General features: G+C 65.2%; 49 protein-coding genes and 1 tRNA gene (1 of these 50 only partly in view). 29 read left to right on the top strand and 21 right to left on the bottom strand.

Features of this window, described 5'->3' with window-relative positions:
- Window positions 1-221 precede the first annotated feature (221 nt).
- Window positions 222-1,013, bottom strand: a complete 792-nt coding sequence (locus QA609_RS16425; RefSeq protein WP_278303689.1) for a creatininase family protein — start codon at window positions 1,011-1,013, stop codon at window positions 222-224.
- Between the two features lie 132 nt (window positions 1,014-1,145).
- Between QA609_RS16425 and nikR the strand changes: the two genes are divergently transcribed.
- From nikR to QA609_RS16405, 4 genes are all read left to right on the top strand, one after another.
- Window positions 1,146-1,583, top strand: a complete 438-nt coding sequence (gene nikR / locus QA609_RS16420; protein ID WP_278303688.1) for a nickel-responsive transcriptional regulator NikR — start codon at window positions 1,146-1,148, stop codon at window positions 1,581-1,583.
- A gap of 66 nt (window positions 1,584-1,649) precedes the next feature.
- Window positions 1,650-2,027, top strand: coding sequence for a cupin domain-containing protein (locus QA609_RS16415; RefSeq protein WP_278303687.1), 378 nt, complete (start codon window positions 1,650-1,652; stop codon window positions 2,025-2,027).
- Between the two features lie 136 nt (window positions 2,028-2,163).
- Window positions 2,164-2,544, top strand: a complete 381-nt coding sequence (locus tag QA609_RS16410) for a hypothetical protein (protein ID WP_278303686.1) — start codon at window positions 2,164-2,166, stop codon at window positions 2,542-2,544.
- 77 nt (window positions 2,545-2,621) lie between these two features.
- Window positions 2,622-3,773: an acyl-CoA dehydrogenase gene (locus QA609_RS16405; RefSeq protein WP_278303685.1), complete on the top strand. Its 1,152-nt coding sequence runs from the start codon at window positions 2,622-2,624 to the stop codon at window positions 3,771-3,773.
- A gap of 88 nt (window positions 3,774-3,861) precedes the next feature.
- On the opposite strand, the gene QA609_RS16400 is transcribed toward QA609_RS16405, so the two are convergent.
- Both QA609_RS16400 and QA609_RS16395 read right to left on the bottom strand, forming a co-directional pair.
- Window positions 3,862-4,422 (bottom strand): HalX domain-containing protein, encoded by a 561-nt coding sequence (locus QA609_RS16400; protein WP_278303684.1) that lies wholly within the window; start codon window positions 4,420-4,422, stop codon window positions 3,862-3,864.
- A gap of 165 nt (window positions 4,423-4,587) precedes the next feature.
- Window positions 4,588-6,564 carry a 3-hydroxyacyl-CoA dehydrogenase/enoyl-CoA hydratase family protein gene (locus QA609_RS16395; protein ID WP_278303683.1) on the bottom strand — a complete coding sequence of 659 codons (1,977 nt, stop codon included), beginning with the start codon at window positions 6,562-6,564 and terminating at the stop codon, window positions 4,588-4,590.
- Between the two features lie 115 nt (window positions 6,565-6,679).
- Here QA609_RS16395 and QA609_RS16390 point away from each other — a divergent pair, with 115 nt between their 5' ends.
- Together QA609_RS16390 and QA609_RS16385 are read left to right on the top strand one after the other, a co-directional pair.
- Window positions 6,680-7,831: an acyl-CoA dehydrogenase family protein gene (locus tag QA609_RS16390; RefSeq protein ID WP_278303682.1), complete on the top strand. Its 1,152-nt coding sequence runs from the start codon at window positions 6,680-6,682 to the stop codon at window positions 7,829-7,831.
- Window positions 7,832-7,916: 85 nt separating this feature from the next.
- Window positions 7,917-9,242, top strand: a complete 1,326-nt coding sequence (locus QA609_RS16385) for a lactate racemase domain-containing protein (protein WP_278303681.1) — start codon at window positions 7,917-7,919, stop codon at window positions 9,240-9,242.
- A gap of 31 nt (window positions 9,243-9,273) precedes the next feature.
- Here the strand turns inward: QA609_RS16385 and QA609_RS16380 are convergent, their stop codons facing one another.
- Window positions 9,274-9,738 carry a hypothetical protein gene (locus QA609_RS16380; RefSeq protein ID WP_278303680.1) on the bottom strand — a complete coding sequence of 155 codons (465 nt, stop codon included), beginning with the start codon at window positions 9,736-9,738 and terminating at the stop codon, window positions 9,274-9,276.
- A 68-nt stretch (window positions 9,739-9,806) separates the two neighbouring features.
- On the opposite strand from QA609_RS16380, the gene QA609_RS16375 reads away from it, so the two are divergent.
- Entirely contained in the window at window positions 9,807-10,565 is a 759-nt protein-coding gene (locus QA609_RS16375; protein ID WP_278303679.1) for a helix-turn-helix domain-containing protein, read from the top strand.
- 60 nt (window positions 10,566-10,625) lie between these two features.
- Window positions 10,626-13,148 (top strand): heavy metal translocating P-type ATPase, encoded by a 2,523-nt coding sequence (locus QA609_RS16370; RefSeq protein ID WP_278303678.1) that lies wholly within the window; start codon window positions 10,626-10,628, stop codon window positions 13,146-13,148.
- Window positions 13,149-13,151: 3 nt separating this feature from the next.
- Here QA609_RS16370 and QA609_RS16365 read toward each other — a convergent pair whose 3' ends face one another.
- From QA609_RS16365 to QA609_RS16355, 3 genes are all read right to left on the bottom strand, one after another.
- The gene (locus tag QA609_RS16365) at window positions 13,152-13,412 is read right to left on the bottom strand and encodes a hypothetical protein (RefSeq protein ID WP_278303677.1); all 261 of its coding nucleotides are present in this window, start codon (window positions 13,410-13,412) and stop codon (window positions 13,152-13,154) included.
- A gap of 321 nt (window positions 13,413-13,733) precedes the next feature.
- Window positions 13,734-14,102, bottom strand: coding sequence for a hypothetical protein (locus QA609_RS16360; RefSeq protein ID WP_278303676.1), 369 nt, complete (start codon window positions 14,100-14,102; stop codon window positions 13,734-13,736).
- A 288-nt stretch (window positions 14,103-14,390) separates the two neighbouring features.
- Complete coding sequence (locus tag QA609_RS16355) at window positions 14,391-15,005, bottom strand: hypothetical protein (RefSeq protein WP_278303675.1); 615 nt, start codon at window positions 15,003-15,005, stop codon at window positions 14,391-14,393.
- Window positions 15,006-15,391: 386 nt separating this feature from the next.
- Here QA609_RS16355 and QA609_RS16350 point away from each other — a divergent pair, with 386 nt between their 5' ends.
- Window positions 15,392-15,814, top strand: coding sequence for a hypothetical protein (locus tag QA609_RS16350; RefSeq protein WP_278303674.1), 423 nt, complete (start codon window positions 15,392-15,394; stop codon window positions 15,812-15,814).
- A gap of 42 nt (window positions 15,815-15,856) precedes the next feature.
- Here the strand turns inward: QA609_RS16350 and QA609_RS16345 are convergent, their stop codons facing one another.
- Complete coding sequence (locus QA609_RS16345) at window positions 15,857-16,393, bottom strand: metal-dependent hydrolase (RefSeq protein ID WP_278303673.1); 537 nt, start codon at window positions 16,391-16,393, stop codon at window positions 15,857-15,859.
- Window positions 16,394-16,549: 156 nt separating this feature from the next.
- Here QA609_RS16345 and QA609_RS16340 point away from each other — a divergent pair, with 156 nt between their 5' ends.
- Window positions 16,550-18,406, top strand: coding sequence for an FAD-dependent oxidoreductase (locus QA609_RS16340; RefSeq protein ID WP_278303672.1), 1,857 nt, complete (start codon window positions 16,550-16,552; stop codon window positions 18,404-18,406).
- Between the two features lie 87 nt (window positions 18,407-18,493).
- Window positions 18,494-19,087, top strand: a complete 594-nt coding sequence (locus tag QA609_RS16335; protein WP_278303671.1) for a DNA-3-methyladenine glycosylase 2 family protein — start codon at window positions 18,494-18,496, stop codon at window positions 19,085-19,087.
- A 75-nt stretch (window positions 19,088-19,162) separates the two neighbouring features.
- On the opposite strand, the gene katG is transcribed toward QA609_RS16335, so the two are convergent.
- The 4 genes from katG to QA609_RS16315 form a co-directional block, all read right to left on the bottom strand.
- Window positions 19,163-21,346, bottom strand: coding sequence for a catalase/peroxidase HPI (gene katG, locus QA609_RS16330; RefSeq protein WP_278303670.1), 2,184 nt, complete (start codon window positions 21,344-21,346; stop codon window positions 19,163-19,165).
- A 343-nt stretch (window positions 21,347-21,689) separates the two neighbouring features.
- Entirely contained in the window at window positions 21,690-23,033 is a 1,344-nt protein-coding gene (locus tag QA609_RS16325) for a RimK family alpha-L-glutamate ligase (RefSeq protein WP_278303669.1), read from the bottom strand.
- A 71-nt stretch (window positions 23,034-23,104) separates the two neighbouring features.
- Window positions 23,105-24,574 carry a polysaccharide biosynthesis C-terminal domain-containing protein gene (locus QA609_RS16320; protein ID WP_278303668.1) on the bottom strand — a complete coding sequence of 490 codons (1,470 nt, stop codon included), beginning with the start codon at window positions 24,572-24,574 and terminating at the stop codon, window positions 23,105-23,107.
- A gap of 271 nt (window positions 24,575-24,845) precedes the next feature.
- Entirely contained in the window at window positions 24,846-25,598 is a 753-nt protein-coding gene (locus QA609_RS16315) for a GNAT family N-acetyltransferase (RefSeq protein ID WP_278303667.1), read from the bottom strand.
- Between the two features lie 158 nt (window positions 25,599-25,756).
- Here QA609_RS16315 and QA609_RS16310 point away from each other — a divergent pair, with 158 nt between their 5' ends.
- The 7 genes from QA609_RS16310 to QA609_RS16280 all read left to right on the top strand — a co-directional run bounded on the left by QA609_RS16310 (window position 25,757) and on the right by QA609_RS16280 (window position 32,100).
- Window positions 25,757-26,854 (top strand): succinylglutamate desuccinylase/aspartoacylase family protein, encoded by a 1,098-nt coding sequence (locus QA609_RS16310; RefSeq protein ID WP_278303665.1) that lies wholly within the window; start codon window positions 25,757-25,759, stop codon window positions 26,852-26,854.
- 90 nt (window positions 26,855-26,944) lie between these two features.
- Window positions 26,945-27,373, top strand: a complete 429-nt coding sequence (gene sdhC / locus QA609_RS16305) for a succinate dehydrogenase, cytochrome b556 subunit (RefSeq protein WP_278303664.1) — start codon at window positions 26,945-26,947, stop codon at window positions 27,371-27,373.
- On the top strand, window positions 27,373-27,738 hold the full coding sequence (locus QA609_RS16300) for a succinate dehydrogenase (RefSeq protein ID WP_278303663.1): 366 nt from the start codon (window positions 27,373-27,375) through the stop codon (window positions 27,736-27,738). Before sdhC ends, QA609_RS16300 begins: the two co-directional genes overlap by 1 nt.
- A gap of 1 nt (window position 27,739) precedes the next feature.
- Complete coding sequence (locus QA609_RS16295) at window positions 27,740-28,624, top strand: succinate dehydrogenase/fumarate reductase iron-sulfur subunit (RefSeq protein ID WP_278303662.1); 885 nt, start codon at window positions 27,740-27,742, stop codon at window positions 28,622-28,624.
- A gap of 1 nt (window position 28,625) precedes the next feature.
- Window positions 28,626-30,464: an FAD-binding protein gene (locus tag QA609_RS16290; protein WP_278303661.1), complete on the top strand. Its 1,839-nt coding sequence runs from the start codon at window positions 28,626-28,628 to the stop codon at window positions 30,462-30,464.
- Between the two features lie 86 nt (window positions 30,465-30,550).
- Window positions 30,551-30,736 carry a hypothetical protein gene (locus QA609_RS16285; RefSeq protein WP_278303660.1) on the top strand — a complete coding sequence of 62 codons (186 nt, stop codon included), beginning with the start codon at window positions 30,551-30,553 and terminating at the stop codon, window positions 30,734-30,736.
- A gap of 59 nt (window positions 30,737-30,795) precedes the next feature.
- On the top strand, window positions 30,796-32,100 hold the full coding sequence (locus tag QA609_RS16280) for a 5'-deoxyadenosine deaminase (RefSeq protein WP_278303659.1): 1,305 nt from the start codon (window positions 30,796-30,798) through the stop codon (window positions 32,098-32,100).
- 98 nt (window positions 32,101-32,198) lie between these two features.
- On the opposite strand, the gene QA609_RS16275 is transcribed toward QA609_RS16280, so the two are convergent.
- On the bottom strand, window positions 32,199-32,393 hold the full coding sequence (locus tag QA609_RS16275; RefSeq protein ID WP_278303658.1) for a DUF1427 family protein: 195 nt from the start codon (window positions 32,391-32,393) through the stop codon (window positions 32,199-32,201).
- 130 nt (window positions 32,394-32,523) lie between these two features.
- On the opposite strand from QA609_RS16275, the gene QA609_RS16270 reads away from it, so the two are divergent.
- On the top strand, window positions 32,524-32,742 hold the full coding sequence (locus QA609_RS16270) for a helix-turn-helix domain-containing protein (protein ID WP_278303657.1): 219 nt from the start codon (window positions 32,524-32,526) through the stop codon (window positions 32,740-32,742).
- Between the two features lie 72 nt (window positions 32,743-32,814).
- On the opposite strand, the gene QA609_RS16265 is transcribed toward QA609_RS16270, so the two are convergent.
- The 3 genes from QA609_RS16265 to QA609_RS16255 all read right to left on the bottom strand — a co-directional run bounded on the left by QA609_RS16265 (window position 32,815) and on the right by QA609_RS16255 (window position 34,493).
- Window positions 32,815-33,630, bottom strand: a complete 816-nt coding sequence (locus tag QA609_RS16265; RefSeq protein WP_278303656.1) for an HD domain-containing protein — start codon at window positions 33,628-33,630, stop codon at window positions 32,815-32,817.
- Window positions 33,631-33,671: 41 nt separating this feature from the next.
- The gene (locus QA609_RS16260; RefSeq protein WP_005556038.1) at window positions 33,672-34,151 is read right to left on the bottom strand and encodes a redoxin domain-containing protein; all 480 of its coding nucleotides are present in this window, start codon (window positions 34,149-34,151) and stop codon (window positions 33,672-33,674) included.
- A 126-nt stretch (window positions 34,152-34,277) separates the two neighbouring features.
- Window positions 34,278-34,493, bottom strand: coding sequence for a hypothetical protein (locus QA609_RS16255; RefSeq protein WP_278303655.1), 216 nt, complete (start codon window positions 34,491-34,493; stop codon window positions 34,278-34,280).
- Between the two features lie 521 nt (window positions 34,494-35,014).
- Between QA609_RS16255 and QA609_RS16250 the strand changes: the two genes are divergently transcribed.
- Together QA609_RS16250 and QA609_RS16245 are read left to right on the top strand one after the other, a co-directional pair.
- Window positions 35,015-35,347, top strand: a complete 333-nt coding sequence (locus QA609_RS16250) for a twin-arginine translocase TatA/TatE family subunit (RefSeq protein WP_278303654.1) — start codon at window positions 35,015-35,017, stop codon at window positions 35,345-35,347.
- 13 nt (window positions 35,348-35,360) lie between these two features.
- Window positions 35,361-35,433 (top strand) — tRNA-Arg (locus tag QA609_RS16245).
- A 117-nt stretch (window positions 35,434-35,550) separates the two neighbouring features.
- Here QA609_RS16245 and QA609_RS16240 read toward each other — a convergent pair.
- Window positions 35,551-35,844, bottom strand: coding sequence for an acyl-CoA dehydrogenase family protein (locus QA609_RS16240; RefSeq protein ID WP_278303653.1), 294 nt, complete (start codon window positions 35,842-35,844; stop codon window positions 35,551-35,553).
- A 214-nt stretch (window positions 35,845-36,058) separates the two neighbouring features.
- Window positions 36,059-36,823: a glucose 1-dehydrogenase gene (locus QA609_RS16235; RefSeq protein WP_278303652.1), complete on the bottom strand. Its 765-nt coding sequence runs from the start codon at window positions 36,821-36,823 to the stop codon at window positions 36,059-36,061.
- Window positions 36,824-36,911: 88 nt separating this feature from the next.
- Between QA609_RS16235 and QA609_RS16230 the strand changes: the two genes are divergently transcribed.
- The 7 genes from QA609_RS16230 to QA609_RS16200 are packed head-to-tail and all read left to right on the top strand — an operon-like array spanning window position 36,912 to window position 43,777.
- Window positions 36,912-38,972 carry a type II/IV secretion system ATPase subunit gene (locus QA609_RS16230; RefSeq protein WP_278303651.1) on the top strand — a complete coding sequence of 687 codons (2,061 nt, stop codon included), beginning with the start codon at window positions 36,912-36,914 and terminating at the stop codon, window positions 38,970-38,972.
- A complete protein-coding gene (locus tag QA609_RS16225; RefSeq protein WP_278303650.1) occupies window positions 38,969-40,987 on the top strand; it encodes a type II secretion system F family protein in 2,019 nt (672 codons plus the stop codon). Before QA609_RS16230 ends, QA609_RS16225 begins: the two co-directional genes overlap by 4 nt.
- A gap of 1 nt (window position 40,988) precedes the next feature.
- Entirely contained in the window at window positions 40,989-41,480 is a 492-nt protein-coding gene (locus tag QA609_RS16220; protein ID WP_278303649.1) for a hypothetical protein, read from the top strand.
- Complete coding sequence (locus QA609_RS16215) at window positions 41,477-42,124, top strand: hypothetical protein (RefSeq protein WP_278303648.1); 648 nt, start codon at window positions 41,477-41,479, stop codon at window positions 42,122-42,124. The genes QA609_RS16220 and QA609_RS16215 overlap by 4 nt, the downstream gene beginning before the upstream one ends.
- Complete coding sequence (locus QA609_RS16210) at window positions 42,118-42,597, top strand: hypothetical protein (protein ID WP_278303647.1); 480 nt, start codon at window positions 42,118-42,120, stop codon at window positions 42,595-42,597. The genes QA609_RS16215 and QA609_RS16210 overlap by 7 nt, the downstream gene beginning before the upstream one ends.
- Complete coding sequence (locus QA609_RS16205; protein ID WP_278303646.1) at window positions 42,594-43,064, top strand: hypothetical protein; 471 nt, start codon at window positions 42,594-42,596, stop codon at window positions 43,062-43,064. The genes QA609_RS16210 and QA609_RS16205 overlap by 4 nt, the downstream gene beginning before the upstream one ends.
- Window positions 43,061-43,777 carry a hypothetical protein gene (locus QA609_RS16200; protein WP_278303645.1) on the top strand — a complete coding sequence of 239 codons (717 nt, stop codon included), beginning with the start codon at window positions 43,061-43,063 and terminating at the stop codon, window positions 43,775-43,777. Before QA609_RS16205 ends, QA609_RS16200 begins: the two co-directional genes overlap by 4 nt.
- Before the next feature lie 41 nt (window positions 43,778-43,818).
- Here the strand turns inward: QA609_RS16200 and QA609_RS16195 are convergent, their stop codons facing one another.
- Genes QA609_RS16195 through QA609_RS16185 form a run of 3 tightly spaced genes read right to left on the bottom strand, consistent with a single transcriptional unit; the run spans window position 43,819 to window position 45,792 of the window.
- Window positions 43,819-44,592: a DUF5803 family protein gene (locus QA609_RS16195; RefSeq protein WP_278303644.1), complete on the bottom strand. Its 774-nt coding sequence runs from the start codon at window positions 44,590-44,592 to the stop codon at window positions 43,819-43,821.
- Window position 44,593: 1 nt separating this feature from the next.
- A complete protein-coding gene (locus tag QA609_RS16190) occupies window positions 44,594-45,268 on the bottom strand; it encodes a DUF2110 family protein (protein WP_278303643.1) in 675 nt (224 codons plus the stop codon).
- The gene (locus QA609_RS16185) at window positions 45,268-45,792 is read right to left on the bottom strand and encodes a transcription factor TFIIE subunit alpha (RefSeq protein ID WP_005556060.1); all 525 of its coding nucleotides are present in this window, start codon (window positions 45,790-45,792) and stop codon (window positions 45,268-45,270) included. The genes QA609_RS16190 and QA609_RS16185 overlap by 1 nt, the downstream gene beginning before the upstream one ends.
- 124 nt (window positions 45,793-45,916) lie before the next feature.
- Here QA609_RS16185 and QA609_RS16180 point away from each other — a divergent pair, with 124 nt between their 5' ends.
- Window positions 45,917-46,161 carry the 5' end (the start) of a hypothetical protein gene (locus QA609_RS16180; protein WP_278303642.1) on the top strand. Its footprint extends 406 nt past the window's final position, so the window shows 245 of its 651 coding nt (coding positions 1-245); its start codon is at window positions 45,917-45,919; its stop codon lies beyond the right edge, outside the window.

The following is a 46,161-nucleotide window of genomic DNA, read 5'->3' as shown; positions in this document are numbered from 1 at the left end:
TACATCAGAACTCATCTTGCGGCGGACCGCAGGGGTGAACTCCTCATCTTCTTCGTACTATAACCAAGTCCCCGACCACTACATAAGGCCTTCGAACGTCACCGTCGCCGGGAGGGAGTGACAAACACGTTGCAGTCATGCGATTCCGAACCAGCGTTACGATGAGAACACAACCGGTAACAGAACATTAAGGCACGGGCACGCTCGAGAAGCCGCGGCGATCAGCGATCGCGGTCGGGTCTCGGTTCGACGTGGGGTTTCGGAACGAGATCGTCGAAGGGCTGTCGGTCGAGCCACTCGAGCAACGCGACGAGCTGGTCGGTCGCCGCCTCGAACAGCTCCGCGCCGATCTCGGGGGTCGCGTCGGTCTGGTCTCCGAAGACGCCGTTGGGACTGTTCTCGATCGAATCGTAGAACGTCGTCGCGCCGTGGACGCGTTCGGCGTCGTAATCGAATGTTGCGCCGCCGTCCCGGGCGTCTTCGAGTCGGTCCTCCCGAACCAGTTCTCGAGCGATGTGCATGATCATCGCCGTTTCCTTCGGACCGCCGTGGGGGCCCGGCGTCTCGAAGACCTCCCGAATCAGGTCGGGAATCGACTCGTCCCACATCCACTCGATAGCATAGGCCGTCCCGTCCCGATGGAGCCGCCGGCCGACCTCGCGGAGGTGCGCGACGTTTCCGCCGTGGGCGTTGACGTAGACGATCCGGTCGATCCCGTGGTAGGTGAGATTTCGGGAGAGGTTTTCGACGTAGTCCCGAAACACCGGCGGATCGACCCACATCGTTCCGTGAAACTGTCTGTGGTGAGAGCTCACGCCAACCGGGATCACCGGCGTACAGAGGTGGTCCGTGCGGTCGGTCGCCGCGTGAGCGAGCGCCTCCGCGATCAGATAGTCGGTTCCCTCCGGGAGGTGCGGTCCGTGCTGTTCGGTCGAGCCGAGCGGGACGACCGCGAGCGATTCGTCGGCAACGTAGTCGGCGAGGTCAGGCCAGGTCTGGTGGGGGAGGAACATACCGTACCCTTACTCTGGACGGTCAAAACGTTACGTTACCGCTTCGCCGCTCGAGGGCGTGCAGCGTCCGAACCGCCGCCCGAGAGTTACGCTATAGTAAGCCTTAATAGTCAGACGCCACCGAGTTATTATATGGCAGTCGTTAGCGTCTCGATGCCGGACGAACTCCTCGAGCGACTCGACGAGTTCGCCGATGAACACGGGTACACCGGCCGGAGCGAGGTCGTCAGGGAAGCGTCTCGGAACCTTCTGGGGGAGTTCGAAGATACTCGCCTCGAGGATCGGGAACTGATGGGGATCGTCACCGTCCTCTTCGACTACGAAACGACGACCGTCGAGGAGCGAATGATGCAGCTGAGACACGAACACGAGAATCTCGTCGCCTCGAACTTCCACAGCCACGTCGGCGACCACTACTGCATGGAGCTGTTCGTCCTGGAGGGACAGCTCGAGGACATCTCGACGTTCGTCGGGAAGATCCGGGCGACTAAGGACGCCCTGACCGTCGACTACTCGGTTACCCCCGTCGACAGCTTCGATCCGATCTCGCAGGACGGCCACGGTCAGTAACGATCTCGAGCCGCGAACTGTGCGAAGAACGCGTACCTTTACTGGGTTCCCGTCGTACGGTCACCCATGTCTTACCGCAAGGTCAACTACGAGGACGTCGATCAGGTCTCGAGCGCGATGCACTTTCTCAGCGATCCCCTCGAGACTGAACAGGTCGGCGTCACGGTCGCGCGCTGCGATCCGGGCTGGAAGAGCCAGCCGCACGATCACGCCGACAACGAACACGAGGAAGTGTACGTCCTCATCGAGGGGAAAGCCACCGTGATCGTCGACGACGACCCGGTGGAGATGGAGACGGGTGACGCACTCTGGATCCCCCCAGAGTCGACCCGACAGATCCGCAACGACGACGCCGAGAGCGCGTTCGTGCTCGTCAGCGCGCCCGGGATTGCCGACGAGGAAGGCGAGAACGGCGAGTGGTTGCTTTCGGGCTTTGCCGGCTGAGCGGGGAGACGTTTAGTGTCTCGACGGCGTGTGCGGTGACGGGTGAGTCGCTATTTATTCGATCCACCACGCAGTCGTCTCGTTCGTCGTTTCCGGCGTCGTCGTCATCGCGGTCGGCTCGATCGAACTCGTCGGCGTGATCGTTCCCCCGGTCGCGGTCGTCGTCTACGGGACGGTCGTCGGCGTCGCTATCGACCTCGATCACTTCGGTATCGCTCGACTCGAGACCGGAACGTGGAACTCCCTTCGCTTCTGTCTCACCGACCCGATCGCCGCGTTCACCGATCAGGACCGAATCTTCGAGCGCGGTGACGTCGGCGCGCTCTCTCGGCTGTTGAGCCACCTGCTGCTCGCGGGACTCGCCGTCTCCGGGACGGCGCTCGCGGACGCGTCGCTTGCGCTCGTGACGGGAACGGTACTCTACGCACACATCGTCACCGACGTCGCCTGGGACATCCGACGACTGCGGCGGCGATCGAGCGTCGCGACGGACGAGGTCGTTCCCTCACATCGGTAGCCAGCTCGAGTCGGACCCGGCGTGGGCTTGCACCGTTGGGCATCGATTATTTGGGAGTTCCCGACGAGGAAGGGATTGTGAACCTTCTCGATTCCAGTATCGTTCCGGAGCACGCACACGACATCAAGGACGAGGCCCGCGAGTTCGCTCGCGAGCACATCGAACCCAACGCCCAGGAGTACTTTCAGGCGGGCGAGTACCCACACGAGATCCTCGAGGCCGGTCAGGAGGCGAATCTGGTTGCACAGGACATTCCGGAGGAGTGGGGCGGACGAGGACTCGACCTCCCGCAGCTGCTCGCGCTCACCGAGGAGTTCTACCGGGCCGACGCCGGAATCGCGCTGACCCTCCAACTCGCGAGTTTCGGCTGCGAAATCACCTACGAGTACGGCTCCGACGAGCAGTGCGAGGAGTACATCCGACCGGTCGCCGAGGGCGACCAGATCTCGGGGCTGGCCGTCTCCGAACCCGAGACGGGAAGCGACCTCGCGGGGATGCAGACTCGGGCCGAGAAAGACGGCGACGAGTACGTCATCAACGGCGAAAAGTACTGGATCGGTAACGGCGTCGAAGCCGACTGGATCACCCTCTACGCGCGCACCGGCGACGACGAGGACAATCGGTACGGCAACCACTCGATGTTCATCGTCCCGACCGACGCTGAGGGGTACGAGGCCGAACACATCCCCGAGAAGATGGCGATGCGAGCCTCCAAACAGGCCCATATCACCTTCGACGACTGCCGGATCCCCGAGGAGAACCTGATCGGTCACGAGGGTGCCGGGTTCATGATGCTCGCCGACTTCTTCAATCACGGCCGCGTGATCGTCTCGGGTCACGGTCTCGGTATCGCTGCCGCCGCCATCGAGGAAGCCTGGGAGTTCAGTCACGACCGCGAGGAGTTCGGCCGGACGATAAACGAGTTCCAGGCGGTCCAGCACGGGCTCGCCGACATGTTGATCGACTTCGAGAGCGCGCGCTCGCTCACCTGGCGAGCATGCGAAAAGGTCGCGAACAACGACCAGGCCGGCTACTGGGCGGCGCTGGCGAAGACGACGGCGACCGAGGCGGCCGTCGACGTCTCCGAGCAGGGGATGCAGTTCCACGGCGGTCGGTCGGTTCTGGACGAGCGACGGATCGCCCGGGTCTACCGGGACGCACGGATTCCAGTGATATACGAGGGAGCCAACGAGGTCCAGCGGAACCTGATCTACGGGCAGGCTCCCTGAGCCGATTCCCGGCGCCTCGAACGTCTCGGGAAACGGGACGAGCGCTCCGAGCGCATCGGGACCGGCTTGCGGAGGTTCGACCGGCGGCTCAGATATCCTCGAACGCTCCGACGAAGTCGTCGTGAGTCGAGAACTCCGTGACGGTCTCGTCGAGTTGCCCTTCGAGCTCGTCGATCCGGCTACAGAGCTCCTGGTACTCCTCGTTGTCCGCGAGCTCGGAGTCCTCCTTTTCGGATTCCAGCAGCGCCTTCTTCGAGACGAGCGCGTAGTAGTCCTGGACCGCCGACTGGTAGGCCGACCGGTTGGCGACCGACTCGACCAGTTCGAGGAGTTCGTCCTTCGAAACGGGTTTGACGAGGTAGTCGTCAAAGCCCATCTCGATGATATCGAAGTCTGGATCGACCGCCGTGACCATGATGACCCGGCAGTCGTACCCGTTCTCGCGGATCCGCTCGAGCACCTCGTCGCCGGACTGGCCCGGCATCCGTCGGTCGAGGAGGACGACGTCGAACGACTCGTCCAGCGTCTCGAGCGCGCCCGCCCCGTCGTAGGCCGTTTCGGTCGTCCACTCGGAACTGAGCCAGGTTGCAAAGAGATCTGCAAGCTGTGACTCATCGTCGACGACGAGCACGCGCCGCTCGTTACGCATAGGATTGCCCTCCGTTTCCATCATCGATTACAGCCACGCATCATAAATAGTTGCTCCGTGTGATAAATCTCGCGACCGAACGGAGACCGACTGCCTGCGAACGGCTGCTGCGGAAATCGTCGGTGAGATCGGATCGATAACGGTAGCGACGGCGGACCCGTTAGTTCACTTCCCTTCGAACTCCGGCTCCCCGTCGCCCATAAACGCCGTGATCCCCTCCATCAGATCGTCGGTCGCCATCAGCTGTCCGAACGCCGAGGACTCGTAGGCGAGCCCGGCGTCGGTGTCGTCGCGGCCGGCGAGCATCGCGCGCTTGGCGTACCGGTGGGCGATCGGCGGTCCGCCGGCGAGGTCGGTCGCCAGCTCGAGTGCGCGCGCTTCGAGCTCGTCGCCGTCGACGACCTCGTTGACGAACCCGTACGACTCCATCGTCTCGGCTTCGAAGCGATCGGCGGTGAGGATGATCTCCTTCGCGCGGCCCTCGCCGACGATCGCGGAGAGCCGTTGGGTGCCGCCCCAGCCGGGGATGAGACCGAGGTCGAGTTCGGGCTGGCCGAACTCCGAACCGGCGCTGGCGACGCGGAGGTCGGCACACATCGATAGCTCCATCCCGCCGCCGAGGCAGTAGCCGTCGATGCCGGCGACGACGGGCATCTCGCAGGCCTCGAGCTTCCCGAAGACGTCCTGGCCGCGCTTCGAGAGTTCGGTGGTCGCGACCGGGTCCGCCCCGCCCGCGGCCATGCTCTGAACGTCCGCACCCGCGGAGAACGCGCGGTCACCCTCGCCGGTGAGGAGGATCGATCGGACCTCGTCGTCGTCCTCGAGCAGTTCGATCGCGTCCTCGAGTTCGTCGAGCAGCGCCTCGCTGATGGTGTTCATGCGGTGTGGTCGGTCGAGCACGATGTGACCGACCATGTCGCCGGGGTACTCGACGCGGATCGCGTCGAACTCGAGGGCGCCGTCCCCGTCCTCGCCGGTCTCGTAGAACCCGCCCTCGGAGGCTCGCTCCTCGAGGTAGTCAGCGGGTGCGTACCGCTCGTGGCCCGTCTCCTCGTAGGCGTCCTCGAGGGCCTCGAGGGCGTTCTCGAGGCCGAACTCGTCGGCCAGCTTGACGGGGCCGTCGGGGAAGCCCGCGCCGAGCTTCGTCGCCTCGTCGATCGACTCGGGTGGGGCGACGTCGCCGCCGATCAGCTTCGCGGCCTCGTTGGCCATCGTGGCGACGAGTCGCTTCTCGACGAGGTCGGACTGCTCGTCGGTCGGGATATCGGCACCGTCGCCGTCCTCGTAGTCGTAGAATCCCTTCCCGGTCTTCTTGCCGAGTTCCTCGTTTTCGACCTTGCGCTCGAGCAGCGGGCACGGCTCGTAGGCCTCGCCCAGCACCTCGTGCATGTACTCGAGGACGTGGTAGCTGACGTCGTTGCCGACCTGGTCGCCGAGTTCGAAGCTGCCCATCGGCAGCCCCATCCCGTACTTGGTCGTCGAGTCGACCTCGGCGATGGAGGCCTCGTCGTTCTCGACGAGCCAGCAGGCCTCGTTCATCAGGGGAACGAGGATGCGGTTGACGATGAAACCGGGCGAGTCCTTGTGGACGCGCACGGGCGACTTGTCGAACTCCTCGGCCAGGGACTCGACGACCTCGAGGGTCTCCTCGTCGGTCTCGGCGCCCGAGATCACTTCGACCAGCGGCATCCGGACCGGCGGGTTGAAGAAGTGCATCCCACAGAACTGCGCCGGTCGCTCGGTGACGTCGGCGAGTTCAGTGATCGAGAGGCTCGAGGTGTTGGTCGCAAAGATCGCGTGATCGGGTGCGGCCGCCTCGAGTTCCGAGTAGACGTCCTTCTTGATCTCCATCTTCTCGGGGACGGCCTCGATGACGATATCGGCGTTTCCGCAGGCTTCCTCCATGTCGACCAGCGGCGTCACGCGCTCGAGGGCGGCGTCGGCTTCCTCCTGGGAGAGCTGGTCGTTCTCGGCGAGTTTGTTCAGCGACCACTCGATCTGGTCGTAGCCGTCTTGGACGAACTCCTCTTTGATATCGCGCATGGCGACGTCGTAGCCGGCCATCGCGGCGACCTCCGCGATACCGTGACCCATGTTACCCGCTCCAAGAACTGCGACGGTGTTGATATCGTCGATCTCCATGGTATCGTATGCGATGCGGACCCGTTTGAACGTTTCCCTCTCTAGTAAATGAAACTACAGTTCCGTTTACTTCCGGTTACAAACACCTTTACCGGATCATAGATAACTATCGTCCATGGAATTCGGGCTCTCCGAAGAACAGCAGCAGATCCGCGACGAGGTCACGCGATTCGCGGAGAACGAGATCGTTCCCGTCGCCCAGGAGTACGACGAGGAAGAGAAGTATCCCCACGACATCATCGACGAAGCGGCCGAGATGGGGCTAACCGGCGCCTACATCCCGATGGACTACGGCGGGGCCGGCTACTCCATCCTCGACACCGCGATCATCACCGAGGAGCTGTTCTCCTATGATCCCGGCATCGCGCTCTCGATCGTTTCGACCTCCTTCGGCTGCGAGGCGATCATGAACTTCGGGACGGAAGACCAGAAGGAACGGTTCCTCGAGCCCGTCGCGATGGGCGAGAAGATCTCGGGCGCGGCGATTTCCGAGCCCGACACCGGCTCCGACGTCTCCTCGGTTTCGACGCGGGCCGAGAAGGACGGCGACGAGTGGGTGGTAAACGGCAACAAGATGTGGATCACCAACGGCACCGTCGGCGACTTCTTCGTCGTGCTCTGTGAGACCAACCCCGACGCCGAAGGGCGGTACAACGGGTTCAGCCAGATCATCGTCGAGTCCGACCGCGACGGCTTTTCGGCGGAGAAGATCACCGGCAAGCTCGGTATTCGAGCCTCCGACACCGCCGAACTCATCTTCGACGATGTCCGCGTCCCCGAGGAGAACCTCGTCGGAACGAAAGACGCCGCGTTCATGCAGCAGATGCAGTTCTTCGACGAGACCCGGACGGCAGTCGCTGCCCAGGGCGTCGGCATCGCAAAGGGGGCGACCCGCGCGGCTCTCGACTACGCCCAGGACCGCGAGCAGTTCGGTCAGTCGATCTCGGAGTTCCAGGCGATCCAGCACAAGCTCGCCGAGATGGCGACCGACACCGAGGCCGCACGCAACCTGACCTACAAGTCCGCCTGGATGGTCGACCAGGGCGAGGACATCACCAAGCTCGCCTCGATGGCCAAGGAGTACGCCTCCCGGGTCGCCGTCGACGTCGCCGACGAGGCCGTCCAGATCCACGGCGGCGCCGGCTACGTCAACGACTTCCCCGTCGAGCGGTTCTACCGCGACGCGAAGATCACCCAGATCTACGAGGGAACCAGCGAGATCCAGAAGAACGTTATCGCCCGCGAGATGCTCGGCAAGGGATTCTAACCGCTCCGAGAACGCGCTCGACACCGACCGCCGACCGACCCGAACCCTCGGTACGTTTTTCTCCCTCTCCCCGCACTGTTCGTGCATGATCGATGATCTCACGGTATCGGAGTCGACGGTCCGAACCGCCTGCGGGGACGTCGCGCTTCCGGAGATGGGCGTCCTCGAGCAGCGCTGGGAGACCGACCCGATCGCGCCCGAATCCGTCGCCGACGAGGCGGCCGCGGCGGTCGGGGACCTCGAACTCGAGGACGTTCCCGCGGGTGGCGAGGTCGCCGTGGGCGCCGGGAGCCGCGGCATCGACAACCTCCCCGAGATCGTCGGCGGCGTCGTCGACGGGTTGCGGGACCGAGGGTACGAACCGTTCGTCTTCCCGGCGATGGGGAGCCACGGCGGGGCGACTGCGGAGGGCCAACGCGAGAAACTCGCGACGCTCGGGGTCACCGAGGAGGCGGTCGGCTGCGAGATCCGGGCGACGATGGAGGTCGTCACGGTCGGCGAGACGCCCGAACGGAAGGTCCCAGTGTACGCGGACGCTCACGCCGTCGAGGCCGACGCGATCGTTCCGGTGAACCGCATCAAGCCCCACACCGACTTCGGCGGGGACGTCGAGAGCGGGCTCTCGAAGATGCTCGTCATCGGGATGGGCAAACAGCGCGGGGCCAAGATGGCCCACGACTGGGCCGTCGACTGGAGTCTGCGGAACATGCTTCCCGAGATCACCGACCGCCTCCTCGAGTCGCTGCCCGTCGCCGGCGGCGTCGCGATCGTCGAGGACCAACACGACGAGACGACCCACATCGAGGGCGTGCCGCCGTCGGGCTTTCTCGAGCGGGAGGAGGAACTGCTCGAGTTAGCCTGGGAGCTCATGCCGAAACTCCCCTTCGAGGAGCTGGACGTCCTCGTCGTCGACCAGCTGGGCAAGGACGTCAGCGGGCAGGGGATGGACACCAACGTGACGGGACGGCGCCACTTCACGATCAACGAACCCGAACCCGAGACGGCCGACGTGAAGCGCATCTTCGTCCGCGGGTTCACCGAGAAGACGAAGGGGAACGCGATGGGGATGGGCCAGGCCGACTTCGCCCACCGCGACATCCTGGCAGGGTTAGACTGGTCGAAGTCGCTCATCAACGCGATCACCGCGAGTACGGTCCGCGGGGTTCGTCTCCCGCCCGTGGTCGAGACCGACCGGGCGGGACTGGTCGCGAGCCTCGGGACGATCGGTCCCGTCTCGGGCGAGGAGGCCCGCGTCCTCAGAGTGACCGACACGATGCGTCTAAAGCAGTGTTACGCCTCGGCGCCGCTGCTCGAGGCCGCACGCGAACGCGAGGACCTCCGGGTCGTAAGCGAGCCGGAACCGCTCGAGTTCGACGAGGACGGACAGTTCGTTGCCGCCTCGCCGGACTGAACCGGCCGTTTCGGCGGTTGGCGGAGAAATCTCAGTTGTCGCTGTCGGAGTCCGTATCGCCGTCGTCGCCGTCGGAGTCGGTGTCACCGTCGTCTCGATCCGAATCAGTATCTCCGTCGTCGCTATCGGAGTCGGTATCCCCGTCGTCGCCATCGGAATCCGTGTCACCGTCACCGCCTCGACGTCGAGCGGTTGCCGTCGTGTGGCCGGCTCGTCCATCGGTTACGATCGTCGGTCGCTCGGACCGACGATCGTTCCGACCGTTCGCGGTTTCGGCCGACGTCCCGTCGGATTCGGACGTCTTCGGCATCCCGTCCGCACGGACGTAGAGGATCACCGGGGGAAGCACGTACGCGGCGATGGCGAGGACGGCGAACGCGTCGTCGACGAACACGAGCAGGCCGAAGATGGCCAGCCCCGCGGCTGCGGCCGCGTGGGTTCCCGTTTTCGTATACGCGAGGTAGAACGCCCACAGTCCGCGGAGCCACCCGATCACGTCCGGATCACTCCTCTTTTTACGCGAACGACCGGGAACCCTTTTTCCCCTGATCCCCTAGAGCGCACATGAGAGAGTTCGTCTTCGCCCTCGAGTACGATCCGGGGACGAACCCGGTCGCCGACGTACTCGCCGAGCACCCGGACGCGTCGATCAGGTCGCTGTCGTACCACGCTACCGAGGACAGCCTCTGGCGGGTCGACCACGCCGAAGGCCCTCCGGAGGCGCTGGCGGCGCTCGAGGACGCCTACGCGAACGCGGAGTACTTCGCGGACTGTCTGGTCAAGGACGACTGCGGCGCCGACTGCGAGACACAGATCCTCGATCGCTCGAGCGACGAGCTCGTTGTCTACACCTACTGGGACCGCACCGACGTCTGCACGTCGGTTCCCCACGTCGCGCTCGAACACCTCGGCGACGGGCTCCTGTTCGAGACCTACCGCGAGGGCCGCCGGTACCGCTGGCGGATCGTTCTCGCGAGCGACGCGCCGATTCACGACTTCTTCGACGCCTTAGGCGAGGAGGTCGGCGAGTGTACGGGAATGGAGATGCTTCGGCTGACGGAGCTCGATCCGGACCGCCGCGACGATACCGACGACGACTCGCTCCCGACCGAGCAACGCGAGGCGCTGCGGGCGGCCGTCGAGCGGGGCTACTACGAGACGCCGCGCCGAATCGAGCTCTCGGCGCTCGCCGAGGAACTCGGCGTACCGCGCTCGACGCTGTCCTATCGACTCCGCCGGGCCGAGGCCGCCCTCGCGAACGCGTTCGTCGATCAAGAGCTTTCCGAGTCGCTGGCAGCGCCCGGATCGGAGACGACGCTCTGAGGACGGAAGTTGGCGCACGCCAAATAATCCGTATCCCGGTCGACCGATTACCTGGGAGTGATGACCGACGCCGTCGCCCCGTCCGGCTCGAGTCGTACCCTCGAGCTGCGGGTTCCCGAGATGGACTGTCCGACCTGTGCGGACAAGGTCGAGAACAGCGTCGAACGCCTCGAGGGGGTCGATGAGATCGATCCCCGCGTCACCAGCGGTCGCCTCGTCGTCGAGTACGATCCTACCCGAACCGACGAGGCGGCGATCCGCGAGCGCGTCCGCGCGGCCGGCTACGCGGTCGAGTCCGCAGCCGCGGAGCTCACGCTCTCGGTCCCAGGGATGGACTGTCCCACCTGCGCGACGAAAGTCGAGAACGCGCTGGCCGACCTCGAGGACGTCGGCGAGGTCGAGACCCGTCCCGCGACCGGTCGGGTGACCGTCGCGACGGGCGAGGGGGCCGACACCGGAACCGTCGTCGAGGCGATCGAATCCGCGGGGTACGAGGCGACGCCGATCGGCGACGAGGACGCCGGGATCGCCGACCCGGCGGCGATCTGGCGGAGTCGCCGGGCCGTCGGCACGGCGATCGGTGCCGTTCTCGTGGCAATCGGGATGGTCCTCGAGTTCGTCCTTCCCGCGCTCGACCCCGCCCTTGGAACGGTTGCGGGCAGGACCTACGCGGTTTCGCACGTCCTGTTCATCGCGGCCGTCGTCGTCGCCGGGACGCCGATCCTGCGCAACGGCTACTACTCCGCACGGAATCGGAGCCTCGACATCGACTTCCTGATGAGCGTCGGGATCGTCGCCAGCGTCGCGGCCCACCACCCCTTCGAGGGGGCGATCCTCGCGGTGCTGTTCTCGGTCGCGGAGCTGCTCGAGCGGTTCTCGATGGACCGCGCCCGGGACTCCCTGCGGGAGCTGATGGATCTCTCGCCGGACACCGCCACGGTGCGCCGCGAGGACGGCACCGAGGAGACGCTTCCGGTCGACGAGCTCGCGGTCGGCGACCGCGTCGTCGTCCGGCCCGGCGAGAAGATCCCGGCCGACGGCAGCGTCATCGAGGGATCCAGCGCGGTCGACCAGTCGCCGATTACCGGCGAGAGCGTTCCCGAGGACAAGGAGTCGGGCGACGAGGTCTACGCTGGGACGATCCTCGAGTCGGGCTACCTCGAGGTCGACGTCGAGAGCGAGGCCGACGAGTCGACGATCGCCCGGATCGTCCGCATGGTCGAGGACGCCGAGCGCGAGAAGACCGAGCGCGAGCAGTTCATCGACCGGTTCGCGAGCGTCTACACGCCGATCGTCGTGGCGCTTGCAGTCGCGGCCGCGGTGGTCCCGCCGCTTGCGTTCGGCGCCTCCTGGAACTACTGGTTCATCGTCGGCCTGACGCTGCTCGTGATCTCCTGTCCCTGCGCGCTGGTGATCTCGACGCCCGTCAGCGTCGTCTCGGGGATCACGAGCGCCGCCAAGAACGGGGTGCTGATCAAGGGCGGGCGCCACCTCGAGGCCGTCGGCGAGAGCGACGTCCTCGCGGTCGACAAGACCGGGACCCTGACAACGGGCGAGCTCTCCGTGACCGACGTCGTTCCGCTCGAGGGCGCCAGCGAGGACGAGGTCCTTCGCCGAGCTGGCGCCGCAGAGCACCGAAGCGAGCATCCGATCGGGCAGGCGATCGTCGGCTACGCCGAGGAGCGAGGACTCGAGCCAGACGGTCATGACGTCTCCGCGTTCGAGGCGCTCACGGGGAAGGGCGTCCGCGCCGACGTCGACGGCACCACTCACTACGTCGGCAAGCCCGACCTCTTCGAGGGACTGGCCGACCTCGAGCACACCCACGCGACCGACGGCGGGGTCGTCCTCGAATCGATGGGCTACGAGGTCGACGCCGACTCACAGTGCAGCCGTGAGGGCTGCCTGGACGTCCTCGGCGACGTCGTCCCCGACCTCCAGGCGGAGGGGAAGACCGTCGTGATCGTCGGCACCGACGAGGGACCGATCGGCGTCGTCGGCGTCGCCGACCGCGTCCGCCCGAACGCGGCCTGGGCCGTCTCCCGGTTACAGGAGCAGGGCGTCCGCGTCGTGATGCTCACCGGCGACAACGAGGGGACCGCCCGCGCGATCGCCGAGGAGGTCGGAATCGAGGAGTACCACGCCGAGTTGCTGCCCGACGAGAAGCTCGAGCTGATTCGTGAACTGGAACGAGAGCGCGGTGAGAGCCGGGTGGTCATGGTTGGCGACGGCATCAACGACGCGCCCGCGCTCGCGACCGCGGAGGTGGGGATCGCGATGGGTGCCGCGGGAACCGACACGGCGCTTGAGACCGCCGACGTCGCGCTGATGGGCGACGACCTCACGCGGCTGCCCTACCTCTACGCGCTCTCGGGGAAAGCCAACGGCGTCATCCGCCAGAACGTCTGGTCGAGTCTGGCGGTCAAGGCCGTCCTCGCCGCGGGCGCGCCGTTCGGGATCGTGACCGTCATCCACGCGGTCGTCATCGGCGACATGGGGATGAGCCTCGGGGTGACGGGTAACGCGATGCGACTCGCGGGCGTCGAACCCGAAACGCCGGATGCGGACGAACTCGCCGAGTGAGGATCAGGGCCGGAGCCGGCGAACCAGTCCGATCGCACCGATGACGGCAAGGACGAGCCACATTCCGGTAACGAGCACGGCGACGAGGAGGATCGCGGGGCCTCGCGGTGACCCCGAGAACGGGCCAAGGTCGGGAAGTCCAAGGCCAACCCACTGAACGACGAGGAAACCGACGAAAACGATGGCGAGGACGGCTACCCGATCCCGGAGCCACCGCCGACTCAGGTAGTACTCGAGGTACGTGTCGTCGTCGTCGCGTCGCATTCGTTCTCGCAGACGAAGGCCGAGGAGAAAACTATTGTTTCGCTCGGCGGCGTCCGAAGCAGGCTAGGTCTCGTGTATAGCTGATCGAAGGGACGTTCTCGGCAAGAATACCGGTAGTTTGGGATACGGCTTCTTGTTTGGCTGCCGGATCCGAACAGGTTGACCTGTTACCTGCAGATGCTTTTGGATCACGCACTACATCTGCTCGCGACTCAGGATGTTTATAGCGGTGTCTTCGGTGCCGCCGTCTGTGCTACCCCTGAACGATGACGTTTCAGTCGACCTGGTGTGATTTGAGACCGCTCCGGTCAAAAGTTGATATCAAACATCGTCAGGGCGACTAGCAAACTTGCGTCGGTTATAGAGATAGAGGATACCAGTTATTTGATGAAGTAAGGGAACAACAAAACCTGCGACTCCGCCAAAGATATACCAAATCATGTTCGGTTCCCATTCGATGTCTGTATTTTGAAGATATTTTCCATCGAAGTACAGTGCGAGCGGGAATAATAGCACAGGAAAAAACAAAACAACTCCCACTAATAATAACATATCAAATAGAACCATGCCAAAATGAATGTAACCAAATACCACTGCGCCGCCAGTGATGAAGATTAGAACATATAACACAACGGGTGCTGCTACCCCTGCCAGAATTACATACCACCATAGTGAGCGCGAATTTTCCATCTCTATAGAGCCATAATTATTACGCGTCAATATGAGATTTCGGAATTAAATGGGACGTGTCATGTGATGGTATCTAACCGATATCATCGAAGTAGTGGGTGCAGAACTTATTTATCGCAAATTCCCAAAGTAGAATAAAATCGCTGTGTTGAACAGCAGTGTCCTTATCGAGGGAGTGGGGCTGGCCGCTCTTGTAAGACGTTGAGGGAAGCAATCTCACAAATCGAATAGTCATTTCCAATCTCAGAGACCGCTATTCAACACGGCAGACAAAACAACGTTCTATAACTATGGATCTGGGTCGTCTAGGTCAACCACGTTCGAGATGTGAATATTGTTCCAAGATCCACTCCAGTAATCTACATCGATTTCGTAATAGAAATCGTTGGTGGGCTCATCCCAGTACGTCATTTCCATGCATCCATGTGCGAAACCCACATCACCACACATTCTGCGCTTCGAGAAGGAACCATTCGGAAGATTCCCTTCGATAAGAACCGAATTAGCAAAACGTAATTCAACGGATGAGGGGCCATCTGCGAGTGCCAGACTCAAGTACAAATAGTCATTTTCTGGAAGGAGTTCTATTTCTCTTTGCGTAGTTGGCTGAATATCGTATTCAGATGATTGGGTGTCAGTTGTGGTTGCGAATTCTATATCGTCAGTAGCTAGGTTTTTTACCACCCCAATATCACTATCATCCAACTCAGCAAGATACTCTTCACTAAGTTTCTCTTCTATACCCTTATTTTTGTTGTTCCGACTATTAGTTTTTCCTTGTTCTGGGTCTGCGGATGCTATACCTGGGATGAGAATTGCTCCAGTTCCAGCGGTAGCAAGAGTCTCCAGAGCTTTTCGTCTGTCAAGTTTACTGAAATCGGGAATGTCTATTTCATTAGACATTACAGACATACATTGATTGGTATTGGATATAAAGTTGAGACGAAAATAAAAATCGGATCCAATATCTATTCTGATGGTTCTACTCAATCCACTAGCTGAACCGCCACAGTTTACTAGAAGGATTGCATCAAAACGGGGGAGAGACTTCTGTTCAGAAGACTCTCTTTCACTTCGTCAAACAGACGGTGTCGAGCGCACGGAAGCTTATTGATGCAGCGCTGGGTGAGATCAGCCACCTACTGGCAACGGCTCTACAAGAACGGTGGGAGAGGATTGGCTACATACTTCGCCTGGCTGTAACACGAGTTTTGCGCCCCTCTCTGGTACCAAAGCTGTGTCCGTATCGGCTGCTAATATTTTTACCCCGATAAACCAAGTGTGGAGTAATGGCGGACGACATCAGCGACGGAACTCGAACGCCGTTGCGCCGACGTTCACTCGTCAGATCCGGGACATCGGTGATCAGGTACGGTGTGTACGTCGCGTTCCTCACCCTGATCGTCGCGGAGATCGGACTCGAGGCGTCGACGTGGTTCTCGGTCCGGATAGTCGCCGGCCTCCTCGGGGGTGTCGCTGTCGTCGGTGCAGCGTGGTTCGTCGCCGAGCGGACGCCGCTCGGCCGATCGGCCGACCATGCCTTTCGGCGATACCGTCTGCTCGGGATCCTACTGGTCGTGGTATTCGTCAGCGTCGGTGGGATCATCGTCTCGTCTGTGCTCGAGGGAATCCCCCGCTCGTTCTCCCTGGCGGTCGCTCTCGGACTGGTCGGCGGATCGGTCGTTCTCGAGGGAGTCGCGGACTATCGGTAGTAGCGAGGTATCGTGCGCCACCAGCCTCGAGCGTGGGCTCCGTCACGACCGGCCGAGCGCCCGCCGAATCGGCGCCGTCCCCGGATAGCCGTCGGCTCGCCAGAGCGCGATGCCCGCCACGAAGATGACGGCCTCGAGCCACAGCGTCGTCGCCTCGAGGCCGAGGCCGGGGACCGTCCCGAGGGGCTTGACCCCGGAGTACTCGGGCATGTGCGTGATCGGCCAGAGGAGAAAGCCGAGTTCGTGGTAGTCGCCCGCGAGCACGTGCCAGGGGATATCCGTCGCGGTGTGAGAGCCGTAGCCGATGGCGAAGGCGACACCCAGTATCCTGCGGTCGCGCCGTCGGGTCAGCAGCCAGACGGCGGCGATCACCGGAATCGCGAACAGCAGCGAGTGGCCGACGGTGCGTCCGACCGGGGTGAGCCCCGCGTGGTACAGCGACTGGTCGAGGACGTCGGGCAGCGCCGCGCCGGCGATCGCGGCGAGGGCCGGTGCCTCGGCCGGCGCCTCGCCCCGAGAGAGACGCGTGTACGCCGCGTAACACAGGTAGCCAACGACGAGGTGAACGACCGGCTGCATCGGTTCTCGGGTACGCGAACGACCTCCGTAAACGTCCGGCCGTCGACTGAACCGAGCGGGGAGCGAATGTCGCCGTAGAACCACCCTAGCGCCACGAAAACTGCCGTTGCATCGTTTGGGTCGTTACCTAAATCCGCTCGGCACCCAGACTCACGTATGGAACGAACACCGAGCGGCGACGGCGGGGAGTCGACGATCGCGACCGACGTCGCGGGCGTCGAGAACCGTATCGACGGGGAAGTGGAAATCGACGCCGACGCCCTCGAGTACGACGTCGTCACGACGCCGGTGCTCGTCGTCGGCGCCGGAGCTGCGGGTGCACGCGTCGCGATCTCGCTCGCCGAGGCGGGCGTCGAGCCGCTGGTGATCGGCAAGCGCGATCACGGCGACGCACACACGACGTGGGCGGCCGGCGGCATCAACGCCGCGCTGGGCTCGCTCGATCCCGAGGACGACTGGGCGATCCACGCGGCGGACACGCTGAACGAGGGCCATCACCTGAACGATCCCGAAGCCGTCGAGCTCACCGCTCGAGAGATGCCCGATCGGATCCGCGAACTCGAGGAGTGGGGGATGCCGTTCGATCGCACCGACGACGGGAAGATCAACCAGCGCTACTTCGGCGCTCAGTCGTATCGACGCACGTGTTTCGTCGGCGACCGCACCGGCGAGGCGATGCTCGGGACGCTGATCGACCGGGCCCAGGAACTCGAGATACCCTACCGGGAGAACGTGATGATCACGCGGCTGCTCTCGGACGGCCGGCGGGTATCGGGAGCCGTCGGCTTCGACATGGAGACCGGTCGCGGCCTGCTCTTCCGGAGCGAGCACGTCGTGGTCGCCGCGGGCGGCTTTTCGGCCCTGTACAACCGTCACTCCTCGCGGGACGACGAGAACAACGGCGACGCCCAGGCGCTCGCGCTCGAGGCCGGCGCGCGACTGCTCGATACCGAGTTCGTCCAGTTCCACCCGACGGGGATGGTCGGCGAGCGCTACGGCGAGGAGTGGGACGGCCGCCTGGTGACCGAGGCGGTTCGCGGCGAGGGCGGTCGGCTCTACAACGCGGAGGGAGACCGCTTTATGAAGCGGTACTCGCCCGACCAGATGGAGCTCGACGCCCGGGACGTCGTCGCCAGGGCGATCGCTCGGGAGGTCCGTGAGGGACGGGGAACCGAGAACGGCGGCGTCTATCTCGACATCTCCCATCGAGACGACGACTACGTTCGCGACCGACTCCCGTCGATGGTCGAACGCTTCGAGTCGCTGGGCGTCGACATCACCGAGGAGCCGATGGAGGTCGCGCCGACGGCCCACTACACGATGGGCGGCGTCGACATCGACTTCCAGACCGGCGAGACCGGCGTCGAGGGGCTGTACGCCGTCGGCGAGGCCGTCGCTGGCGTCCACGGCGCGAACCGTCTCGGCGGGAACTCGCTGGCCGAGACCGTCGCGATCGGAAAGCTCGTCGGCGAGCACGTCGCGAGCGCGGTGACCCCCGACGACCGCGAGCCGGCCGTCGAGGACGGACAGCGCGCGCTCGCCGAGCGCGAGTTCCGGGCGCTCGAGACACTCTCGGCCGCCGACGGCGAGTATACTCCGGAGGCCCTCCTCGAGGAACTCGGCGAGCTCCTGTGGGAACACGCGGGAATCCTCCGCGACGAGGCGGGGCTCCGCGAGGGGCTCGAGCGGCTCGACGAACTGCGTGCGCGAACGGCGGATCTCAGGGTCGAAGGCGACCGCACCTCGCGGTCGTTCGAGTACGCCGTCGATCTCTCCGTTAGCCTCACCGCCGCCGAAGCCCTGCTCCGGACGGCGCTCGAGCGAACCGAGTCCCGCGGCGCCCACCACCGAACCGACCACCCGGAGACGCCGTCGGACTGGCGGACGAACCTCGTCGTGTCGGTCGACGGCGGCGGGTTCTCGATCCGGCGTCGCGGCGTCGGCGAGCCGAGCGAGTCGGTCCGGGAGGCACTCGAGGAGGGGTACGAACTCGACTACCACCACCTCGAGTGACCCTCCGTTGCCGTGGGGCCAGTATCGGCCCCGCGCAAGCGGGATACATATGGGTTCACGGTCCTGTACCTTCGCTGGACACACTACATGAGAGAAGAGGCTGAATCCGTCCTCCGCCAGGATCCCGTGATGGCGGAGATCGTCGAGCGACACGATCCCTACGAGGAGCCGGACTGGACCGAGTACGAGCGACTCTGTATTTCGATCATCAACCAGCAGGTGTCGACCGCCAGCGCGGCGGCGATCCGCGAGCGGGTGTTCGACGTACTCGACGGTGAAGTGACACCGGAGACCGTCATGGCCGCAGACGAGGACGCGCTGTACGAAGCCGGGCTCTCCCGCAGCAAGATCGGCTACGTCCGCAACGCCGCCGAGGCGTTCCAGGAGAACGACTACACGCGATCCGGCCTGACCGACCACACCAACGAGGAGGTGATCGACGCGCTCACCGAAATCAAGGGAATCGGTGACTGGACCGCGCGGATGTATCTCCTGTTCGTCCTCGAGCGACCCGATATCCTCCCGCTCGGCGATCTGGCGGTTCGCCGCGGGATCGAGAACCTGTACGCCGACGACGGCGAGGAGCTGACCCGCGCGGAGATGCGCGAGATCGCCGAGACGTGGCGCCCGCACCGCAGCGTCGCGACGCGGTACATCTGGGCGGAGTACGAGGCCGACTGAGGAGGCGTCACTCGTGATCGCTGCTGACGGAGTCTCGAGCCGATAAAAAACGATCGCGGTTCGAGCGCGGTTCGACTACTCGAGGTCGAAGCGGTCGAGCTGCATGACCTTGCTCCACGTCTCGACGAAGTCCCGAACGAACTTCTCCTCGTTTTCGTCGGAGGCGTACACCTCCGCGATGGCACGGAGCCGAGCGTTCGAGCCGAAGACGAGGTCGGCGCGGGTCGCCGCCCACTCGACCTCGCCGCTCTCGCGGTCGCGGAGGTCGTAGATTTCCTGGGCCTCCTCGGATCCCTCTTGCTCCAGGATGTCCTTGGACTCCTCGGACGACTCCCACTCGTAGTCCATGTCCAGCAGGGTCACGAAGAAGTCGTTGGTCAGCGTCTCCGGTTCGTCGGTGAAGACGCCGAGATCGGTGTCTTGGTAGTTTGCACCCAGCGCGCGCATGCCACCGACCAGCGTCGTCATCTCGTGGGCCGTCAGGTCGAGCAGGTCGGCCTTGTCGACCAGCAGCTCCTCTACCGACCGATCGTCGTCACCGGTGTCTCCGAGGTAGTTGCGGAAACCGTCCGCCTGCGGCTCGAGCGCCTCGAAGGAGTCGACGTCGGTCTGCTCCTGAGAGGCGTCGGTTCGGCCCGGCTCGAACGGCACCTCGACGTCGTAGCCGGCGTCCGCGGCGGCCTGCTCGACGGCCGCGTTGCCGCCCAGGACGATCAGGTCGGCCAGCGAGACCCGAACGTCGTCGGATCGCGAGCCGTTGAACTCCTCCTGGATCCCCTCGAGCGTCGAGAGCGTGGTCTCGAGCTGTTCGGGCTCGTTGACCTCCCAGCTCCGCTGGGGCTCGAGGCGGATGCGGGCGCCGTTCGCGCCGCCGCGCTTGTCGCTGTCGCGGTACGTCGACGCCGACGCCCAGGCGGTTTTGGCCAGCTGGGAGACGGACAGGTCGGAGTCGAGAAGCTCCTGTTTGAGCTCGTCGACCTCCGCCTCGCCGATCAGTTCGTAGTCGGCGTCGGGGATCGGGTCCTGCCAGAGCATCTCCTCCTCGGGAACCTCCGGACCGACGAGCCGAGTCGGTGGGCCCATGTCGCGGTGGATCAGCTTGTACCAGGCCTTCGCGAAGGCTTCCTGGAACTCCATCGGGTTCTCCCGGAAGCGCTCGATGATCTCCCGGTAGTCGGGATCCTTCTTCAGGGCGACGTCCGTCGTCAGCATCATCACGTCCTCCTTCTCCGAGGAGTCCTCTGCACCCGGTGCGACGCCGTCGAGTTCACCGTCCGCCGTCGTCCACTGCCAGGCACCGCCGGGGCCCCTCTCGGGCTCCCACTCGTGGTCGAGCAGGTTGGTGAGGTAGCTCATGTCCCACATCGTGGGCGTGGCGTTCCAGGGACCCTCGATCCCGCTGGTGATCGTGTCGGCTCCCTTGCCGGAGCCGTGGCTGCTCTCCCAGCCCAGTCCCTGCTGCTCGATCGGGGCGGCCTCGGGCTCTGGCCCCACGTGTTCGTCGGGGTCGTCGGCGCCGTGGACCTTCCCGAAGGTGTGTCCGCCGGCAATGAGCGCCGCCGTCTCCTCGTCGTTCATCGCCATCTGGCCAAACGACTGGCGGATCCGCTCGGCGGACCACTCCGGATCCGGATTCCCTTCCGGACCCTCGGGGTTCACGTAGATGAGGCCCATCACGGTAGCCGCAAATGGGTGATCGAGATCGTCGTCCTCGTCGAAGCGATCGGCCGTTTCCCACTCGTCCTCGGGCCCCCAGTCGACGGCCTCGTCGGGCTCGAACTTGTCCTCGCGCCCGCCGCCGAAGCCGAACGTCTCGAAGCCCATCGACTCGAGGGCGACGTTGCCCGCCAGGACGATCAGGTCGGCCCACGAGAGCTGGTCGCCGTACTTCTGTTTGACCGGCCAGAGCACGCGACGTGCCTTGTCGAGGTTCGCGTTGTCCGGCCAGCTGTTGAGCGGTGCGAAGCGCTGAGTACCGCCGGTCGCGCCGCCGCGGCCGTCGCTGATACGGTACGTGCCGGCGCTGTGCCACGCCATCCGGATGAAAAGTGGCCCGTAGTTGCCGTAGTCCGCCGGCCACCACTCCTGGGAGTCCGTCATTACGTCCTCGATGTCCGACTTCAGCTCGTCGAAGTCGAGTTTTTGGAACTCCTCGGCGTAGTCGAACTCCTCGTCCATCGGACCAGCACGGCGAGCGTTCTGGTCGAGGATCTTCAGGTTCAACTGATTCGGCCACCAGTCTTGGTTGGACCTCGTCATCGTTGTGCGGTTGTGGCTTTCGCGTATTAAGATTACCTAATCCGATAAGGAACTCTTCGCTCTCATCCAACCGATCTTTCGGATTTGCGAACTTTTCTCGTTGACGGAGTCATCGTGTGTGCGTGTCACAGTGGTTGTACGTACCGCCAACGAGGGCACTCGACGGGTACTGTAGGGTCGGTTTCTCGAGAACTACCAGCCCGCGGTTGTCGGCGGCGATAACTCGCGACGGCCCCTACGTGGGATTTCGGTCTCGCATACCAGCCACGGGATCGCACGGAAGCCGTTTCTCGCCGTGTTGTGGCGCGATCGGACCGTTCGGACTGCCCGCTCCCGAGGCAGCTTACTCCTCTTCTTCCGGCCTGTCGGCTGCGTCGCGGTCGATCCGCCGGCTGACGTCGACCTGGTAGTTCTCGAGGATGTCCCGGCCGAGCAGGACGGGGTAGTCCATGTGGCTGCGGTCCTCGACGCTCGCGGTAACGGTGTGCTGGTTGCCGCCGACGCCGACGACGACGTCAACGACGGGTCGGCTCTTGGAGGTCTTGCTGCTACCCGATTTGACCCTCGTGATCGACTTGATCGGGCCGGCGCCGATGTCGGCTGCGAGCGAGGTGTCGATGCTCGTTCGGGTCGCACCGGTGTCGGACTTCGCGAGGACCGTCTTCGAGCCGCTGGTTCCCGACAGGACGACCTCCTCGGTGTAGCCGATCACCGCGGACTCCGCGCCGAACGTCGACGCCTCGGGCGGCTTGGCCGAGGGCTGGGAGTCGTCGAGCACCGCCGAGAGCTCTCTGACCCGTTCGTCGTCGACCTCGCCGCCGGCGCGCTCGATCGCGAGCTTTGCGATGTACGGTGCGGGACTGACCTGAGTCGCCTCGTACAGCCCCTTGAACCCGGCCGTCGGGTTCACCTCGAGGACGAACCAGCCCTCGTCGCCCTCGACGAGGTCGACGCCGGCGTAGTCGAGACCGATAGCGTCGCTGGCTCGGCGGGCCATGTCGCGGGCCTCCTCGGGGAGGTCGTCGGTGGCGTTCTCGACGGCGCCGCCGAGGGCGACGTTCGTTCGCCAGTCGTTGTCCGGGGCGTAGCGGTACATCGCGCCGATGATTTCGCCGCCGACGACGTACACCCGGACGTCGCGGTGACGTTCGTCCTCGCGGTCGATGAGTTCCTGCAGGAAGGCGTACCGGTTGCCGACCTTCGCGTTGATCGGGTCGTCGCGGCCGACCTTCCAGGTTCCGCCGCCGTGAGTGCCGATCGCCGTCTTGTAGACGGCCTCCTCGCCGTACCGCGAGCGGGCCTCGTTGAGCTTCGCGTTGCCCAGCGCGAGGGTCACGTCCGGAACCCGGACGTCGTCGGCCGCGAGCGTCGTCGCGGTCGACATCTTGTGGATCGCCGTCAACACCGACTGGGGTCCGTTGAGCATCGGAACCAGTCCCGAGAGGGCACTCGCCAGTCCGAGTTCCTCGCAGGGTTGTTCGGTGTTCGACAGCAGCATTCGGTTCGCGATCACGTCGACCGACGGCTCGAGCGTGGCGCTCCCGTCGGCGACGCTGACCGACGTGTTCTCCGTGCGGAGCCACTCGGTATCGTGGCCCAACTCCTCGGTCGCGTTGAGTATCGCTTTGGTCTCTTTGCTGGTGTGTAGGCTCAGTACGCCGACAGTGACGGGATCGGAAACGGTCATACAGTATAGAGACGAACGGTATTGATAAGCGTTCATGAGTGATGGCAAGCCGCCGAACGACGCTCGTCGCGCTACGTGATGACCGATCGGACTTCCTGGAGGTCGATCATTCCCGTCGTCACGGCGAGCACCCACCAGGTGGCCACGCCGAGTCCGATCGCGGCAAATAGCATGATGAGGTTCGATATCAGCGGCGTCACGAGCAACACGGTGGCAGCCATCACACCCGTAATCGCACAGATCCGACCGAGGGTTCGTGCGAGTTCCTCGAGCCGCAGGGAGAGCTCGCTGTGGACGATGTAGAGGTTGACCGAGACGTAGACGGTGTGGGTCGCGACGGTCGCCGCGGCGGCGCCGACGACCCCGAAGGTCGGAATGAGGACGAGGTTGAGTCCGAAGTTCGCGACCGACGTCGTCCCCTTCGCGATTGCGCGCGATCGGGCCCGACCGAGGTAGTCCAGACTGTCGCTGGTCAGGTTCGTGATCGCCTGCAAAATAACGAAGCCCGCGAGGATCTGGAGGACCGGAACCGCACCCGCGTAGTCGGCGCCGAACACCATCGTTACGAACGGGTCGGCGACGATGACGAGGCCGACCGTGGCGGGAACGTACAACAGGAGCACGTTCGTCAGCGACGTCTCGTAGATCCGACGCGCGCTCTCGAGCTGGCCGGCCGCCTTCTGCTCGCCGAAGTTCGGCGAGATCGTAAACCCGAGCGATTCGGCCGGCGCGAGGAGGAAGTCGGCGATCTGCTTGCCGAGCTGGTAGAACGCGACGGCGGCGGGCGTCAGGAAGATCCCGACGAGGACGACGTCGATGCGCTTGTCGATCACGTTCGCGCTCCGGGTCGCGGTCAGCGGAACGCTGTACTCGGCGAGGCGACGGGCGAGCCCGGGTTCGTACTCCTCGGCGGGCTCGTATCTGGTGTAGTACTCGAGGTACAGGATCGTCAGTCCAACTGCGGCCGAGAGCGCGTAGCCGACGATGTAGCCGAACAGCGCCCCGAGTGCGCCCATTCCGAGCACGACGAACGCGACGGCGAAGAGCAGCCGGGCGGCGCCGCTGATCGCCTGAATCGCCGCGCTGTACCCCAGCCGATTGAACCCCTGTAAGGCGATCTGGGAGCTGGTACTGAACGAGAAGGCGACGATGTACAGCGCCCCTGCGGCGAGAAACGGCGCGGCGCCGGGATCGCCGAGTGCAGCAGCGAGCCACTCGTGGCCGAGCAACAGGCCGGTGGTGACGACCGCAAGCAGTCCGAGCTTCAGCGCCAGCGTCGTCCGGATCAGGTGCGGGATCTGTCCCGGGTCGCGCTCGCTGTACTCCGAGAAGTATCTGGCAGCCGACTTGCCGAGACCGAGATCCGCGACCAGCTGGATTACCGCCAGCACGCCGATCGCCCAGTACAGCGCCCCGTATCCGTCGGGATCGAGGAGAAAGCGCGCCAGCACGAGCATCAACAGCGCGCTCGAGATCATGTATATCGCCCGCGCGACCAGCGTCGCCTTGAATCCGCGAACGATGTGGTCCTGCCTGTTCATGCGTCGTCCCCGTCGCGATCGCCGAACGCCTGGCTACGGCGTCGGGAGCGGAACCGCGACTCGTCGGATACCTCCAGCGAGGAGGGGATTGTAATGCGGGGACAACTCCTGGAAGGCGGAGACAACTGCGGGAACGAAGTCGACGCAGACGGTCCGCGGTCGCGGCTTCGGCAGGTAGGGACGGCCTACTCGAGCGTATCGCCGTCTCGCGACGTCCGAACGGATCGAAACCCGAGCCGAATCGACGGTCCGAAAGAACCGCGTCGGTTCGCTACAGGTACGAGGAGTCCCAGCGGGTCGGCTTGCGGCGGTTGCCACAGGAGTTACACTCGATGCGGCCCATCGTGTCCATCGCGTTGTCGATCGAATCGCAGTTGCCACAGAGCCAGCCGTAGCGGTCGGCCTGATCCTCGCTCTCGTAGGCGCCGTAGAACGGGGCCTTCGAGCCGCGGTCCGCATCGCCGTAGCTGACGTACACCGTCCGCCCGTCGACCTCGAGTTCGTCGATGGCGGTCCAGTCGTCGCCGCTCTCGATCTCGCTTTCGACGTAGATGTTCTCGGTGAACGTCTCCTCGCCGATCTCGACCTCGCGCTGGTCGGCCTGCTCGAAGCCGTGCTCCGCGTAGAACTCGTTCCCGCCCTCGTTGTCCTCGAGGACGAAACACTGGACCTGGTCGGCACCGGTGTCGAGGAGTTTCTCGCGGGTACGAACGAGCAGCCGGACGCCGATCCCGTCGCCGCGGGCATCGGGGTCGATGTGGAGCCACAGTAGCTGGCCGTTGCTGTACTGCTGGCCGACCAGTTCGCTGTGGGAGAAGCCGATGACCTCGCCGTCGCGTTCGATAACCAGGATCAGCGAGTGGTCGTCAGCGATGTCGTCGGCGAACTCCTCACCGTACCACTGGTCGGTGGCGTTGTCGATCGTTTCCTCACCGAGAAAGTCCGTGTAGGTTGACGAGAGCGAATCGTGGGCGATCGAACGGATCGTATCGGCGTCGGCGTCGGTTGCTTCGCGAATCTCCATGCCAGTACCGTACAAGTCGGGCATACAAAATCTATGCCCTGAATTTCAACTCCCTTACGCTACTCGGACGGACGCCTCGGGCGAGTTTGTGAACGCGCCGTGGCGCGGCTCCGGGACAGCAAACAAAGATTCAGGAGGGTTCCGGACCAGGGGCAACTATGAGCGGTAACGACGCGGCCGACGACTCGAGCGAGTCGTCCGACTCGCCGCCGATCGACGACGACGTCTTCACCTACGATGGCGGCCGAGTCGATCCCGGCGAGTCGGCGAACATCCGGTACGGCATCAGCGAGACGTACCTCGGTGATCCCGTTCGGATCCCTGTCACGATCATCAACGGGGAGCAGTCGGGACCGACGATGTTCCTCTCGGCGGCCGCACACGGGGACGAACTCAACGGGATCGAGGTCGTCCGCGAGGTGGCCCACGACTGGGATCACACCGACCTCCACGGGACGCTGGTCTGTCTGCCCGTAATGAACGTGCCCGGATTCCTGGCCCAGGAGCGGTACCTGCCGATCTACGATCGGGACCTCAACCGATCGTTTCCCGGTCGCGAGGGGTCGACCAGCGCGAGGCGGATGGCCCACCGGATCTTCACGAACTTCATCGAGCCCTGTGACCTGGGGATCGACTTTCACACCTCGACGCGGGGACGGACGAACATGCTCCACGCTCGGGCGAACATGGACGATCCCGGCGCCGCCCGGGTCGCAAGCGCGTTCAGTTCCCACGTTATTATCGCGGGTCAGGGGCCGTCCGGGACCCTGCGTCGCGAGGCGACCGACGCCGGCGTTCCGACCGTTACGATCGAGATGGGAGAGGCCCACCGGTTCCAGCGACGGCTGATCGACCGCGCGCTCACTGGCGTCGCCAGCGTGTTCGCGGAGTTCGGTCTCCATCCGGGTGCGGCCGTCCACTGGCCGGGCTGGCGAACCGTCATCGACAGCGACGACGAGAAGACCTGGCTCCGGGCCGACGCCGGCGGGATCGTCGACATGAAACACGGACGCGGATCGCTCGTCGAGGAGGGGGACGTGATCTGTACCATCACGAACCCGTTCAAGGAGAAAGAGGACATCGTCACCGTTGAGGCGCCGTTTACGGGACTGATCGTCGGCGTTCTCGAGAACCCCGTCGTCTACCCGGGGAACCCGCTCTGTCACCTGGTCGGACTCTCGCAGGATACCCGGACGGCACTGGAGAACGAACGGACCGGAACCGGGACCGAATCGCAGTCACAGCTCCGGATGTAGCGGTCCGGGGGCTGTCGGCGCGGACTGTGGCAAAGCGACGCGATAAAGGTAACTTCTATACGCTCACGGTCAAACGGTCCACACGAGCGTATGAGTCAGTCTTACAATCGCGGTCTCATCGAGGACTTCGGTCGCTGGAAGGAGTTCTCGGCCGGAATGTGGGCGTGGATCTTCCACAAGTTCACCGGGTGGATGCTGATCGGCTACCTGTTTACCCACATCGCCGTGCTGAGTACGGCCATCGGTGCAGCGGCCGGCGACCCGGCGGCGATCCAGCAGGAAACGGACGTGTACACGACGACGATCCAGGGTCTCGAGTCGCTGTTCATCATCCGCGTACTCGAGGTCGGACTGCTGGCGGTCGCCGTCTTTCACATTCTGAACGGGCTTCGGCTGCTGATGGTCGACCTCGGCGTCGGCCTCTCGGCACAGGATAAGAGTTTCTACGCCTCGCTGGTGCTGACCGGTATCATCACTATCGCGAGCGTGCCGACGTTCATGGACGGGGTGGCGATCTGATGGCGGAGCACTACTCCTCGTTCACTCGCGGCGGTACCGGGTGGCTGCTCCAGCGTATCACCGCGGCGTTTCTGATCGTCGTGCTGGCGTTTCACTTCTTCCAGCTACACTTCGTCAACCACGCTGCGGACGTAACATTTGCAGGGACGCAGGCCCGAATGGAGAACGTCGGATACTTCGTGACGATGGTGTTGTTCCTGATCGCGGGGACGTTCCACGGCGTCAACGGCGTCTACAACGCCCTGGTCAACCAGGGGCTGGAAGGCACGCAAAAGAAGGTCGTGCTCGCCGTGTTGTCACTCGCCGGAATCGCACTCATCGCCCAGGGTATCTGGGTCGCAGTCGCCATGGCGGGGTGGACCTAACATGAGTACGCAACAAGAACAACCGCAAGAACCCGAGTCGCAGGAAGCACCGGAAGACCCCGAGATGCGGGGCACGGAGTCGCCACAGCAGGAGCGACTCAAAGAGAAAGAACAGGGCCTCGCTCAGGAGGAGGCCGTCGACGAGTCGGACGTCGAGGGCGAAACGGTCCACCTCAAGGTGTTCCGCTACGACCCCGAGGTCGAGGGCAAACAGGAACCCCGATTCGACGACTTCTACGTCCCCTTCGAGAAGGGGATGACGGTCCTCGACGCGGTGATGTACGCCCGCGACGAGTTCGACTCCTCGCTTACGTTCCGTCACTCCTGTCGGCAGGCCGTCTGTGGCTCCGACGCCTTCTTCGTCAACGGACGACAGCAACTGGGCTGTAAGACCCAGATATCGGATCTCAAACAGCCGGTTCGAATCGAGCCCCTCCCCCACCAGGAGGTCGTCAAGGATCTGGTCGTCGATATGGACCACTTCTACGACCAGATGCACGCCGTCGAGCCCTACTTTCAGCAGGAGGAGCTCCCGGACGGCGACTTAGAGGAACAGCGCCAGTCCCGCGAGAACCGCGAGAAGGTGAAGATGTCGACCCGGTGTATCTGGTGTGCGGCGTGTATGTCCTCGTGTAACATCGCGGCCGGCGACAACGAGTATCTGGGCCCCGCGGCGATCAACAAGGCCTACCGGTTCGCGATGGACGAACGCGAGGACGAGGAGATCAAGGAGCACCGCCTCCGCATCGTCGAACAGGAACACGGCGTCTGGCGCTGCCAGACCCAGTTCTCCTGTACCGAGGTGTGTCCGAAGGACATCCCCCTGACCGAGCACATTCAGGAGCTCAAACGGGAAGCGGTGAAGAAGAACCTGAAATTCTGGTAACATGTACGAACACGACGTTATCGTGGTCGGCGCCGGCGGCGCCGGCCTCCGGGCGGCAATCGCAGCGCACGAGGCGGGCGCCGACACGGCGATCGTCTCGAAACTCCACCCGGTCCGCAGCCACACCGGCGCGGCCGAGGGCGGGATCAACGCCGCCCTCCGCGAGGGCGACGACTGGGAGCTCCACGCCTACGACACGATGAAGGGGTCGGACTACCTGGCCGACGCCCCCGCAGCCGAGACGCTGGCCCAGGACGCCCCCGAGGAGACGATCCAGCTCGAGCACTGGGGGATGCCCTTCTCCCGCGAGGACGACGGCAGGGTCTCCCAGCGGCCGTTCGGCGGGCTCTCGTTCCCGCGGACGACCTACGCCGGCGCCGAGACCGGCCACCACCTGCTCCACGTCATGTACGAGCAGGTCGTCAAACGCGGCATTCAGGTGTACGACGAGTGGTACGTCATGAACCTCGTCACCGACGACGCCGCCGACCCGAACGACCGGGAGTGTCACGGCGTCGTCGCCTACGACGTCCAGTCGGGCAACGTCGAGGGGTTCAAGGCCAACAACGGCGTCATCCTCGCGACCGGCGGCCCGGGACAGGCGTTCGACCACACGACCAACGCCGTCTCCTGTACCGGCGACGGCCACGCGATGGCCTACCGCGCGGGCGCGCCGCTCGAGGACATGGAGTTCATCCAGTTCCACCCGACGTCGCTGCCCTCGACGGGCGTGCTCATCTCCGAGGGTGTCCGCGGGGAGGGGGGGATCCTCTACAACGCGAAAGGTGAACGGTTCATGTTCGAGTACGGGTACGCGAACAACTCGGGCGAACTCGCCTCCCGCGACGTCGTCGCCCGCGCCGAACTCACCGAGGTAAACGAGGGTCGGGGCGTCAACGACGAGTACGTCCACCTCGACATGCGCCACCTCGGCGAGGAGCGCATCCTCGACCGCCTCGAGAACATCCTCCACCTCGCGGAGGACTTCGAGGGCGTCGACGGGCTCGTCGAGCCGATGCCGGTCAAACCCGGCCAACATTACGCGATGGGCGGCATCGACGTCGACGAGAACGGCCAGACCTGTATCTCCGGGCTCTACGCGGCTGGCGAGTCCGCCTGCGTCTCCGTCCACGGCGGCAACCGCCTGGGCGGGAACGCGCTCCCCGAACTGATCGTCTTCGGCAAGCGAGCGGGTCGCCACGCCGCCGGCGACGACCTCGGAACGGCCGAGATCGAGACCGGCTACGGCCCCGACGTCGAGGACGAGACCGAGACGGAGCTGCCCGTCCAGCCCGGTTCGGCCGGGCTCGATACCGCCGGCGGCGTCGCCGCCGACGGAAGCGGCGTCGCGACCGAAACGGACGGACTCCTCGAGCGCGCCGTCGAGGCCGAGCGCGCTCGCGTCGATCACCTGATGGACAAGGACGACGGCGTCCAGCACGCCCAGATCCGTGCGAAGCTCCAGAAGGCGATGACCGACTACGTCAACGTCTTCCGTACCGACGAGGGTATCCGAAAGGCGCTCCGCGTCATCCGGGAGTGTCGCGAGGAGTACCAGAACGTCTACGTCGACGACCCCTCCCGCACGTTCAACACCGACCTCCAGCAGACCTACGAGACGCGCAACCTGATCGACGTCGCCGAGACGATCGCGCTGGGCGCGCTCGTGCGAAACGAGTTCCGAGGCGCCCACTGGCGCCAGGAGAACCAGGAGCGTGACGACGAGAACTGGCTCAAGCACACGCTGATCTCCTGGGAGGACGGCGAGCCGAACATCTTCTACCGGCCCGTTATCCTCGAGGGCGAGAAGACCTACGAGCCGAAGGAACGCAGCTACTGAGCCGCGGGCGAACGTTTTTATCAGTCGATACGAGCGCCGACCGAGACCAGCAGCGCTATGTGTCCGCTCGCGTTTCTGCCGGATAGATGGGACTCGAGCGATTCGTCCGATGGAACCTCGTTCTCGTGCCGGCACTCCTCCTCGCCGGCTACCTGTTTATCGACTACCTGCCGTTGATCGCCCTGCCACTCGGCGTCGCCTACATCACGTTCGCCACGCTCATCTGTGTCGTCTGGGCGCTTTCGGTGGTGTCGCTGAAGATTCGACCCTGACCCGACGAACGCGCGGAACCCATAGAGATAAACCGCTTCGTCGGCTACCGAAAGAGGGTATGTTGCTGTCGGGAACCGTCGTCGCCGACGCCGACACCGTGATCGAAGACGGTGCGGTCGTCGTCGAGGACGACGAAATCGCCGCCGTCGGGAAGCGGTCGGACTGTCTCGAGGAGTACCCGGACCACGAACGTCACTCCTGTGACGTGCTCGCGCCGGGAACCGTCGGCGCCCACATCCACTCCGTCCAGAGCCTCGGTCGGGGCATCGCCGACGACACCGAGTTGCTCGACTGGCTCTTCGAGTACGTCCTGCCGATGGAGGCCGAACTCTCGGCCGAGGAGATGCGCGCCGCGGCCGAGTTGGGCTACCTCGAGCTGATCGAGAGCGGGACGACGACCTGCATCGATCACCTCTCGGTCGCCCACGCCGAGGAGGCGTTCGAGGCCGCCCGAGAGCTGGGGATCCGCGGTCGGCTCGGCAAGGTGATGATGGATCAGGAGGCACCGGAGGGGCTGCTCGAGGACACCGACGAGGCCTTAGCCGAGAGCGAGCGACTCATCGAACGCTACCACGGAGCCGCGGGCGGGCGCATCCGGTACGCCGTGACGCCCAGGTTCGCCGTGAGCTGTACCGAGGCGTGCCTTCGCGGGAGTCGGGAGCTCGCCGACGCCTACGACGGCGTGCGGATTCACACCCACGCGAGCGAGAACCGCGGGGAGATCGAGACCGTCGAGCGGGAGACGGGAATGCGGAACATCCACTGGCTCGACGAGGTCGGGCTCACGGGCGAGGACGTCGTGCTCGCCCACTGCGTGTGGACCGACGAGAGCGAGCGCGAGGTGCTCGCCGAGACCGGCACGAACGTCACTTACTGTCCCTCGTCGAACATGAAACTGGCCAGCGGCGTCGCGCCGGTGCTAGACTACCTCGACCGCGGGATCACCGTCGCGCTGGGCAACGACGGTCCGCCGTGTAACAACACGCTCGACCCGTTCACCGAGATGCGCCAGGCCTCGCTGCTCCAGAAGGTCGACCGGCTCGAGCCCCAGGCCCTGCCCGCACGGACGGTGTTCGAGATGGCGACGGCAAACGGCGCCGAGGCCGCCGGCTTCGAGCGCGTCGGAAAGCTCCGCGAGGGATGGAAAGCCGATATCGTCGGCCTCGAGACCGACCTCACGCGCGCGACGCCGATCCACGACGTGCTCTCGCACCTGGTTTTCGCCGCCCACGGCGACGACGTCTCCTTTACGATGGTCGACGGCGAGGTCCTCCAGCGCGACGGCGAGGTCGTCGTCGCCGACGCCGCGGCGATCCGGGAGCGCGCCCGCGAGTTCGCCGCAGGGCTGGACGTCGCCCCCTGAGAGGGGGCGGCTGCCTCGTACGGATTACTGTCCGTCAGTTCCGGCACAACCACGACCCGAGCGGCGGCGACACCGGTACATCGGTACAGCAATCCGTATCAGAGACCGATCGACTCGACGACGTCGAGCGTGACGCCCGAGGCTTCGACGAGCTTGTACCCGAGGTAGATGCCGACGATCCCCATTAGCCCCGGCAGCTCCGGCGGTGCGGGGATCGGAACGTCGACGAGCGCGAAGAACGCGCCGGTGAGCGTCCCAGTTAGCAGACCGAGAACGATAAGCTGGATATTCATACCCGCCCGGAGGACCAGCGACGACAAAAGCGTCCTGACTCGGTTACGGTCCACGGGGAGCGGTGTGGACGCTACGTTCGACAGATGACGATAGCTGGTTTTAATATCGTCGAACCGCGGAGGGGGAAGTATGCAACTGGAGACGAGACCCGACGTTTCGATCCCCGGGAGTCTCGAATCGGCGCAGGCGAAGCTACTCTACCTCTACCTTCGGGAGTGGCCCGACGCCAGCGCCGACGAACTCTGTGCGGCGCTCGACGTCGAGAAGGGAACGGTGCTCTCTATCGCGCGAACGCTTCGAGAACGGGGCTACGTCGAACGGGACGGCGGTCGGTACCGACTCGCCTGAAGCGCTCTCCTCGCCCCGTTTCGAAGCACCGCAGAACTGATCCTCGAGACCGACTCACGGCAGTTCGTCCGACTACAGTTCGATTCGCTCGACCAACTGTTCGTGGTTCTCGTTGGTGTTGACGGCGACGATCCGAATCTCGTTCTGGAGTCCCGAGTCCCGCAACTTCGCCTTCAGCAGGTTGTCGACCTGATAGACGCCCGCGGCGTTGGTCATCGCGATCTCGACCATCACGGGCCGGGACTCGCCCTCGTGAAGGGAGACGTGGCTGATCGCCTGGCTCGAGAGCGTGTTGATGCCGCGGCCGCCCTGCTCGTAGGGGATCCGGGAGCGACCCCGTTCCATATCGAGCGCGTCGGCGACGCGGATGACGCCGGCCTCGGTCGTCAGGGGCGTCTCGGCGGTGTGGTGACAGAGGATCGCGTGGAGCACCTCCCCCTTCATTCGGACCGTCTCGGCGACGTCGTAGAACTCCGGCAGCACCCGCTCTAGGATGTCCGCGGCGAGGGGTATCGAGTAGTAGGCGTGCTGGTCGCGGTGGACGACGTGGCCGACGTCGTGGAGGGTCGCCGCCAGCGCGACGATCACCGCCTCGTCGGCCTCCGCCAGCCCCTGCTCGCTGGCGCCGTTGAACTCGACATCGCCCCCCTTCAACAGATCGTACAGACAGAGCGCGCGGTTGCGGACGATCTCGATGTGTTTCGCGCCGTGATCGTTGTACCGCATCCGGTCGACGGCGTTGATGTTCTGGGCCTCGAGGTAGGTCTGGATCTCCTCGTCCTCGTCGACGAACTCGAGAACCTCGTTTAGCTTCGCGTCGGGAAAGTGGTGGTCGGCGGTAGGAACGTAGACGCGGCCCGCCTGCTCGTCGGTCGTCGAATCGCTCATATCCGCACGAGGCTGCCCGGCTAGAAAAGGGCTGCGGGTAGTTACGCCGCGTCGGCGGCCGCGTCCTCGACCTCGGCGTACTCCGGCTCGACACCGGGATCGTCGCTGACCCACGCGTAGGTGACCTCGCCGTCCGCGTCGACGACGAACACCGAGCGCTTGGCGACGCCGTAGACGCCCATATCGTCGAAGTCCATCTCGACGCCGTAGTCGGCGATGACCTCCTTGTTCAGGTCGCTGAGCAGCCCGAACTCGAGGTCGTTCTGGTCGCGGAACTCGTTTTGCGTAAAGGGCGTGTCACGGCTGATCCCGTACACCGTGGCGTCGACGTCGTCGAACGCCGAGAGCCGGTCCTGGAACGTACACATCTCGTCGGTACAGACGCCCGTGAACGCGCCCGGGAAGAAGGCGAGGACGATCGGGGCCTCCGCCTCGAGGCGCTCCGAGAGCGTGAAGGAATCGACGTCGCCGTTCGCGAGCGGTACGGTAAAGTCGGGTGCGGCGTCTCCGGTATCTACCATCGCTCTCGAGTTACGGGTAGACGGGAAAGACAGTTTCGTTCCCGGAACCGATCTCGGTCCCTCCGGTTTCGATCGGGGACGACGAGCGTCGCTTCGCTCGGATCCGGTATCCAACGGACCCCCGAGCTACGGGCCGCGATACGTCGTCACGCCCGAAGGACCGTCCGGTCCGGAGCGATCGAGTTCGACGTGGGTGACGATTTCGTGGTCGACGACGTGCCACTCCTCGTCCCGGCGTTCCTCCTCGGTCCGACGCCAGCCACCGATCTCCCGCGGTTCGAAGATCAGCCGGCGGCGACACGCGTTCAGCGGGGTCCACTCGAGGACGATTGGGTCACTCACCCAGACCACCCGACGCCCTCGATCGCCCCGGACGCAACCGTCGGCGTCCGACCGGTCTTCCGACCGTGCGAACGCCGCCGATCGACGAGACATATCTAATCATATGTGAGTAACAGTTTTTCTCACATAATATACTTACTGGCAGCGGAAGGGGAACGGTTGCCGTCGGTCATCGACTCCGAGAGGGCTTCCCCAATCGGTCTCGGGATGATGCGTGAGTTCTCGAAATCGTTTCATAACGCTCCAGTCCAACGGCGACCGAGCTCATCCACGATAGAACTCGATCGCTCGAGCGGTATCAGCCCACGGTCTCCGTGGACTTGGACGTGCTGTAGATCCGAGGAGCAGCCGAGAACGGATTCGGGCGAACGGCGACCGTCGAGCGAAGCGGGACAGCGATCGTACGATTGGCAAACGCTCCCCCACCGACGGGCAGTTTCGGGGCGTTGGCTGTCCGGAGCACTGATTTACCGTCCGGTCCAAAAAGGTTATAATTGCCAGCCCGTAAGCCACGCATAGAGATGGTAGAAATCGCACCGCTGTTTGCCCCTATCCCAGGGGGTCCGGAACTACTGATCATCCTTTTCATCGCCATCTTACTCTTCGGGGCGAACAAGATCCCGAAACTGGCTCGGTCGACGGGTGAGGCGATGGGCGAATTCCAGAAGGGGCGTGAAAAGGTCGAAACGGAACTCGAGGAAATGCGTGAGGGCTTCGAGGAAGGCGACGAGGAGTTCGGTGAAACCGACGAGTTCGGCGAGACCGACGAGTTCGACGACGGTGACGACGAGTTCGTCGACACGGAACCGGTCACCTCCGAGGAGGAGACCGAACCCGACACGGAACCGAACTAACACTTTTCTGACGGGGCGTGTGGCCTAGCGGAGAGGGCAGGAGGTTCCTAACCTTCTGATCGTGGGTTCGAATCCCGCCACGCCCGCTCGACTCGCTTCGCTCGTCTCGCGAGCGTGACGTAGCTCGCGAACGCGAGGCGTTCGCTCACTCCCGTCACGCCCGTGCAGCGAGGCGTTCGCTCGTCGCCTCGGATCATCGCTTCTCATTCCCGCTTCCCGACCGGATCGCCGAATCGGGTGAGGGGCTCGAGTTCGGCCTCCTCGAGGTCCTCGAACGCGTGACGAGCGATGACGCGTCGGTGGACCTCGTCGGCGCCGTCGACGATCCGGAACTGGCGGACCGATTCGTAGAACTCCGACAGCGGGAGGTCCTGCCCGATTCCGTTGGCACCGCAACACTGCACCGCCAGATCGATCGCGTCCTGGACGACCTCGTCCATCAGCGTCCGAGCGCGCCGGGCGAGCTGCCGGGCCCGGTCCGAATCATCGCATCGCATGCGAGCTACTCGAGGCGCGTGCCCCGTATAGCGGGATGAGCGCTCTCAGGTAGTAAGAAAACATCAAGAAATAGTTCCCAGAGATTGATTTTTTCGGGTGAAGAGTTTACATCGTTCGCCCCGAGTCGCACGACGAAGCCGCAGTCGCTCTCGCTGGAGAGGGTGGGAGTTTGACGACCGTACCAGAACCCCGTGACGACCGACCGCGTGACCGCTACCGGGCCGTCCACCCGCCGTCGGCCGCGAGCACCTCGCCGGTGACGTAGCTCGCGGCGTCGCTCGCAAGGAAGACCACCGGTCCAGCGATCTCGGCCGGCTCCGCGAAGCGCTCGAGGGGCGTTCGCTCGAGGATCGACTGCCGGAGCTCCGGGTTGGCCTCGAGCTCCTCGGTCAGGTCGGTCGAGACGTACCCGGGTGCGACCGCGTTGACGCGGACGTCGGGTGCCCAGTCCAGCGAGAGACTCCTCGTGAGCCCGACCAGCCCGTGTTTCGAGGCGACGTAGGGGTGCTGGCGGGGGAGACCGACGAGGCCGCCGACGCTCGCGACGTTGACGACCGTGCCGCCGGTCTCCCGAAGCGACCGGGCTGCGGCCCGCGTCACCTCGTAGGCACCGTTCAGGTTGACCTCGAGCACGCGGTCGAAGCTCTCGCTCGAGACGTCCTCGGGGCGGCCGAGGGCTTCGTCGGGGTTGAACCCCGCGTTGTTGACGACGACGTCGACGGAGCCGAACTCGTCCTCGGCTCGATCGAGCGCGTCGGCGACGGCGTCGGAATCGGTCACGTCGGCGGGAGCCGCGACCGCCTCGCCGCCGGACGTGCGGATTTCCTCGGCGACCGCCTCGATCTCATCGGTCGATCGCGCCGACGGGACGACCGCGGCGCCGGCGCTTGCGAGTTCGACGGCGATCGCGCGGCCGATACCACGGCCGCCGCCGGTTACCAGTGCGACTCGCCCCGAGAGATCGAAGATGTCCTGCATCGTCCTGTAGTAGAGGCGTCAGACCCGGTAGTTCTTTCCCGCCCGCCGGACTCGAGTTTTTATACCATCGGGCGGCCAGGCCCGGATGATGTACACCGACGACATCGGGACGGCCGGTCGGCGTCGGCGTCCGGGCGACGAGCCCGAGGACGGAACCGTCCTCGAGCGGCGACTCTCGAGCGGGTCTCGGATCGGGGCCGACCTCGAGACCCTCGTCGACGACCGATCCGTCACCGTACAGGACGACCTCGACGAGGACGCATTCTTTTCGAGGGCGGACGGAACGCCGACGGTCGCGAGCCGGTACGACCTCGAGCGGGCCGTTCCCGACGGCGAGAAATTCCACCTCGACGAGCTCGAGCGGTACTGGGTGAACGAACCCTGCGCTTTCGTCGTCGTCTTCCGCTCGAAGCGGGAAAACGAGCGGAAGTACTACCTGATCGAGCCGTTCCTGACCCCGATCGAGCGCGAGCTGCGAGCCTTTCTCGCCGACAAGCTCCGGACCACGATCAGCTACGCTGACGAAGGTCCTCCCGGCGACGACGGGACCGATCGACGCGCGGTCGTCGAGGCGCAGCTACAGACGCTGCTCGAGCGGTACGACCTCGTTTCGGAGCCGACCCGCGGGAGCGACGGACTGCTCGGGACGGTCACGAGTCTGTTCGGAGCGAGCGAGGACGACGGCGACGGCAGTGACGCTAACACGGGCGGGAGCGACGGCGTCCGTCCCGAGCGGGCGATTCTTGCGTCGGACCCGGAGAGCCTGAGTGACCGGCAGGTCGAGAAGCTCCGGTACTACCTCACGCGCGATTTCGTCGGCTACGAGCGCATCGACGGCATCAAACGCGACAGCGCCGTCGAGGATATCTCCTGTAACGGCTACGAGTCGCCGGTGTTCGTCTACCACGCCGACCACGGACAGCTCGTCACGAACGTCGGACACGGGACGGACGAACTCGACGAGTTCGTCGCCACGCTCGCCCAGCGCTCCGGTGCGGGGATCAGTAAGCGACGCCCGCAGGTCGACGCGACCCTGCCCGACGGCTCGCGGGCCCAGCTTACCCTCGGTCGCGAGGTCGCCGACCGCGGCACCAACTACACGATCAGGCAGTTCACGGACGTTCCGTTCACGCCGATCGACCTCGTCAACTGGCACACCTTCTCGCTCGAGCAGATGGCGCTGCTCTGGCTCGCCATCGAGAACCGCAAGAGCCTGCTGTTTGCGGGCGGGACGGCCTCGGGGAAGACGACGGCTCTCAACGCCGTCTCGCTGTTTATCCCCTCGAGCACGAAGGTCGTCTCGATCGAGGACACCCGCGAACTCGAGTTGCCACAGCGCAACTGGATCGCGAGTGTCACCCGCCCCTCCTTCGCCGACGGCGGGAAGGCCGTCGACGAGTTCGATCTGCTCGAGGCGACGCTCCGGCAACGACCCGACCACATCCTGATGGGGGAGGTTCGCGGCGAGGAGGGGCGGACGCTGTTTCAGATGATGTCGACGGGCCACACCACGCACACGACGTTTCACGCCGACTCCGTCGACGAGGTTCTCAGGCGGTTCACGACGGCGCCGATCGACGTCTCGAAGACGATGTTCACAGCACTGGATCTGGTCGCGGTCCAGGCCCAGACCAGCGTCGACGGGCGGACGGTCCGCCGGAACCGAACGCTGACCGAGATCAACCGCTACGACGCCGAGCGCGACGAGATCAACGTCAGCGACGTCTACCGGTGGCGGGCCGAAACCGACGAGTTCCGCCGGGTCGGCGCCTCGAGCGTCCTCGAGGAGATCGCGTTCGATCGGGGCTGGAGCGAGGAACGTCTCGAGCGGGAGCTGTTCGAACGGCAGGTCGTGCTCGCGTACCTCGTCGCAAACGGGATCGACGGCTACGCCGACGTCGCCGCGACGGTGCAGGCGTTTGCGAACGATCCGTCGACGGTCCTCTCGCTCGTCGCCGACGGCGAGCTGGCGGCTCGCCTCCCGGCCCTCCGAAAGCTCGAGAGCGTCTCGATCGACGTCGATCCGGAGACCGAGGCACGCGCCGCCCGGCCGGAGCCGTCGGCTCGGACGGAGCGGGCGGCAGCGGATGTGCTCGAGCGAGCCGAGGAGTCGCTGTTCGAACGGTATCGGTCCGGAGCGCCAGAATGAGTTTCGGGCCTGAACGCCTCCCCGAGACGACCGCGCTCGGCGACCGCTTCTACCCAGTGTACCTGCGGGTGTTCGACGAGGACGACCGGTTCGTCGCACGTCTCGAGCGGAAGCTCGCTCAGGCCCGGATCGACGACACCGTCGAGCTCTACCTCTCGCGGGCGATCGGAGCGGGCGCCGTCGCCGGCGTCTGCCTCACGATCCTGGGTGCGATCGTCGGGTACGGCCTGTTCGGGACCGGGATCGTCGACGTCGGCGGCCCGCTCGGTGTCCACGTTCCCAACCCGACGATCCTCGCACTGCTCGAGGCCCTCAGGGTTCCGATGCTCGTCGCGGCTACCGGTCTCGCGTTCGGCACGCTGGGGTTTCTGGGCGGGTTCGGGTCGCTCGTCGCGATCCCTCACGCGCGTGCCTCGGCGCGGAGACGCGAGATCGATATCCTGCTTCCGGACGCCGTCTCGTTCATGTACGCGCTGTCGATCGGCGGGCTCGACCGCCTCGAGATCGTCGAGGCGATGGCCGGGGCGGACGACGCCTACGGGGAGGTCGCCCGGGAGTTTCGAACCGTCCATACCGAGGCGACGTCCCTCGACATCGACTACCGGACGGCGATCCGACGCCGGGCCCGAGAGACGCCTAGCGACGAGCTGAGCCAGTTCCTGACGGACCTGCTCTCGGTCGTCGACAGCGGGGGCGACACGGAGCGGTTCCTCGAGGAGAAGCGACGAAAACACGCCCGAACGGCGAGACAGGAGCAGGAACGCACCCTCGAGACGCTCGAGCTGTTCGGCGAGCTGTACATGACGCTCTCGTTGTTTCCGCTGTTGTTGCTTATCGTCACCGTCGTCGTGCAGCTCCTGCCGAACGCGACCGTTCCGCCCGAGATGCTGTACCTGACCGTGTACGCGTTGGTTCCCCTGATCGGGATCGCCTTTCTCGTCCTGATCTCGACCGTCAAACACGACGATCCCGGCGACGGAACGCTCTCGTTGGCAGCCAACGGTAACCGTCTTCGGAACGGCGAGAAACGCCACCCCTCTGACGGTGGACCGGTTGACGAGCCCGCCGGAACGTACGCCGTCTTCGACCGGATCGAGTCTCGAGAGGCGACTCACCGAGCGATGAGGATACTGCGACGCCCCCACCACTTCTTCCGGAACAACCCGTCGTACACGCTCGCGGTCACCGTTCCGGCGTCGCTTGCCATCGTCGCGGTCGCAGTTGCGAGCGGGTCGATTCCGGTCACCTGGGCTGGTCTGCTCGAGCGCCCTCTGTTGGGGACGGTCGTCTACGCGTACCTGCCGCTGTACGTCGTCGGCGGTCCCCTCGCCATCGCCGCCGAGTGGAACCGACGCCGCCGCGCGGCCGTCGTCGAGACGCTCTCGGAGGAGCTGTGGAAGCTCTCGAGCGCGAACGAGACCGGGCTGACGCCGCTCGAGTCGATGGAATCAGTCGCCGAGACGGGTACCGGGAAGCTGAGCCGGGAGCTCGAACGGATTCGGGCGAAGGTCGGCTACGGGACGAGCCTACGGCGCGCGCTCGTCGAGTTCGCGAACGCCTACCGGATCCCGCGTCTGGCCCGGACGGTGCGACTGATCGCCGAGAGCCAGGCGGCGTCGAACCGGATCTCGGCCGTCCTCCGGACCGCCGCTCGAACGAGCGAGACCCACGACGAACTCGAGCGCGAGCGGCGATCCCGGACCCGGATGCAGGTCGTCATCATCGTCATGACGTTCCTGACGGTGTTCGCCGTGATCGCGATCCTCGAGACGCAGTTCCTCGACGCGATGGCCGGCGGCGCGGTCGCGACGCCGGGAGCGCCCGCCGACTCGGCGTCTGGCGGCGCGGTCCCGCCCGACGCGCTGAGCGTCCTGCTGTTTCACGCGGTGGTCCTGCAGGCGGTCGTCTCCGGCACCCTCTGTGGGTACATCCGGAACGCCGACCTCCTGAGCGGGCTGAAGTACGCCCTCGCGCTGGCGACGATCGCGCTCGTCGGCTGGGCGGTGGTGATATAGCGTGGACCACACGCCTCGAACGAGCGCACGCGGGCAGACGACCCAGGACTTCGTCGTCGGGATCGGCATCTTTCTGCTGGCGGTTGCGGTCGTCTTCGCCGCGATCCCGTCCGTCGTGACGCCGGCTGACCCCGTCGGGGACACCGAACGCGAACAGGCCGACCGAATCGCGGATCGACTCGTCGCGGAGTTCGCCACCCACAACGAACTCGACGGGGGCCGGCTCGTCGCCGAACTCGGAGGCGACGGGATCGACCACCGGCTCGAACTCGAGAGCGGTCCGGCCGACGAGGTCGGCGTTCGCCTCGAGCGACTCGACGGAACGACCCTCGAGCGCGCGGACGGATCGCCCGTCCTCGAGGCGGAAACGGCGCCGTACGAGGACCAGCCCGTGGCGAGTTCGGCCCGGATCGTCACGCTCGAGGGGTCGTTCGAACTCGAGTCGGGAGCGGACGAACCCGCCTTCCGACTCGTCGTGAGGGTGTGGAGATGATCGGGACCGACGGTCCCAGAGGGCAGGCGTACGCGCTCGAGGGAACGATCGCGGCGACGATTCTGCTGGTCGCGTTCCTCGTCGCGGCGCAGTCGGCGCTCGTCGCGCCGGCCACGGAGGAGCCGGATCGAGCGGCGCAGGCCCAGCTTCAGCAGGAAACCCGGGACGCGCTCGTCGTCGCCGCCGGCGAGGGCGACCTCTCCGCGACGGTTCGGCGCTGGCACGACGACGCGTCAGCGTGGGCCGACGACGCCGAACCCGGCGAGAGCGCGTTCTACGGGGCGGATCGGCCGCCCGTCGACGGGAACAACGAGCGAACGTACGGCGCCGATACCTTCGCCGAACGGTCGACGCTCGGCGCGATCCTCGAGGCGCGGTTCGGTGACGAGGACCGCAACTACAACGTCGAGATCGTTACCGAGGGCGGGAACGACGGGGCGACGCTGGTCGATCAGGGATCGCCGTCGGCCGAAGCCGTCACCGCGAGTTACGTCGTGACCCTCCACGAGGACGACCGTCTCACCGCGGACGGAAACCGGATCGAACTCGAGCGGGCCCACGAAGAACAGGGGTATCCGATCGCGCCGACCGACGGCGCCGAGTCGGTCCACGCTCTCGCGGAGGTGCGCGTGACCGTATGGTAGACGGATCCGGCCGTCCGAGCGAGCCAGTCCCGCGAGAGCGAGGCCAAATAGTGGTGCTCGGTGCGATCGCGCTGGCGGTCGTCGTGTTCGGAATCGTCGTCATGGTCGGCGGATCCGAGGTCGGCTCGTCGACCGCGCCGGGTGCCGACACCGGCGAGCAAGCCGTCGTCGAGGCGGAACTCGAGTACGGGATCGGCTGCCTGCTCGAGAACGCGAACGAACGGACGGACGAGGAAAGACTCGAAGCCGCCGCCGCCGACGACCTCGAGGCGTTCACCGATCGGTACCGGGACGCTCGCGCTCACTCGACCGGGACACTGGTCGACGTCGAACTCGAGGACGTCGGTCTCGAGCGCGTTGGCGGCGAGGACGAACTCGAGAACGCGACCGTCCGCGTGACTGCCGACTCCGCGGACCGCCGCACCAAGCGGATGCTGACGATCGAGGCGGGCTGTCCGGAGGGCGAGCCGTGATCGACGACGGTACCGCGGACCGAGGCGTCACGATGGCCGTCACGCACGTCCTCGCGCTCGGGATCTCGGCTGCGCTGCTCGCGGTCCTGCTGGCTGGCTCTGGAGCCGTCCTCGAGGCCGAAACCGAACGGGCCACCGAGCGCTCGCTCGAGACGGTGGGACAGGAGCTGGCCGGCGAGATCGAAGCCGCGGATCGGCTCGCCGCCGGCGAGGGTGACGAAACGGTCACCCGCATCGACGCGCCGCGAACGGTCGCGAGAACCGGGTACGCCGTCGAGGCGCGAGACGACTGTAACGGAGCTGCGGGCGACGCGGACTGTCTCCGGCTGTCCGCACACGCCGTCGACGCGACCGTCCACGTCCAGGTTTCGACCGCGGGCGATCTCGAGTCGAGTACCGTGCCGGGCGGGTCGATCGAGATCGTCGTCGAGGAGGGGCGAGTAACGCTCGAGGGAGGCGACCGATGAACCGGGATCGAACGGCGCTGGACGGCCCGCCGGGCGAACGGGGGGTCTCGGCGGTGCTCTCGTTCGTACTCGTCCTCGGGATCGTGCTGGGATCGGTCGCGGTCCTCTCGGTCGCGGGATTCGGGTTGCTCGACGAGCAACGGGAGGCCGAGGAGCTTCGGACGGCCGAGCAGGGAATGACCGACCTCGCGACCGCGATCGAAGATCTCGGCCGGTACGACGGGCTCGAGCGCCGAACGGCCGTCGTCCCGCTCGGAGAGGGGACGCTGGTCGTCGACGACGGCGGCACCGAACTCGAGGTCGCCGTCGACGGCGACCCCGTCGCTGATGGGGGAACGATCGAACTCGGAACGCTCGCCTACCGGTCGGGTTCCGAGGCGGTCGCGTACGACGGCGGCGCCGTGGTTCGGAGCGACGAGTCGGGGAGTCAGCTCCGCCACCAGCCGGCGGTAAGCTGTCGGGAGGGGACGGCGCTCGTCTCGTTCGCCCGGATCGAAGCTGACGGGCGGTCGGTTCACACCGGCGGGCAGGTTGCAGTAACCGCACGCGTCGTCGAGCGCTCGAGTCGGACGATCGACGTCGAGAACGCCGCTACGATAGCGGCCGTCGAGACCGATCACGAGCGAGCCTGGGAACGACTGGAGAACGAGTGGGCGGACTGCGATCCGGATCGGGTTCGACTAACCGTCACGACGGTCTCGCTCGAGAGCTGAGTTCGGTCGAAAGAAGCGGGCTCGGCGTGAGGTAGGGTGGATCACTTCATCCCCGGTGGCGGCCCGTCGTCGGAGTCGTCCTCGATCTCGACGTCGAGTCCCATCTCCTCGCGCTGTTCTTTCAGCTTCTGGACCTTCCGGTAGTAGTAGGCCATCGCGGCGCCGCCGAGCAGCACGACCGTTCCGACGAGCCCGGCGAACAGCGGGATGTCCCTCGTGAGGTAGTACCGCAGCGAGATCGTGCTGTCGACCTCGTCCCAGACCAGTCGCTCACGGTCGTCGGCGACCTCGCGTTCGTACCCGCCGGGGTTCACGTCGCCGAACAGGAAGTTCGAGGTCCGGTACCCCTCCGAGAGGGTCACCTCGTAGGAGCCGTGGACGTAGGCCGGGAGCTGGAAGGTTCGGCTACCGGCGCTACCCGAGAAGGCGAGAGTGCCGTTCCCGTCCGGCACCTCGACCTCGGTGCTCGAGCGTCCCTGATCGATCTCGAGGTCCGAACCCGTCACCTCGGTCCCGTTGGGATACCAGTAGCGGACGCTGTGGATGTCGAGTGCGTCCTCGGTGTAGAAACTCGAACGGTACAGCGAGAGTTCCTCGGTCTCGTTGAGGTCGTACACCGCACGGAACTCGCCGCTGGTGAGGATCGTGCCGCCCTCGATGTCGACGGCGACGTCGGCGTCGCTGTCCCGGAGGTCGTCGTACTCCTGCTCGCGGTCGAGCTCTTCGTCGGAGATCCCGCCGAAGATCGCCGAACAGCCCGCCGTCGTCGCGAGCAACGCGACCGCGATCACCGCGAGAGCGAGCCGGCGATTCATACTAGGGAACGACACATCGCAGCTCCGCGGGGAGGTACTCGCCGACGCTCGCGAGCAGGCCCGGCGGATCGGTGCCCTCGGTACAGATCACGCTCTGCTCGAGCAGGCCGAGACGCTCGACGGTGACGTAGTCCTGGGCGTGGCCCGCACGGTTGAGCGTGGCCCGGACCTCGGCGCGGGTGGCGCTGTTGACGTTGAGCCGGCCGTCGCCGCGAGTCCAGTCGTAGAGTCGATCCTGTTCGTCCGCCGCGAGCCGAGACGGTTCGTCGTCGCTTCCGTACACGAACCGCATCGGCAGGTGCTGGACGAGCCCGTAGCGCTCGCGGATCTGAGTCGGCGAGCCGGGGCCGAGCCCGAGTTCGTCGACCGGAATCTCGACCGGTTGGCCGGCGTCGAGGACGAACCCCTCGTCGTTCCAGGACTCGAGGGTGCCGACGTAGGTCTCGCCGGGCTCGAGCTCGGGGACGATCTCGCCGAACTCCTCGCGGAGGACGTTCTCGGCGACGACGGCGTCCTCGCCCTCGACGGCGACCTCGGGGAAGTCGTCGTCCCGGATCGAGAGGTCGAACGCGACGTCGAGTTCGCCGATCTCGTTGCCGATCAGCGACCGCAGCGAGTCCAACGAGCGTTCGCGGGCGTCACCGTCGACGTAGAGTTTGGTTGCGAGTACGACCATCAGGCGTCCGCGTCGATGTTCAGTTCATCCTCGAGGTCGTCGAGGCGGTCGTCCATCGCGTCGACCAGGCGGTTGTTGTCCATCGATTCGACCGGCGAGCCACACTCGGGACACTCGAAGCCGAAGTCCATCGCCTCGCCGAACTCAAAGCGGATCGAACAGATCTCACAGAGGTAGAACTCGTGGTTGCGCTCGTACTCCCGGCGGTCCTCGAGGGCGTCGTGGAGCCGGTACATTTCCTCCTCTAGGTTCTCGGGGATGTTGTCGTACTCGAACGTCCAGAGGTAGGTCAGCCAGCCCGAGTCCTCGTCGCGCAGCCGGCGGTAGCTGGCGAGGTCGTTCTCGTAGAGAATAAACAGCGCGCGCCGGACGTCGTTCAACTCGAGATCCAGCTCCTCGGCGAGCTCCTCGTCGGTCACTTCCCCGTCCGGCGGCGCCGCCGCGACGGGCATCCCCGTGGGACCGACCAGCTCGTGCAAGTACTTCTGGATGACCGGATCCTCGAGCAGGTCCTCAAAAGCCATTGCCTACACGTAGCGCGATCGGCCCATTAAGTCTTTTGAGCGACGCCGTATCGAGTCGACGGCTCCGATTCGGGTACCCGCGATCCACAAAGATATATGGATTGATATGACGTACGACCGAACGATGACGTCGTTTCGAGCGGCGATGGGCGACGAGGTCGATCCGAAAGCGATCGCCGGAATCACGGCTGTCCTCGCCGTCCTCTACGTTCTGGCGGATCTCTCGGCCGGATCGGTGATCGCGATTCCGGCCGGGATCGTCGCACTCGCCGTGCTCAGGGCCGTCTGTACCGCACGCGACTATCCGGACGCCGCCGCCGGAGCCGTCCTCGGTGCAGTCGGCGGACTCGTGTTCGCCGCCCTCGCGAT

Origin of the sequence: Natronococcus sp. A-GB7, from assembly GCF_029688865.1 — an archaeon.
GTDB lineage: Archaea > Halobacteriota > Halobacteria > Halobacteriales > Natrialbaceae > Natronococcus.
This window is presented reverse-complemented; position numbering and strand designations above follow the sequence as displayed.

Bases quoted from the DNA above. Each gene is read 5' to 3' on its own strand.
- QA609_RS16425 (WP_278303689.1), bottom strand. From the start codon at position 1,013: ATGTTCCTCCCCCACCAGACCTGGCCTGACCTCGCCGACTACGTTGCC.
- nikR (WP_278303688.1), top strand. From the start codon at position 1,146: ATGGCAGTCGTTAGCGTCTCGATGCCGGACGAACTCCTCGAGCGACTC.
- QA609_RS16415 (WP_278303687.1), top strand. From the start codon at position 1,650: ATGTCTTACCGCAAGGTCAACTACGAGGACGTCGATCAGGTCTCGAGC.
- QA609_RS16400 (WP_278303684.1), bottom strand. From the start codon at position 4,422: ATGCGTAACGAGCGGCGCGTGCTCGTCGTCGACGATGAGTCACAGCTT.
- QA609_RS16395 (WP_278303683.1), bottom strand. From the start codon at position 6,564: ATGGAGATCGACGATATCAACACCGTCGCAGTTCTTGGAGCGGGTAAC.
- QA609_RS16390 (WP_278303682.1), top strand. From the start codon at position 6,680: ATGGAATTCGGGCTCTCCGAAGAACAGCAGCAGATCCGCGACGAGGTC.
- QA609_RS16385 (WP_278303681.1), top strand. From the start codon at position 7,917: ATGATCGATGATCTCACGGTATCGGAGTCGACGGTCCGAACCGCCTGC.
- QA609_RS16375 (WP_278303679.1), top strand. From the start codon at position 9,807: ATGAGAGAGTTCGTCTTCGCCCTCGAGTACGATCCGGGGACGAACCCG.
- QA609_RS16370 (WP_278303678.1), top strand. From the start codon at position 10,626: ATGACCGACGCCGTCGCCCCGTCCGGCTCGAGTCGTACCCTCGAGCTG.
- QA609_RS16365 (WP_278303677.1), bottom strand. From the start codon at position 13,412: ATGCGACGCGACGACGACGACACGTACCTCGAGTACTACCTGAGTCGG.
- QA609_RS16360 (WP_278303676.1), bottom strand. From the start codon at position 14,102: ATGGAAAATTCGCGCTCACTATGGTGGTATGTAATTCTGGCAGGGGTA.
- QA609_RS16355 (WP_278303675.1), bottom strand. From the start codon at position 15,005: ATGTCTAATGAAATAGACATTCCCGATTTCAGTAAACTTGACAGACGA.
- QA609_RS16350 (WP_278303674.1), top strand. From the start codon at position 15,392: ATGGCGGACGACATCAGCGACGGAACTCGAACGCCGTTGCGCCGACGT.
- QA609_RS16345 (WP_278303673.1), bottom strand. From the start codon at position 16,393: ATGCAGCCGGTCGTTCACCTCGTCGTTGGCTACCTGTGTTACGCGGCG.
- QA609_RS16340 (WP_278303672.1), top strand. From the start codon at position 16,550: ATGGAACGAACACCGAGCGGCGACGGCGGGGAGTCGACGATCGCGACC.
- QA609_RS16335 (WP_278303671.1), top strand. From the start codon at position 18,494: ATGAGAGAAGAGGCTGAATCCGTCCTCCGCCAGGATCCCGTGATGGCG.
- katG (WP_278303670.1), bottom strand. From the start codon at position 21,346: ATGACGAGGTCCAACCAAGACTGGTGGCCGAATCAGTTGAACCTGAAG.
- QA609_RS16325 (WP_278303669.1), bottom strand. From the start codon at position 23,033: ATGACCGTTTCCGATCCCGTCACTGTCGGCGTACTGAGCCTACACACC.
- QA609_RS16320 (WP_278303668.1), bottom strand. From the start codon at position 24,574: ATGAACAGGCAGGACCACATCGTTCGCGGATTCAAGGCGACGCTGGTC.
- QA609_RS16315 (WP_278303667.1), bottom strand. From the start codon at position 25,598: ATGGAGATTCGCGAAGCAACCGACGCCGACGCCGATACGATCCGTTCG.
- QA609_RS16310 (WP_278303665.1), top strand. From the start codon at position 25,757: ATGAGCGGTAACGACGCGGCCGACGACTCGAGCGAGTCGTCCGACTCG.
- sdhC (WP_278303664.1), top strand. From the start codon at position 26,945: ATGAGTCAGTCTTACAATCGCGGTCTCATCGAGGACTTCGGTCGCTGG.
- QA609_RS16300 (WP_278303663.1), top strand. From the start codon at position 27,373: ATGGCGGAGCACTACTCCTCGTTCACTCGCGGCGGTACCGGGTGGCTG.
- QA609_RS16295 (WP_278303662.1), top strand. From the start codon at position 27,740: ATGAGTACGCAACAAGAACAACCGCAAGAACCCGAGTCGCAGGAAGCA.
- QA609_RS16290 (WP_278303661.1), top strand. From the start codon at position 28,626: ATGTACGAACACGACGTTATCGTGGTCGGCGCCGGCGGCGCCGGCCTC.
- QA609_RS16285 (WP_278303660.1), top strand. From the start codon at position 30,551: ATGGGACTCGAGCGATTCGTCCGATGGAACCTCGTTCTCGTGCCGGCA.
- QA609_RS16280 (WP_278303659.1), top strand. From the start codon at position 30,796: ATGTTGCTGTCGGGAACCGTCGTCGCCGACGCCGACACCGTGATCGAA.
- QA609_RS16275 (WP_278303658.1), bottom strand. From the start codon at position 32,393: ATGAATATCCAGCTTATCGTTCTCGGTCTGCTAACTGGGACGCTCACC.
- QA609_RS16270 (WP_278303657.1), top strand. From the start codon at position 32,524: ATGCAACTGGAGACGAGACCCGACGTTTCGATCCCCGGGAGTCTCGAA.
- QA609_RS16265 (WP_278303656.1), bottom strand. From the start codon at position 33,630: ATGAGCGATTCGACGACCGACGAGCAGGCGGGCCGCGTCTACGTTCCT.
- QA609_RS16260 (WP_005556038.1), bottom strand. From the start codon at position 34,151: ATGGTAGATACCGGAGACGCCGCACCCGACTTTACCGTACCGCTCGCG.
- QA609_RS16250 (WP_278303654.1), top strand. From the start codon at position 35,015: ATGGTAGAAATCGCACCGCTGTTTGCCCCTATCCCAGGGGGTCCGGAA.
- QA609_RS16240 (WP_278303653.1), bottom strand. From the start codon at position 35,844: ATGCGATGCGATGATTCGGACCGGGCCCGGCAGCTCGCCCGGCGCGCT.
- QA609_RS16235 (WP_278303652.1), bottom strand. From the start codon at position 36,823: ATGCAGGACATCTTCGATCTCTCGGGGCGAGTCGCACTGGTAACCGGC.
- QA609_RS16230 (WP_278303651.1), top strand. From the start codon at position 36,912: ATGTACACCGACGACATCGGGACGGCCGGTCGGCGTCGGCGTCCGGGC.
- QA609_RS16225 (WP_278303650.1), top strand. From the start codon at position 38,969: ATGAGTTTCGGGCCTGAACGCCTCCCCGAGACGACCGCGCTCGGCGAC.
- QA609_RS16215 (WP_278303648.1), top strand. From the start codon at position 41,477: ATGATCGGGACCGACGGTCCCAGAGGGCAGGCGTACGCGCTCGAGGGA.
- QA609_RS16210 (WP_278303647.1), top strand. From the start codon at position 42,118: ATGGTAGACGGATCCGGCCGTCCGAGCGAGCCAGTCCCGCGAGAGCGA.
- QA609_RS16200 (WP_278303645.1), top strand. From the start codon at position 43,061: ATGAACCGGGATCGAACGGCGCTGGACGGCCCGCCGGGCGAACGGGGG.
- QA609_RS16195 (WP_278303644.1), bottom strand. From the start codon at position 44,592: ATGAATCGCCGGCTCGCTCTCGCGGTGATCGCGGTCGCGTTGCTCGCG.
- QA609_RS16190 (WP_278303643.1), bottom strand. From the start codon at position 45,268: ATGGTCGTACTCGCAACCAAACTCTACGTCGACGGTGACGCCCGCGAA.
- QA609_RS16185 (WP_005556060.1), bottom strand. From the start codon at position 45,792: ATGGCTTTTGAGGACCTGCTCGAGGATCCGGTCATCCAGAAGTACTTG.